General features: G+C 46.1%; 51 protein-coding genes and 1 other RNA gene (1 of these 52 only partly in view). 22 read left to right on the top strand and 30 right to left on the bottom strand.

Annotation, left to right across the window (positions count from 1 at the left end):
• The first annotated feature begins 434 nt into the window (after nt 1-434).
• The 3 genes from IAQ59_RS00230 to IAQ59_RS00240 all read left to right on the top strand — a co-directional run bounded on the left by IAQ59_RS00230 (nt 435) and on the right by IAQ59_RS00240 (nt 5012).
• Entirely contained in the window at nt 435-797 is a 363-nt protein-coding gene (locus IAQ59_RS00230; protein ID WP_209328762.1) for a BlaI/MecI/CopY family transcriptional regulator, read from the top strand.
• Between the two features lie 121 nt (nt 798-918).
• Nucleotides 919-3618, top strand: a complete 2700-nt coding sequence (locus tag IAQ59_RS00235; RefSeq protein WP_245189326.1) for a TonB family protein — start codon at nt 919-921, stop codon at nt 3616-3618.
• 179 nt (nt 3619-3797) lie between these two features.
• On the top strand, nt 3798-5012 hold the full coding sequence (locus IAQ59_RS00240) for an alpha/beta hydrolase family protein (RefSeq protein WP_209328763.1): 1215 nt from the start codon (nt 3798-3800) through the stop codon (nt 5010-5012).
• Nucleotides 5013-5112: 100 nt separating this feature from the next.
• Here IAQ59_RS00240 and katG read toward each other — a convergent pair whose 3' ends face one another.
• Both katG and IAQ59_RS00250 read right to left on the bottom strand, forming a co-directional pair.
• The gene (katG, locus tag IAQ59_RS00245; protein ID WP_209328764.1) at nt 5113-7338 is read right to left on the bottom strand and encodes a catalase/peroxidase HPI; all 2226 of its coding nucleotides are present in this window, start codon (nt 7336-7338) and stop codon (nt 5113-5115) included.
• A 178-nt stretch (nt 7339-7516) separates the two neighbouring features.
• Nucleotides 7517-9106 carry a sulfatase family protein gene (locus IAQ59_RS00250; protein ID WP_209328765.1) on the bottom strand — a complete coding sequence of 530 codons (1590 nt, stop codon included), beginning with the start codon at nt 9104-9106 and terminating at the stop codon, nt 7517-7519.
• Nucleotides 9107-9322: 216 nt separating this feature from the next.
• Between IAQ59_RS00250 and IAQ59_RS00255 the strand changes: the two genes are divergently transcribed.
• Nucleotides 9323-10957, top strand: coding sequence for a hypothetical protein (locus IAQ59_RS00255; protein ID WP_245189327.1), 1635 nt, complete (start codon nt 9323-9325; stop codon nt 10955-10957).
• 26 nt (nt 10958-10983) lie between these two features.
• Here IAQ59_RS00255 and aroF read toward each other — a convergent pair whose 3' ends face one another.
• The 9 genes from aroF to IAQ59_RS00300 form a co-directional block, all read right to left on the bottom strand.
• Nucleotides 10984-12003, bottom strand: a complete 1020-nt coding sequence (gene aroF, locus IAQ59_RS00260) for a 3-deoxy-7-phosphoheptulonate synthase (protein WP_209328766.1) — start codon at nt 12001-12003, stop codon at nt 10984-10986.
• A 2-nt stretch (nt 12004-12005) separates the two neighbouring features.
• Nucleotides 12006-12782: a tryptophan synthase subunit alpha gene (trpA, locus tag IAQ59_RS00265; RefSeq protein ID WP_209329084.1), complete on the bottom strand. Its 777-nt coding sequence runs from the start codon at nt 12780-12782 to the stop codon at nt 12006-12008.
• Nucleotides 12783-12793: 11 nt separating this feature from the next.
• Nucleotides 12794-13972, bottom strand: a complete 1179-nt coding sequence (gene trpB, locus IAQ59_RS00270) for a tryptophan synthase subunit beta (protein ID WP_209328767.1) — start codon at nt 13970-13972, stop codon at nt 12794-12796.
• Nucleotides 13973-14004: 32 nt separating this feature from the next.
• Nucleotides 14005-14640 (bottom strand): phosphoribosylanthranilate isomerase, encoded by a 636-nt coding sequence (locus IAQ59_RS00275; RefSeq protein ID WP_209328768.1) that lies wholly within the window; start codon nt 14638-14640, stop codon nt 14005-14007.
• On the bottom strand, nt 14637-15458 hold the full coding sequence (gene trpC / locus IAQ59_RS00280; protein WP_209328769.1) for an indole-3-glycerol phosphate synthase TrpC: 822 nt from the start codon (nt 15456-15458) through the stop codon (nt 14637-14639). The genes IAQ59_RS00275 and trpC overlap by 4 nt, the downstream gene beginning before the upstream one ends.
• Nucleotides 15459-15466: 8 nt before the next feature.
• On the bottom strand, nt 15467-16477 hold the full coding sequence (gene trpD, locus IAQ59_RS00285; RefSeq protein ID WP_209328770.1) for an anthranilate phosphoribosyltransferase: 1011 nt from the start codon (nt 16475-16477) through the stop codon (nt 15467-15469).
• Nucleotides 16478-16511: 34 nt separating this feature from the next.
• Nucleotides 16512-17078, bottom strand: a complete 567-nt coding sequence (locus tag IAQ59_RS00290) for an anthranilate synthase component II (protein WP_209328771.1) — start codon at nt 17076-17078, stop codon at nt 16512-16514.
• Nucleotides 17079-17095: 17 nt separating this feature from the next.
• Nucleotides 17096-18502: an anthranilate synthase component I family protein gene (locus IAQ59_RS00295; protein ID WP_209328772.1), complete on the bottom strand. Its 1407-nt coding sequence runs from the start codon at nt 18500-18502 to the stop codon at nt 17096-17098.
• Nucleotides 18503-18839: 337 nt separating this feature from the next.
• Nucleotides 18840-19154, bottom strand: a complete 315-nt coding sequence (locus IAQ59_RS00300) for a hypothetical protein (RefSeq protein ID WP_245189328.1) — start codon at nt 19152-19154, stop codon at nt 18840-18842.
• A 330-nt stretch (nt 19155-19484) separates the two neighbouring features.
• On the opposite strand from IAQ59_RS00300, the gene ffs reads away from it, so the two are divergent.
• The 8 genes from ffs (at nt 19485) to IAQ59_RS00340 (ending at nt 23613) form a co-directional block, all read left to right on the top strand.
• Nucleotides 19485-19571: signal recognition particle sRNA small type (gene ffs, locus IAQ59_RS00305), an RNA gene on the top strand.
• A gap of 77 nt (nt 19572-19648) precedes the next feature.
• Entirely contained in the window at nt 19649-20308 is a 660-nt protein-coding gene (gene fsa, locus IAQ59_RS00310) for a fructose-6-phosphate aldolase (protein WP_209328773.1), read from the top strand.
• A gap of 130 nt (nt 20309-20438) precedes the next feature.
• Nucleotides 20439-20642 (top strand): fructose-6-phosphate aldolase, encoded by a 204-nt coding sequence (locus IAQ59_RS00315; protein ID WP_209328774.1) that lies wholly within the window; start codon nt 20439-20441, stop codon nt 20640-20642.
• 5 nt (nt 20643-20647) lie between these two features.
• A complete protein-coding gene (locus IAQ59_RS00320; protein WP_209328775.1) occupies nt 20648-21364 on the top strand; it encodes a cell division ATP-binding protein FtsE in 717 nt (238 codons plus the stop codon).
• A gap of 723 nt (nt 21365-22087) precedes the next feature.
• Nucleotides 22088-22387, top strand: a complete 300-nt coding sequence (locus IAQ59_RS00325) for a type II toxin-antitoxin system HicA family toxin (protein ID WP_245189329.1) — start codon at nt 22088-22090, stop codon at nt 22385-22387.
• On the top strand, nt 22353-22694 hold the full coding sequence (locus IAQ59_RS00330; protein WP_209328776.1) for a type II toxin-antitoxin system HicB family antitoxin: 342 nt from the start codon (nt 22353-22355) through the stop codon (nt 22692-22694). The genes IAQ59_RS00325 and IAQ59_RS00330 overlap by 35 nt, the downstream gene beginning before the upstream one ends.
• Before the next feature lie 398 nt (nt 22695-23092).
• A complete protein-coding gene (locus IAQ59_RS00335) occupies nt 23093-23314 on the top strand; it encodes an addiction module protein (RefSeq protein WP_209328777.1) in 222 nt (73 codons plus the stop codon).
• Entirely contained in the window at nt 23311-23613 is a 303-nt protein-coding gene (locus IAQ59_RS00340; protein ID WP_209328778.1) for a type II toxin-antitoxin system RelE/ParE family toxin, read from the top strand. Before IAQ59_RS00335 ends, IAQ59_RS00340 begins: the two co-directional genes overlap by 4 nt.
• Before the next feature lie 249 nt (nt 23614-23862).
• Here IAQ59_RS00340 and IAQ59_RS00345 read toward each other — a convergent pair whose 3' ends face one another.
• From IAQ59_RS00345 to IAQ59_RS00355, 3 genes are read right to left on the bottom strand one after another with little or no spacing between them, the layout of a single operon-like run.
• Entirely contained in the window at nt 23863-24576 is a 714-nt protein-coding gene (locus IAQ59_RS00345; RefSeq protein WP_209328779.1) for a tetratricopeptide repeat protein, read from the bottom strand.
• Nucleotides 24577-24584: 8 nt separating this feature from the next.
• Nucleotides 24585-26009 (bottom strand): CCA tRNA nucleotidyltransferase, encoded by a 1425-nt coding sequence (locus tag IAQ59_RS00350; protein WP_209328780.1) that lies wholly within the window; start codon nt 26007-26009, stop codon nt 24585-24587.
• Nucleotides 26010-26014: 5 nt separating this feature from the next.
• Entirely contained in the window at nt 26015-26494 is a 480-nt protein-coding gene (locus IAQ59_RS00355) for a hypothetical protein (RefSeq protein ID WP_209328781.1), read from the bottom strand.
• A 99-nt stretch (nt 26495-26593) separates the two neighbouring features.
• Between IAQ59_RS00355 and IAQ59_RS00360 the strand changes: the two genes are divergently transcribed.
• Nucleotides 26594-29008 carry a penicillin acylase family protein gene (locus IAQ59_RS00360; protein ID WP_209328782.1) on the top strand — a complete coding sequence of 805 codons (2415 nt, stop codon included), beginning with the start codon at nt 26594-26596 and terminating at the stop codon, nt 29006-29008.
• Between the two features lie 58 nt (nt 29009-29066).
• Nucleotides 29067-29597 (top strand): YdeI/OmpD-associated family protein, encoded by a 531-nt coding sequence (locus tag IAQ59_RS00365; protein WP_209328783.1) that lies wholly within the window; start codon nt 29067-29069, stop codon nt 29595-29597.
• 32 nt (nt 29598-29629) lie between these two features.
• On the opposite strand, the gene IAQ59_RS00370 is transcribed toward IAQ59_RS00365, so the two are convergent.
• The 8 genes from IAQ59_RS00370 to IAQ59_RS00405 form a co-directional block, all read right to left on the bottom strand.
• On the bottom strand, nt 29630-30901 hold the full coding sequence (locus IAQ59_RS00370) for an enolase C-terminal domain-like protein (protein WP_245189367.1): 1272 nt from the start codon (nt 30899-30901) through the stop codon (nt 29630-29632).
• 73 nt (nt 30902-30974) lie between these two features.
• Nucleotides 30975-31850 carry a 2-hydroxy-3-oxopropionate reductase gene (locus tag IAQ59_RS00375; protein WP_209328785.1) on the bottom strand — a complete coding sequence of 292 codons (876 nt, stop codon included), beginning with the start codon at nt 31848-31850 and terminating at the stop codon, nt 30975-30977.
• Nucleotides 31851-31972: 122 nt separating this feature from the next.
• Nucleotides 31973-33154, bottom strand: a complete 1182-nt coding sequence (locus IAQ59_RS00380) for a mannonate dehydratase (protein ID WP_245189330.1) — start codon at nt 33152-33154, stop codon at nt 31973-31975.
• Nucleotides 33155-33179: 25 nt separating this feature from the next.
• Nucleotides 33180-34625 carry a GntP family permease gene (locus IAQ59_RS00385; RefSeq protein ID WP_209328786.1) on the bottom strand — a complete coding sequence of 482 codons (1446 nt, stop codon included), beginning with the start codon at nt 34623-34625 and terminating at the stop codon, nt 33180-33182.
• A 5-nt stretch (nt 34626-34630) separates the two neighbouring features.
• On the bottom strand, nt 34631-35410 hold the full coding sequence (locus IAQ59_RS00390; protein ID WP_209328787.1) for an HpcH/HpaI aldolase family protein: 780 nt from the start codon (nt 35408-35410) through the stop codon (nt 34631-34633).
• Between the two features lie 61 nt (nt 35411-35471).
• Nucleotides 35472-36995 (bottom strand): SusD/RagB family nutrient-binding outer membrane lipoprotein, encoded by a 1524-nt coding sequence (locus IAQ59_RS00395; protein ID WP_209328788.1) that lies wholly within the window; start codon nt 36993-36995, stop codon nt 35472-35474.
• A gap of 20 nt (nt 36996-37015) precedes the next feature.
• Entirely contained in the window at nt 37016-40510 is a 3495-nt protein-coding gene (locus IAQ59_RS00400) for a SusC/RagA family TonB-linked outer membrane protein (RefSeq protein ID WP_245189331.1), read from the bottom strand.
• A 55-nt stretch (nt 40511-40565) separates the two neighbouring features.
• Nucleotides 40566-41594, bottom strand: coding sequence for a FecR family protein (locus tag IAQ59_RS00405; protein ID WP_209328789.1), 1029 nt, complete (start codon nt 41592-41594; stop codon nt 40566-40568).
• 251 nt (nt 41595-41845) lie between these two features.
• Here IAQ59_RS00405 and moaD point away from each other — a divergent pair, with 251 nt between their 5' ends.
• The 6 genes from moaD to IAQ59_RS00435 are packed head-to-tail and all read left to right on the top strand — an operon-like array spanning nt 41846 to nt 46986.
• Nucleotides 41846-42085: a molybdopterin converting factor subunit 1 gene (gene moaD, locus IAQ59_RS00410; RefSeq protein ID WP_209328790.1), complete on the top strand. Its 240-nt coding sequence runs from the start codon at nt 41846-41848 to the stop codon at nt 42083-42085.
• Nucleotides 42086-42089: 4 nt separating this feature from the next.
• Nucleotides 42090-42497, top strand: coding sequence for a molybdenum cofactor biosynthesis protein MoaE (locus IAQ59_RS00415; RefSeq protein ID WP_209328791.1), 408 nt, complete (start codon nt 42090-42092; stop codon nt 42495-42497).
• 10 nt (nt 42498-42507) lie between these two features.
• Nucleotides 42508-43497 (top strand): GTP 3',8-cyclase MoaA, encoded by a 990-nt coding sequence (moaA, locus tag IAQ59_RS00420; RefSeq protein WP_209328792.1) that lies wholly within the window; start codon nt 42508-42510, stop codon nt 43495-43497.
• A gap of 3 nt (nt 43498-43500) precedes the next feature.
• Nucleotides 43501-44592, top strand: a complete 1092-nt coding sequence (locus IAQ59_RS00425) for a HesA/MoeB/ThiF family protein (RefSeq protein WP_209328793.1) — start codon at nt 43501-43503, stop codon at nt 44590-44592.
• Nucleotide 44593: 1 nt separating this feature from the next.
• The gene (locus IAQ59_RS00430; protein ID WP_209328794.1) at nt 44594-45787 is read left to right on the top strand and encodes a molybdopterin molybdotransferase MoeA; all 1194 of its coding nucleotides are present in this window, start codon (nt 44594-44596) and stop codon (nt 45785-45787) included.
• Nucleotides 45788-45819: 32 nt separating this feature from the next.
• Nucleotides 45820-46986 carry an XdhC family protein gene (locus tag IAQ59_RS00435; protein WP_209328795.1) on the top strand — a complete coding sequence of 389 codons (1167 nt, stop codon included), beginning with the start codon at nt 45820-45822 and terminating at the stop codon, nt 46984-46986.
• Here IAQ59_RS00435 and IAQ59_RS00440 read toward each other — a convergent pair.
• Nucleotides 46980-47474: a hypothetical protein gene (locus IAQ59_RS00440; RefSeq protein ID WP_209328796.1), complete on the bottom strand. Its 495-nt coding sequence runs from the start codon at nt 47472-47474 to the stop codon at nt 46980-46982. The genes IAQ59_RS00435 and IAQ59_RS00440 overlap by 7 nt on opposite strands.
• An 85-nt stretch (nt 47475-47559) precedes the next feature.
• Here IAQ59_RS00440 and IAQ59_RS00445 point away from each other — a divergent pair, with 85 nt between their 5' ends.
• Nucleotides 47560-48435: a sugar phosphate isomerase/epimerase family protein gene (locus IAQ59_RS00445; protein ID WP_209328797.1), complete on the top strand. Its 876-nt coding sequence runs from the start codon at nt 47560-47562 to the stop codon at nt 48433-48435.
• Complete coding sequence (locus tag IAQ59_RS00450; RefSeq protein WP_209328798.1) at nt 48419-49219, top strand: alpha/beta fold hydrolase; 801 nt, start codon at nt 48419-48421, stop codon at nt 49217-49219. The genes IAQ59_RS00445 and IAQ59_RS00450 overlap by 17 nt, the downstream gene beginning before the upstream one ends.
• A gap of 8 nt (nt 49220-49227) precedes the next feature.
• Here the strand turns inward: IAQ59_RS00450 and IAQ59_RS00455 are convergent, their stop codons facing one another.
• From IAQ59_RS00455 to IAQ59_RS00485, 7 genes are all read right to left on the bottom strand, one after another.
• Entirely contained in the window at nt 49228-49770 is a 543-nt protein-coding gene (locus IAQ59_RS00455) for a DUF4136 domain-containing protein (protein WP_209328799.1), read from the bottom strand.
• A gap of 107 nt (nt 49771-49877) precedes the next feature.
• A complete protein-coding gene (locus IAQ59_RS00460; protein WP_209328800.1) occupies nt 49878-50345 on the bottom strand; it encodes a cold-shock protein in 468 nt (155 codons plus the stop codon).
• 283 nt (nt 50346-50628) lie between these two features.
• The gene (locus IAQ59_RS00465) at nt 50629-52050 is read right to left on the bottom strand and encodes a BNR-4 repeat-containing protein (protein WP_209328801.1); all 1422 of its coding nucleotides are present in this window, start codon (nt 52048-52050) and stop codon (nt 50629-50631) included.
• 152 nt (nt 52051-52202) lie between these two features.
• Nucleotides 52203-52598, bottom strand: coding sequence for a response regulator (locus tag IAQ59_RS00470; protein WP_209328802.1), 396 nt, complete (start codon nt 52596-52598; stop codon nt 52203-52205).
• A gap of 291 nt (nt 52599-52889) precedes the next feature.
• Complete coding sequence (locus IAQ59_RS00475; protein ID WP_209328803.1) at nt 52890-54284, bottom strand: enolase C-terminal domain-like protein; 1395 nt, start codon at nt 54282-54284, stop codon at nt 52890-52892.
• A gap of 28 nt (nt 54285-54312) precedes the next feature.
• Entirely contained in the window at nt 54313-56607 is a 2295-nt protein-coding gene (locus IAQ59_RS00480) for a c-type cytochrome (protein ID WP_209328804.1), read from the bottom strand.
• A gap of 103 nt (nt 56608-56710) precedes the next feature.
• Nucleotides 56711-57671, bottom strand: the 3' portion of a protein-coding gene (locus tag IAQ59_RS00485) for a sulfatase family protein (RefSeq protein WP_209328805.1). The gene runs 491 nt beyond the window's last position; the window shows 961 of its 1452 coding nt (coding positions 492-1452); its start codon lies beyond the right edge, outside the window; the stop codon is at nt 56711-56713.

Consider the following 57671-nt stretch of genomic DNA (forward strand, 5'->3'; position numbering starts at 1 on the left):
TGGTTCTTCTAATGAGGCATTTCAGCACAATACGTTCTCCCCTGTTTTTGCTTTAAATTCATTGATCACAGTAAGATAGCAATAATCCTTGGTTTAATGGACGGGATGGTAAAATTATGTTGCGTGCTTTCCTGACGCTGATAATACGCACTAAGAGGCTTAACGTTTATCCTGCTGTTTGGCTTTCATAAATTTCGTACATCCTAAAAAATTAATCCTAATAAATTAGGTTTTACTAATTATTTAATAGTATATTTATCGACCGATAGAAAGATTTAGTTCCCAAAAAAGTTGCATCCTAAAAACTAAGTGATTAAGTTGTAGAAAAAAAGATTATAACACATGAAATCGAGCACGACGCAAGCGACACACGGAGGGACGATTGTAATTCGTGCGAGATTCCATCTGACCGCTAAAGAACAAATTATAAACAGATGAAAGCATTAACCAAAGCAGAAGAACAGATCATGCAGATCCTTTGGGATCTTAAGGAGGCATACGTAAAGGATGTATTGGAGCGCATGGATGACCCCAAGCCTGCCTATAATACCGTATCCACCTTTATACGAATACTGGAGACTAAGGGCTTCGTAAAGCACCGACCCATCGGCAAGTCGCACCAGTATTATCCCATTGTGACCAAGGATGAATATCGAAGCTTTTCGATACGTCGATTGCTGTCGGGGTATTTTGGAGGATCCTTTACCAAGATGGCAAGCTTTTTTGCAAAGGAGGAAAATTTGGATGTAAATGAAATAGAGCGCATCATGGAGGAAGTGAAAAAGGACGTCAAATGACAGGATGATGGCGGAATTTATCAATTACTTCTGGCAAAGCTTTTTTTGTTTATGCTTCTTTTTTGGAGTGTATTGGGTGTTTTTACGAAATGAGAAGACCTTTCGGTTTAATCGATTCTATTTGTTATTAACTCCTGCACTCGCGCTGCTATTCCCCTTGGTGGAGATTCCGGTAAGTTTTGATAAACCCAGCATATCCCTAGAAAACACCCTCCTAATCAAGTCTCTGCGGGAACAGACAGACATCGAGACCATTGGCACATTTGGACTTCCAGAGGTGACCGTGACCGACACCAAACTCCCCCTTCTGTGGGAAATAAGAGATTATCTCCTCGCGGGTTACCTGACGATCGTTGTTTTTCTAGGATTTAAGCTATTTTGGCAGTACCTCCTACTGAGACAGCTCGAAATGAAGGGATGGTATCAGACAAAATACAAGCTTAAAGGTGCTTATTTTATGATACCCACCTTCGGGCTTGCCCCCGTGTTTTCTTACTTCAACAAGCTTTTCTGGGACGACACTCAGCAGCTGACCCCTCAGGAGGAATCACAGATCATTGCCCATGAACTGGAGCATATCCACCAGAAGCATTCGTGGGACGTAATGTATTATCAAGTACTAAGCATACTATTTTGGTTTAACCCGGTCATCCACCTGATGCGGTTGGCATTGGTAGACCTGCACGAGTATTTAGCAGATGAAAAAGTTATGGGAAAAGTGGGCGACAAGTCTAGTTACCCCAAACTGATCGCCAAAATGGCTTTTAAGGGACTGGATCTTCCTATCGGTAATTACTTTATCCGATCTACTACCTTAAAACGAATTATCATGATGAAAAAGTCCGCTAAAATTAATTGGTTTAAGTTACTGATGGTTATACCATTGACTGCCATGCTGTTTGGGCTGGTCAGTATGAAAACAGAGAAAGGTTTGGTGTTCCTCACCAAATACCATACGCTGGCACCCCATGCCATTAAGCAACAGGTGTTGGGCCTGAAGGACTCATTGGACATAGGCATAAGCGTTCGCACATTGAAGCAGCCGGTGCATTACGAAAAAATAAGTACGTTGGAAAATGGCACTTTAAAAGCACAACTTGGAGAACTGGAGTATGTATTTTCCGGCATCGCCTCTGATGATGAATACCTGAAAGTGCGGGAGTTGATTCAAATTCTACGCGCCAACTCCCAAACGCAAAAAACCTATGAAAACGCCTATCAACGAACCGCGGTAGAAAAGGAGCCAAAGCCAGAGAATGGATGGAAGGAACTGGATGAATTCATTCGATCCCATGTCAGTGTTCCGGAGCACGTAGAGGAACTGGGATTAAGCGGTGTAGTAGAATTGGAGTTTTTGGTAAAAGAGGATGGTGAAATCCTCTATCCGGTTATTCGTAGAAGCTTTGGTGCAGGCATTGACGATCAGGTTTTACAGGCATTGACCCGATCAGATGCCCCTAAATGGCAAGCTGGCCAAATGGAGGGCAAATCAGTTTCCGTTATCATGAATTTTCCAATCGGATTTAATTACGCTAAACCAAACCATCAGGCAGCATCCTTTTTCCCTAAACCCAATACACCAATGCGTCTCCCCGTGCATAACGAAATCGCAGACGGAGAAGTTTATGAAGTAGTGGAATCCATGCCGGTGCCCGCCGGAGGAATGGAGGGCTGGAACAACTATGTAAGCGAGAACCTAAAATATCCAGAACGGGCAATGTTAGGCAATGTGCAAGGTACTGTCTACGTGGTATTCGTCGTAGACCGAGAGGGAAATGTCACCAATCCAGAAATCTTACGGGGCATCGGTGCTGGATGTGACGAAGAGGCACTCCGGCTTGTCCAAAATTCGCCCAGATGGACGCCAGGGATTCAGAGCGGTCAACTTGCTAATGTACAGATTCGGATACCCATCCGTTTTAAACTTCCAGAAAACCTAGGTATGAATTCATCGTTTGACGATCTGGTAACCCAAAATCAAGACAGGCAACTGGATCGAATAGCTCCTAGCGATGAATTCAACAAACACCTTCAGAAAAACCTCAAATACCCCGCCGCAGCTAGGCAAACCAACACTACCGGAACTGTATTGACGAGGCTGGTATTTGACAAAAACGGCAAAATCACCGATTATGAGGTGGTAAAAGGAGCCTCGGAAGAGTTGAACGAAGAGGCTATTCGGTACCTCAAGAACGCACCAAACTGGGAGGTGAAAGATTCAAGAGATCGCTATCAGGCTATATATCCAGTGAAATTCAAATTAGCCGGAGTGGAATCCCTTGATCAACCCTACGAAAAACTTCTCGGTACCGGCGTCGTAGTTGTTGGATATGGTGCTGTTTCCAGCCTAAAATCAGGGAAAGTAGCCGAAGGAGAAGTGATGACCATTCGCGTAGTGAACGAAAAAATCGTCAATATAGGTGGGGAGATCCTAACCATTGACCGTGATTTATCCAACTCAATCGCCTCGTTGCTAAAGCAGTACAATCTGGATCCAATGCAGATTACGGCGCGTTTTGAGGCCGAACCTGAGGTGAAGATGGGAACCATTCAGGACGTTCAGGCAGCCTTGAGAAAAAATGATATCAACCGTGTTCTCTACACATTTTCGCGTCATCAGGACCGTGAGCCAATCAATAAATTACCCAATCCCCCTTCCAATCAACCGCTGTATATTTTGGATGGAAAAATCATAGGTTCTATTGATGTCATAGACCCAGTATCTATCGAATCGATCAGCGTCTTAAAGGATGCAAAGGCCATCAACCTATACGGAGATGCGGCTAAAAACGGAGCAATCATCATTACCTCCAAAAAATAGCCTTCATTTATTCCCTTTGGCATTCCATCAAAACCTGTTAACTTAAGTCCCCTATCGCTTTAAGCAGACAGCATAAAACATGTTTTATGTAATCAAGCGGGACCCGGCTACTTTGAGACTATTTCCGCTTAATTAATGTAAATCCCAGATTATTCACGTATAAATTCAACCATAAGAAGATGAACAATCGATTTTCGCCGTACTTTTTCAGCATCCTACTCCTTTTGGGAGCAACGCGCCTATCGACAGCCCAGCAGGCTGGCTTTAATTACGATGAATCCAAGGTTCCCTCCTATTCCTTGCCCGATCTATTTGTCAGCACAAAGGGACAGGAAATTAATACTATCACTGATTGGAATTTTGTTCGCCGGCCGGAAATCATATCGCTTTTTGAGGATCATGTGTACGGAAAGCTTCCTCGTGATTTAGATGGGATCACCTTCACGCTTGTAAACGGGGATGAGCAAGCCATGGATGGTCTAGCCATCTTGAAAGAAGTAAATGTTACCGTTCAACGGAATGGAAAATCCATTACCATGCCGCTCACGGTATTTGTGCCCAAGCATCATCAGGGGGATGCAGCGCCCGTTTTTCTGTTGATTACCCACCGAGGGCCGGAAAATATCGATCCCACCCGCAAAGAAAAATCCGATTTCTGGCCTGCTGAAATGCTCATTAGCCGGGGATATGCAGTTGCGGCCATTCATGTACAGGACGTGTCAGACGACAACAAGGAAACTTTTAAGGAGGATATCCTGACTAAGCTCTATCCCGAGCAATTAACGATGTCTAATGGCATGCGTGGCTTGGGCGCTTGGGCTTGGGGAGCCATGAGGGCCATGGATTACTTTGAAAGTGACCCCGATATAGATGCCACCCGTGCTGGAGTAGTAGGCCACTCCAGAGGTGGAAAGGCCGCTCTCTGGACGGGTGCACAGGATACCCGCTGGGCCATTACCATCTCTAATGAGTCAGGTTGTGGTGGTGCCGCCCTTTCGCGACGTCGATTCGGCGAAACCGTAGCGCGAATAAATACCAATTTCCCCTACTGGTTTACAGACAATTTTAATCGGTATAACGACAACGAAGACGCCCTGCCAGTAGATCAGCACATGTTGATTGCGGCGATTGCTCCTAGGGCGGTGTATGTGGCGAGTGCTGAAGAGGATCAATGGGCCGATCCAAAAGGCGAATACTTATCGTTGAAACTTGGTTCTCGGGCCCACCAAACCATTTATCAAATGGATACCAAGCTTCCCCAGGAACAGCCAAAGGTTGGAGAACCCATTCACATGGGGTCCCTAGGGTATCATATGCGCGGGGGAACACACAATCTCACCGCATTGGATTGGTCGTACTTTTTGGATTTTGCGGATAAGCTGTTTCAAAAATAACAAAGGAATTAGCGGTGAAACCGCTAATGGAACGAAAAAAAGGGTGGCTTTTTGTGGCCACCCTTTTTCATTTATCTAGCGAATTAGTTGCTAATCGGGATTAGAACCGGTCTAGGTTCATCACCTTTGTCCATGCTGCCACGAAGTCATGCAGGAATTTTTCTTTTGCATCGTCAGTGGCATAAACCTCCGCAATGGCACGCAGTTCGGAATTTGATCCAAAGATTAAGTCTACTCGGGTACCTGTCCACTTTACCTCTCCGGTCTTACGGTCCTTGCCCTCGAACACATCCTGTGCACCGGAAGTTGCTTTCCAGGTAATACCCAAATCCAACAAATTCACAAAGAAATCGTTGCTCAACACACCGGGCTTTTCCGTAAATACTCCGTGAGCGGATTGATCAAAATTCGCATTCAATGAACGCAAGCCTCCTACCAACACGGTCATTTCAGGTGCCGTCAACGTCATCAATTGTGCCTTATCAATCATCAACTCCTCAGGCTTGACAGAAAGGCCCGATTTGGTGTAATTACGGAATGCATCCGCAATTGGCTCCAATACCGCAAACGATTCTACATCGGTAAGCTCTTGCGTAGTGTCTCCCCTTCCAGGAGTAAACGGAACTGAGATGGAATGTCCTGCATCCTTTGCCGCTTTTTCGATGGCAGCACAACCTCCCAATACGATAAGGTCTGCCATAGAAACCTGCTTAGCACCCTGCGCATTGAATTCCTTTTGGATACCCTCCAGCACATCGAGTACTTTACCTAGTTGTGCGGGCTGGTTGACTTCCCAATCCTTCTGAGGTGCCAAACGAATTCGCGCACCATCCGCTCCACCACGCTTGTCAGATCCTCTAAAGGTAGAAGCAGAAGACCAAGCCGTATACACTAGTTCGGAAACAGAAAGCCCCGAAGCCAAAATTTTTCCCTTTAGGCTTTCAATCTCCGCCTCATTTACCAACTCATAGGTCACTGCTGGCACGGGGTCCTGCCAGATCAAGTCCTCTTCCGGAACTTCTGGCCCCAAATACCTGGATTTCGGGCCCATATCCCGGTGAGTAAGCTTAAACCAAGCTTTTGCAAAAGCATCTGCAAACTCATCAGGATTGTCCAAGAAATGCCGGGCAACTTTCTCATACTCCGGATCCATTTTCAGCGCAATGTCGGTAGTAAACATAATTGGCGTGTGACGCTTGGATTTATCATGTGCATCTGGTACCGTATTTGCACCCATGCCATGTTTTGGAATCCACTGATTTGCGCCGGCAGGACTCTTGGTCAATTCCCAATCATAACCAAATAGATTCCAAAGGTAATTGTTGCTCCATTTGGTCGGAGTAGTGGTCCAAGCGCCTTCAAGTCCACTGGTAATGGTATATTCGGCATTTCCGGTTCCAAAGGAATTCATCCAGCCCATACTTTGCTCTTCGATACCCGCTGCGGCAGGTTCCCTACCTACGTATTCACCTGGGTCTGCGGCACCATGGGCCTTACCAAAAGTATGGCCACCTGCAATCAACGCAACGGTTTCATAGTCGTTCATCGCCATGCGGCCGAAAGTCTCTCGGATGTCTCTAGCGGCGGCAATTGGGTCGGGGTTTCCGTTTGGTCCTTCCGGATTGACGTAAATCAAGCCCATCTGTACCGCTCCTAGCGGGTTCTCTAATTCACGGTCTCCTGTGTACCGTTTATCTCCCAACCACTCGGTTTCTGAACCCCAATACACATCTTGCTCCGGTTCCCACACATCTTCTCTACCGCCTCCGAATCCGAAGGTTTTAAGACCCATTGACTCAAGAGCGACATTCCCGGTCAACACCATCAAATCAGCCCAAGAAAGTGCTTTCCCGTATTTCTTTTTTACAGGCCACAATAACAGCCTTGCCTTGTCCAAGTTTACGTTATCCGGCCAGCTGTTTAGTGGTGCGAAACGTTGTGTACCGGTCCCTGCACCTCCCCGGCCGTCATGGATACGGTAAGTACCAGCGCTATGCCAAGCCATACGGATCATGAAAGGTCCATAGTGTCCGTAATCGGCCGGCCACCATTCTTGGGAGGTGGTCAACACCTCTTCGATATCCTTCTTTACCTCCGCCAAATCCAGTGATTTGAATGCTTCCGCATAATTAAAATCCTTATCCATGGGGTTGGACAGCGAAGAATGCTGACGCAAAATATTCAGCTTTAATTGGTTTGGCCACCAATCGCTGTTTCCGGTTCCACCACCGGCAACCTGATTCAACGCTCCATTCAAAAAAGGACACTTACCGGCAGACCCATTCAGGTCGCCTATTTTTGCATTTCCATTCGTGTATTGTTCCATAAATTAACGGGTTTTTGTTCACCTTTTGCAATGCTAAGATACCTAATTAAAATCAACAACTAACTAAAAATTCGATAGATAATATCTATTGAATATGTGCTTTTATCTATCCATGCTGACTCTGACCTCCTTACCGATGGGTATTCGAACCTATTTGGTTAAATGGTTACCTGATGACCTATGAACCTAGCAGTGTATTTAGCAGAATTCTCATTTCATCTGCCAATTTGCGTTCCTCTCTTACCAAGTTGTACCGTTGTTCAGGATCCTTGCTGAGGTCAAATAATTCATCGGGCTCATCATGGGGTACCACTCCTCTATTCCGTTCATATTCATTAAACCAAAGCTTGGCTCCCCATGGGAGCCTTCCGGAATTGGCATTTATATACACCCAGTTTTTGTGCCGAAGTGCAAAAACCCTGTCCATCCCGCTTCCGGTACTTTGCAATAAATTTTCCCGTGGCGCAGCCGTACTCTCTTGTCTAAGTAACGGTAGAAAATCGTAGCTGTCTCCCGCCACATCCGCAGGCAATTGAACACCTACAAACGATGCGAGGGTTGCCATGATGTCCAACTGACTGATCAACGCATCACTTTTGGTGTTGGGCTTCACCACGCCAGGCCAATGAACAATGAAAGGCACCCGATGACCGCCTTCATAGACATCCCATTTTACACCACGAAAGGGCCCCATACTGCGATGGCCATAATTGGCTACTACATCCTTTACGATAGCTTCAGGTCCATTGTCACTGGTGAGAATGATCAGCGTTTTCCGTAACTGGTCGGTTTCCTCCAGCACCCTCATGATCTCGCCCACTTCCTTGTCAAGCTGCTGTATGTAGTCACCATAAAAACCGGCTTCACTTTTGCCATGGAATTCGCTGACCGGAACCACCGGCGTATGTGGTGAGGTAGTAGCAAACAAAAGAAAGAAAGGTTCTTTCACATATTTCATTTCCCGTAGATAACTCACCGCCCGCCCCAATAGTGTTGGCATGACTTCGTCGAACCGCCACCCCGGTTCTCCGGGACCATCGCCATGAATGCTCCCCCGGAAAGCAATGGATTCAATCTCTTCCGCTTTCAGTTGAACCAGTTTCTTACTTAGAAATTTTCCGTTTTCCATCCAGGCATAGGGCGGAAAATTTGGGACATCCTGCCCAAAGTAATAATCAAAACCTGCCCCCATGGCACCTCCCGTAACCGGCTGACCGAAATCAAGGAGATCAGCGGTAACCAGACTATGTCCTCCCGATGTGATCTGATCCTCGGGTGGTCGAACGCCACCTCGCCAATTCCAATCCCAGCCAAGGTGCCATTTTCCTATCAGTGCTGTATGGTATCCTTTTTCCTTCAGCACCTTGGGAACTGTTAGTTCGTCTTCCCCTATCAGGGAAGGCCCAAACGGAAATACAATGCGATCAATACGGCGCCAAGGATATCGTCCGGTCATCAAGGAATACCTGCTGGGTGTGCAGATTGATGCGGGGCTATGTGCATCCGTAAACAGCATGCCGTTGGAAGCCAAACGGTCGATATGAGGGGTTGCTATTTTTGATTCCGGGTTGTAACAACCAACATCGCCATATCCCAGATCATCCGTGTAAATTATGAGGACATTTGGATAATGGTCAGCATTGGAGTCCATGACAGGTGTACACCCCTGCACCGATAAAAATAACCATAACGTTGAAACCAATACGGCCGCGACGAACGTCATACGTCCTTTTTCATCTAGGCACTCCAACCTTTTCCCTTTCTTCATCCATTAGTTATTTCAGGTAAGCCAAGATACGACAATAATCCTAAAAAATCCGAAAACCTTTTCCGGGTATTTTCGGCGGCTCTCCGAGGAGTTCGGTAGCAAAAAAACGATCTATTACCAAACCGTTAAAATATTGATGAATCCTTCGTTATTGTAAATATAAATAAATACTTTTAGCTGGCAAACACCTTCCCTACTCTAACTTAGCCAGTTGTGATGCGAAATTTTCGATGCGTAGTCCTGTTATTTTCTATACTGATTTCATGCCACTCCAAGCAGCCTGCCGATCCTAGATTTCAGGAGGCCTTGGACAATGGGTATTTAGCTCATGAAGGGTTCGTTCGTTCGCTTCGATTTGTGGAAGCGTGGTTGGAACATGCCGATCCCACCACGGGACTTATTCCGCGAAACCTGATGGCATCCAAAGACTTTTGGAATGCCCAGGATGCGGCTGCCGATAACTATCCCTTTATGGTTCTGACCGCCTATCTATTGGACAAGGAATTATTTGAAGGAAAAATGAGATCTATTTTATCCAAAGAACAGGAATTGACCAACTGGGTAGACCGGCTTCCAGACGATTATTCTTTCAGTCAGCGAGGTTTTCGGACAGAAACGGTAAATATGGACGGTATTGTTTTCGGAAGTTCCGAGTACATTAAAGACGGGTTACTTCCCCTAACCGAATACCTGGGGGAAAGCCCATGGTCTGACCGAATGATTGGTATGCTCGATGATATTTGGAAGCATGCCTCCTACGATACGCCGTTTGGTAAGATACCCTCTACCAATGTAGAGGTAAACGGAGAGTTGCTTCAAACGCTTTCAAGGGTGTATTGGATGACCGGCAACTCAAAATACCTCGAATGGGCTATCCGCTTGGGCGACTATTACTTGATGGGAGATCAACATCCGACAAGGGATTTGCCGGTGATACGGCTCCGGGATCATGGCTGTGAAATCGTATCCGGCCTGAGTGAATTATACGTGACTCTTGCCTATAGCGATCCTGCTAAAAGGGAGCTTTATAGGCCCCATTTGTACGAGATGCTTGATCGCATCCTCGAAGTAGGAAGAAATGAGCACGGGTTTTTTTACAATCAGGTTAACCCAATCAGCGGCGAGGTATTGGATCCGTCCATTGCCGATACTTGGGGTTATACATTGAACGCCTACTATTCGATTTTTCTGGTAGATGGTCATCAAGCATATCGGGAGCCCGTGTATAAAGTTTTCCAAAACCTTCGTCATTATGAATTTTTTGATTGGGAAAACGGCAGTGCAGATGGGTATGCGGATGCTATTGAAAGTGCGCTCAACCTTCTAAATCGTGAGCCTAGCCAGGATGCTGAATCTTGGATAAACTCTCAAATCCAAGTGATGTGGTCCATGCAGGATTCTGCCTACCGGGGACAAACCGAGCTATTCAGGGGAACTGGAATCATCGAAGGATGGCATGGGGACGGAAACTTCGCCAGAACCACGATCATGCATTCCCTGTGGAAGACACAGGGAACATCGCTATCCCCCTGGCATGAGAAGGCGTTTCTGGGAGCCAAGTTGGATGGTAAGGAGTTAGAAGTTTCTATGCTCTCTGAGGAGCCTTATTCCGGTATGCTCAAATTTGATTATCCGCGGCATCGTGCCAATTTTAACCTTCCTTTGGACTATCCAAGAATCAATCAGTTTCCAGAATGGTTTGTCATTTCGGCAGCATCCTCCTACCTCGTTCACTTTGTAAACGAAGGCAAGACCCGAAGGATGACCGGTACGGAAATATTGGAAGGAATCCCGGTTGAATTGGTTGAAAACGTGGGATACTACCTGATCGTAGAGCCCGTGGAAAACTGAGAGCGGGTAGAAAACCCGCTCCTAAATTACAACAACTGAAAGGTTTTTCGAAGGGCAAAAGTTTTGCGGATCTGATCCGCTAAAAGGGCACTTTGCTGAAAATTGAGTGTTTGTTGCCCATCGGAGTAGGCTTTGTCCGGATTTTCATGAGCTTCGTAAATAATTCCGTCTGCGCCGGACATTACTCCTGCCAAAGCCATCTGTGGTACGAACTCCCGAATACCAATACCATGGGACGGATCTACTACGACCGGAAGGTGTGATTTGGATTTCAAAATGGGTACTGCGTTCAAATCCAAGGTGTTTCTACTGGCACGTTCGTAGGTACGGATTCCTCTTTCGCAAAGGATGATTTTTTCATTACCTCCGGAAAACACATATTCCGCCGATTGCAGCAACTCTTCGATCGTTCCGGAAATCCCCCGTTTAATCATCACTGCCTTGTCCACTTTACCGAGCTCATCAAGTAAGTTAAAGTTCTGTGTATTTCTGGCACCTACTTGAAACACATCCACGTAGTCGATCATCTCTTCGATTTGGGAAACCTGCATGACCTCGGTCACAATCTTAATTCCCGCAGCTTTGGCCTGACCATACCAAAGTTTCAATCCTTCCAATCCCAATCCACGGAAAGCGTAAGGGCTGCTACGGGGCTTAAAGACCCCTCCACGCATCATGGATATATTGCAGGATTTCAGGTGTTCAATGACACCGGAAATTTGTTCTTCCGATTCGATGGAACAGGGCCCGGCAATTACCGCCATGGCACCGTCTTCTACCCGGATGCCGTCACCCAAATCGATACTGGTAGGCTTCACTTTCCATTTTTTGGAAACCAGCTTGTAGTCATCAGAGACAAGGTGAATATCCTGTATTCCTTTCAGGTGGCCTATTTTCCGAATGTCAAAATCCTTATTGCCGATTCCTATGAGGTAATCTCCCATTTGGGTGCTCACCTCGGTTACTTTAATGCCGAATGAGCCAATTTTTTCTTTCAGAATTTCCCGCTCTGAATCATCGATATGTTTGGAGAGTTGAATGATCATGTTTAATCGTTTATTACACGCTGAATATAATCCTTGATGCCTTGCTCCAAATGTTCGGAATCGCTCAGGATACGGATAAAGGCACTTCCGATAATTGCCCCATGGGCATAGGCTGATGCCGTCTGAAAACCTACTCGGTCTGAAATCCCAAAACCGATTAATCGGGGATTGGAAAGGCCCATGTTGCGGATTCGTTCGAAATATGCAATCTGTTCCTCCGTAATGCCCTTTTTGGCACCGGTTATGCTCGCCGATGAAACCATATAGATAAATCCATCCGAATGCTCGTCGATTTCACGTATGCGGGCTTCGCTGGTTTGGGGCGAGATCAAAAAGGTATTTCGAAGACCGTATTGGTCAAAGATAGCTTTGTACTCACGTATATATTGCTGCATAGGAAGATCCGGCAGAATCACCCCATCCACGCCAACTTCATGGCATTTTTGACAGAATCTTTCCACGCCGTATTGTACCACCGGATTCAAGTAGCCCATCAGTATTACCGGAATACTGACTTCATTCCGCATGTGTTCGAGTTGGCTGAAGAGTTTTTTCATGCTCATCCCATTGGCCAACGCAACCATGTTGCTCTCCTGAATGGTTGGTCCATCGGCTATGGGATCTGAATAAGGAATCCCTACTTCGATGATGTCGGCCCCGGCTGCTTCAATTGCTTTCATAATGGGCAGGGTATCTTCCAAGGAAGGATACCCTGCAGTGAAATAAATAGAGAGAATGTTTTCGGATTTATCCCGAAAAAGTTTATCGATGCGGTTCATTTGATGCGTGCTTAATAATTGCCCCATTTGATGTAGGTTTCCAAATCTTTGTCTCCCCTTCCAGATAGATTGATGACAATCACATCGTCAGGGTTATAGGTTAGTTGATTAAGCGCAGAAAGGGCGTGAGCGCTTTCGATCGCAGGAATAATACCTTCAAGTCGGCTTAACTCAATGCCGGCCACCATGGCGTCCTCGTCTTCTACGGCTACAAACTCACCCCTTCCGCTTTCGAAGAGATGCGCATGAACCGGCCCTATTCCTGGATAGTCCAATCCAGCAGAAATGGAATGGGGCTCTACCACCTGCCCATCCTCGGTTTGCATGAGCAACGTCTGACTGCCATGAAGAATACCAATTTTACCCAAAGCGGTAGTAGCAGCAGATTTTCCAGAGGAGACCCCAAGTCCTGCTGCCTCAGCGGCAACCAAGCGAACCGAAGGCTCATTGTAATAATGATAAAATGCCCCCGCGGCATTGCTTCCGCCGCCCACGCAGGCGATAACCATATCGGGGGTTTCCCGGCCCTCCTTTTCCAAAAGTTGTACCCGCATTTCTTCGCTGATTACCGACTGAAATCGGGCCACCATCTCTGGATATGGGTGGGGACCGACCACCGAACCGATGATGTAGTGGGTGTCCACTGGATTATTGATCCATTGCCGCATGGCCTCGTTGGTGGCATCTTTTAGCGTTTTGCTTCCCGATGTGGCCGGTACCACCTTAGCTCCCAGAATCCGCATGCGTTCTACGTTTGGCTTCTGCCGCTCCATATCCACCGATCCCATATATACCGTACAATCCATGCCCATGAGGGCACAGACCGTGGCTGTAGCCACGCCGTGCTGCCCAGCACCCGTTTCGGCGATGATGCGCTTTTTGCCGAGCTTCCGCGCCAATATAATCTGTCCAATGGTGTTGTTCACCTTGTGCGCACCAGTATGGCATAGATCTTCTCTTTTGAGGTAAATTTTTGCCTTGTATTTTTCTGAAAGACGCTCCGCCAAAAACAAGGGAGTGGGTCTACCCACATAATCCCGAAGCAAATAGCGAAACTCACGCTGAAATTCCTCGGTCTCAATAATCGTGAGGAAGTTTTCTCTTAGCTCCTCGATGTTTGGATACAACATCTCAGGGATAAAGGCCCCACCGAACCTTCCATAAAAACCGTTTTCGTCAACTTTGATCATATCGTATTTGATTCGCACCCAAAAAGGGGGCATTAGGTTAATCTTAGTTTTTGCATAAATGTTTTGACCTTTGCAATGTCCTTCACTGCCGGAGATAGCTCAAACTTAGAATTGATATCAATCCCACGCATAGCCGGAATAGCTTCCATCAGCTCGATTATTTTCCCCGAATGGTCTTCCGTGATCCCCCCACTTAGCAGAAAGGGCTGATCGAAGGGATAGCTGTATAGGATATCCCAAGAGAAGCTGTGTCCGGAACCTCCGTATTGGGGCGTGTCAGTGTCAAATAGGAACCAATCTACCTTATCTGTAAATGGTTCCACGCTTCCCCATTTCCAGTTGGGCCCGATCCGGAATACCTTGATGATCTTTACCGGTAGGAACGTACGCAAAGATGAGATATAGTCCATATCCTCATCGCCGTGCAGCTGCACATATTCCAACCCGTATTCCCGCACCGAATCCACTACTTGGGCAATTTCAGCATTCACAAAAACCCCAACTTTTGGTATATCCAAAGACCGGTAAAACATCGCGCCTTCGGAGCTTGCCCCTACATTTCGGGAAGACTTAGCGTAAAAGATAAGTCCCATCAAATCAGGCTTAGCAAATGCTACCAGTTGCAGGATATTTTCGGGATCCCGCATGCCGCAGACCTTGATAATCATCGCAAAGATTCGGTAGATTTCAGTGCTAGCAGCTCCCGGTAGGTATTCATGAAGTTGTATGCAGCCTGATGAGGTCGAATACTTTTCATGAAATTCTCACCGATCAAAAACCCTTGATAACCCGCCTCCCGCAACGTTACAAGGGTAGACGGATCGGAAATGCCGCTTTCGGAAATCTTTATAAATTCTTTCGGGATTTTATCGACCAAGGCCAACGAAGTGTCCACACTCACATCAAAGGTCTTTAGGTTTCGGTTATTGACCCCCACTACATCCAAATAGGGGTTTAAAGACCGCTCCAGTTCTACTTCGTCGTGTACCTCCATCAAGACTTCCATTCCCAGGCTTTTGGCGAATTTTGCCAATTCCTCCAGTCTCTTTGGCTCCAGGATGGCGGCGATCAACAGAATGCAATCCGCTCCAATCGATTTCGCTTCTACGAATTGGTATTCGTCTATCATAAAATCCTTTCGGAGAATGGGGCAGAAATTAAATTTCCTGGCGGTGATCAAATCCTCGTTATTGCCACCGAAAAACTCCCAATCAGTCAATACCGACAGCGCTGATGCACCGGCCTGCATGTATCCGATGGTGGTTTTTTCCACTTTGGCATTGGCGTTTATCCAACCCTTTGAAGGGGACTTTCGTTTGAATTCCGCAATAATGCCGGTTTTCTCTGGATTCAGGAGATACTTCCGCATCGATACTGTCTGCCCATCGTAAAAGGGGCTTTTCTCCAGCTTTTTCAGTGGCACCAAAGCCTTACTTTCAGCAACTTCTTTTAACTTATGGGCGACTATTCTATCCAGTATATTCATTTCAATTATCAACTTACCGCAATTTTTTTCTTAGGGTCAATCAATGCATTAAAAACCTTCAGGGCCTGACCACTTTTTAGCGATTCACTTGCCTTTGAAACCGCTTCTTCCATTCCCAACGCCAAATCAGCAGTCGCAAGGGCGGCGGCGGCATTGGCGATGACCACAGCCTCCTGCTGCAAGGTACCCCTTCCTTTCAGAATCGACAAAAACAAATCCGCCGATTCTGCTACCGTACCCCCCCCTTTGATCTCCTCAGGAGCCAATTGGCTTAATCCCAGGCTTTCGGGAGAGAGAAGCTTCTCACCGCGGTTGGAGATCATTTTGAAATTTCCAGTCAGGGAAATCTCGTCATAGCCATCCACCGAATGGATGATGCTAAATTGGGTTTCACTATTTTGATAAAGGTACGCATACATCCGGGCCAATTCCAAGCTAAAGACTCCTACAAGCTGCTTGCGCGGGAAACTGGGATTTACCATAGGTCCAAGCATATTAAAAAACGTCTTGACGCCCAGCTCCCTACGGATGGGACCGACATTTTTCATTGCCGGATGAAAAAGGGGCGCATGAAGAAAACATATTTTTGCTTCATCCAGGCTCCTACGGATCTTATCCAGATCATTCGTAAACTCGTAGCCAAAATGAGCTAGCAAGTTCGAAGATCCGCATACGGAGGATACTCCTACATTTCCATGCTTTGCCACATGTTGACCCGCTCCGGCGACGATAAAAGACGCCAGCGTGGATATGTTGAAGGTATCCTTCCCATCTCCACCTGTACCACAGAGGTCGATTGCATCGTATTCCGAAATTTCCACAGGGATACACATCTCCAGCATGGCCTCCCGAAACCCCATTAGCTCTTCCACACGCACGCTTCGCATCAAAAACACCGTCATAAACGCCGCCATCTGACTTTGATTATAGGCGCCTGAAGTTACGCCCTTAAGTACTTCCTTAGCCTGCTCTTTGGATAGTGTCTTATGTTCTATTAGGTGGTTTAATATCTCCTTCATCGTATCATTTTTTATTTTCAAGCAAAAAATTGGGTTAAGCATTCAGCCAATTTTGCATCATGGTCACGCCATATTCGGTGAGAATACTTTCCGGATGAAACTGCACACCCCGTACCAAGTGTTCTTTGTGGCGAATTGCCATAATCTGCCCATCCGGCGTTTTAGCGATCACCTTCAGTTCGTTTGGGAGCGTACTCTCATCAATTACCCAACTGTGGTACCTACCTACGGTAAACGTTTCCGGAATTCCTTCAAAAAGAAGATCCGGCCTTACTTTAATCTTCGATGCCACACCGTGCACAACCTCCGTCAGATTAATCAACCCGGAACCATAGGCCTCTCCGATCGCCTGATGGCCAAGGCATACGCCCAAAATATCCTTGGAGCTTCCATATTTCTGGAGCAATTGCGGCATTATTCCAGCGTCTGATGGAACTCCCGGCCCCGGAGATAATAGAATCTTATCGTATTTTGCGACCTCCTCCAACGACAGTTTATCGTTTCGGAATATATCCAACTGCTTGCCATAGCCAAGGTCACGAATAATATAGACGAGGTTGTATGTAAAGGAATCGTAATTGTCCAGAACAAGTATTTTCATATGTTTTGTTGTGTCTTTTAAATCTCTTCTGCCCGTAGCAACGCAGCCCGTAATGCCGCCAACTTATTACTTACCTCCTGCAATTCGGATTCGATCGATGACTTGGCGACCACTCCTGCACCTGCCTGAAACCTTAGTTGATTGTTTTCAGACACAAAGGACCGAATCAGGATAGCATGGTTAAAATCTCCGTTAAAACCCAAGTAGCCGATTGCCCCCCCGTAAAAGCCCCGCGCGGTGTTTTCCAGGTTGTCTATCAACTCCATGGCCCGGTATTTGGGCGCACCGGACAGCGTACCTGCTGGAAATGTATCTGCCACGAGCTGTAGTGGATTGGAGCCTTCAGGAAGCACACCTGTCACTTTCGAGACCAAATGGATCACATGGGAATAATACTGAATCTCCTTAAACACCTCAACTTCAACCTTTTCAGAAGATCTGCTTAAGTCATTTCTAGCCAAATCCACCAACATCACATGCTCTGAATTTTCCTTTGGATCGTCATAGAGCTTACGGGCGAGCTCGGCATCTGCCTGGTCATTGCCCGTTCGCTTGAAGGTCCCCGCAATGGGGTAAATGGTAGCCTTGTTCCCTTTGATGACAATCTGAGCTTCGGGAGAACTCCCAAATACCTTATAGGAACCGTAGTCAAAATAGAAAAGATAAGGGGACGGATTAATAGATCGAAGGGCCCTGTATACATTGAATTCATCTCCTTTGAAGCCTGACGAGAAGGACCTAGAGAGAACGATCTGAAATACATCTCCCTTAAAGCAATGGTCCCTACCTTTGCTCAAGATATCCAAAAACTCCAAATCACTGTAATTGGAAGTTTCCTCTCCATCCATTTGAAAAGAATAACTGGGGATATTCTTGTTATTCAGTATCATTTCAATTTTGGGTATGCCCGATTCCTGCGTTTCCCCATCCAGGTAGTGTTCTATAATGTAAAGCTCATTTTTGAAATGATCCACCACAATCATGTTTCTGTAGAGGGCATAATGCATCATCGGGACCTTGGAGTCATGCGGCATTTTCAGCACGATGTCTTCAAAGTAAGAAACCGTATCATACTGTGTATAGCCAAACAGACCGGAAGTGATAAATTTGAAATCCAATTTCTCTTCGTGAAAACGCCGGGAAAAGGCTTGAAGGGCATCCATCAACCGGTCTCCCGTTTGCAGGGTATAGGTAGTTGAAGAAGTATCGGGAAGGGTTTCCCGTATCTGCCCATTAACCAAAGAAAAGGTCGCTATGGGATCGCAACAAATGTACGAATAGCTATTCTCGCTGCCGTGATAGTCCGAGCTTTCCAATAAAATGGGATTGGCGTATCGGTCCCTTATCTGAAGGTAAACGCTGACAGGTGTCAACGTGTCCGCCAAAAGTCGCTTAAATCGGGTTTTGATCTTGAATGTCTTCATTTGCTGAGCATTATTTGTGGATGTTCATACCTGATGTCACATAATTCGCTTACCACGCTCTCAGTTTATCCTGTTACATTTCCACAGGTCTACCGCAGAGAGCCTAAAATTCGTTGGTGCAACGGCAAATTGCATTAAAAAAGGCCCACTGATAGTTCAGCGAGCCTTTGTATTTTGTGTATCAAAAAGGGCAATAGGTAGCTGAACTCCCGTCACGTGAAGCTAAACCACCACCAATTTTGAACGTCGAATGTCTTTTTCATAATCTGTGACAAATATAGAAACGCCGATTAATTAAAAAAACAAATGTCATTTTTTATTTATCCCAACTTCTCATTTATCGGTGGGGCTGGGGAGACAGGTTTTGCTCCATCATTCGCTGTTGCTGCCACAGAGGCAATAGCTCCTTTTCCTGCAACTCCGTGAGAACCCCTTCCTCAAAGGTGACCAAGAGGTAAAAGCGATCATCACTCGTTAAACGATATACTTTTTTCCCCTCCCCAAGTTGACTGATCACTGCGTTCCGGTTTTGTCGGAGAAACTTGGATTCCGACATCCCCAGTTGGTAAGGAACCCGGGGCTGAAAAACCGTACAGGCCCCCATCAATACTACAATGGTCAACACAAAAATCCCTCTTACTAAACGCATCATTTTTATCTGTTTATGAACCAACTACTCTTAATTTTGATTTCGGGGGTATCGACCGTTTTATCTGGTCCGAAGCCGTTTCAAAACAGCCTATTTGGGAACAGAAAAAACGCTCTCCGAGCAAAGCTGATATCAATTATGGTGCCGTAATCGAACCTGTGTGACAAAATACCGGAAACAGGAAGTGAGCGTTCACCTTAGTCAGCCGGGCTGTAAAGTGCTCTAAAGCCCCGATCAAAAAGTTTTGGATTTGAAAATGAGTTTTTTACGCCTTTTTGCAGCGAAATCCATTGAATGGTCTTGCGGTGAAGGGCAAATTATGTACCTTTGTAACGAGCGGCACGACCAGCTCCTGCTGAATCCCCCAGGTCCGGAAGGAAGCAAGGGTAGGCGGTTGTAGCGGTGCGATGCCGCTTATTTTTTTTCTTTTTTCCAGATTCGTAATTATCCGAGGCGTTCGATCCGTAGAATTATCAACCAAATAAACCATAACTAGCATGAAATTCTTTATTGACACGGCTAACCTAGACGAAATTAGGGAAGCCTATGATCTTGGTGTATTGGATGGCGTTACCACCAACCCTTCCCTCATGGCCAAAGAAGGCATCAGTGGAGACGAAAATGTCACGGCCCACTATAAGGCCATCTGCGATATCGTCGATGATAAGGTTAGTGCCGAGGTAATAGCCACTGAATTTGAGGGCATGATCAAAGAAGGGAAGGAATTGGCCAAAATCGATGATAAGATCGTCGTAAAGATTCCTATGATCAAAGACGGAATCAAAGCAATCAAGTATTTTCATAGCGAAGGAATTCGCACAAACTGCACATTGGTCTTTTCTGCCGGACAGGCCATCTTGGCGGCCAAGGCAGGGGCTACTTACCTCTCCCCTTTTATAGGCAGGTTGGATGACATATCTTTTGACGGGCTGGAGTTGATCGAGCAAATCGCCCATATCTATCAAAACTACGACTTTGAGACACAAATTCTAGCCGCATCCGTTAGGCATACCATGCACCTGATAAAATGTGCCGAAATAGGCGCCGACGTGGTTACCTGTCCGCTTAAGGTAATTACCGGATTGCTAAACCACCCATTGACCGACAAAGGCCTGGCCCAATTCCTGGCAGATCACGCCAAGGTAAACAAAAAATAAGATCAACAAAAAGGGTAAAGTAAGCAACTTTACCCTTTTTTTGTGTTGCCACGGGAAAACCGATGGACAATTCGGATCTTTTTGGTTCAAATTTCGTTATTTGCAACATAGTCATAAGCAGCAAAGGGGTATGTATATCATAAAAGTGAAGGGAAAGGCGAAAATACCTGATTACATTCAGATACGGGACGAAAACTTCGTGTTAGTCGCATATTTTCGGGCAGACCGACCGCTTAAAAACATTGAAAAATTCGGATGGGAAGGAAAGGAAGAAGCGCTGGAAGCACTTATCAAAGAACTCCCTTTCGGCAAACTTCAAAAACTAGCCCTGTAGATCCGATGGTTTTCTCCAGTGAACCTATTGTAGCTATCTCCAACGCCAGTGTATTTCAGGGAATCAACACGGTGCTTAGTGACTTGAACTTTTCGATTGAAAAAGGAGAATTTGTATTTTTGATCGGCCGTACCGGAAGCGGGAAGAGCTCCCTGCTTAAAACCCTCTATGCCGACCTACCCCTTATCATGGGGGAAGGAACGGTATCAGGCTACCAACTCAACGGTATCAAATCCAAGAATATTCCCTTTCTCCGCCGAAAATTGGGGATCGTGTTTCAGGATTTCCAACTTTTCCCGGACAGAACAGTCTCCGACAACCTACACTTTGTGATGCGTGCCACGGGCTGGAAAGACAAAACCAAGATGAAAAGCCGCATGATTGAAGTGCTTATGGGCGTTGGCTTGGGTGGTGCTTCCTCCAAATTCCCCCATCAGCTATCGGGCGGGGAACAACAGCGTGTGGTAATAGCTAGGGCATTGCTAAACGAACCATCTATCCTACTGGCCGATGAACCTACCGGCAATTTGGATCCGGAAGTGTCGGATGGGATATTTAAACTTTTTCAGGAGATCAATAAACGGGGTACCGCAATCCTAATGGCGACCCATAATTACGAGTTGCTTAAAAAATATCCCTATCGCATTCTCAAATGTGAAAATGGAAGGCTGTTAGACTCAAAAACGACCAAATTCCAGATAGGCCAAGATTGGGCTTTATAGGAGGTTTGATAGCGTTTGATTTTTGGTAACTACGGGTTTCAACCCGTGACTTGACAACGATGTACCGGGAACCTGTTGCAGCAGCTACCCTGACAATACCGCTCATCAGTTCCCGCCAAAAATCCTGCAGCTTGGGCAGACATCCGTGCCTTGGCCAAGAAACTACCCGAACTTGGAGACAAGGCAGATTCAGCCTGAATCGGGTTTTGGCGGAAGAGACTGGCTTCTTCAATCGTCCTTGCGGCCAAAACCCAACGGAAATGTGCGTTTTTAACCAGGGGCTTCGCTGCGCTGCACCCCTGGCTAATATGATGGCAGCCCGGTGGGCCTGATATGATGTCCCATTAAGCTTAGTTTCAAATCCAAAATTGCCAATCTTGAAACTGTACTCCCCACTAGCTGTCATTATTTCTATGCGGATACCCTATTTTTAGCTATGGGAGACTACATGTGGCTTCAAGCGCAGTAAATTTGCGGGATTAGGTGGTTTTATAGCCGTGGTCTATTGGTAATTCCTTCCAATCCAATTGCAAATTGGAAAGCATCGGCCAGATAGTCGAGCGACACGCCAAAGGTATCCGCTTTTTTTTGCCTACTCGATGGAGGGTACGACATCCCCACGCTCGTACTTTCCAATCACCTCCCGAGATATACCGCTTTCTATGGCCTGTTTTCCCTGTGACCAGTTTTGAGACATCAATCTCGGGGTTAGGATTAAAATGTTTGGAAAATGCAACTAAATATAGTTACTTGGAGTTCGTGTCTAAAAAGCAAAAACTGATTGCCAGTTTTTTGGGCATGCCGTCCGACTTTCATTATGACGAGATGGTAAAACTGCTGGGATACGTTGGTTTTGAAGAAGTAAAGAAAGGCAAGACCTCCGGGTCGAAGGTGAGATTTGATAATGGTAAAGGTGTCACTTTCATGCTCCATAAGCCCCACCCGAGCGGGATTATGAAGCAATACCAAACAGAGAACTATTGGAGTTATGAAATATCTGGAATACAAAGGTTATACGGGTAGCATTGAGTACAGCCCTGAGGACAGTTTGCTCTATGGTCGGGTTTTGGGTATCAGGGGACTGATCTCCTACGAAGGGGAGACCGGAAAACTTCTGGAAGAGGGTTTTAGAGAAGCTATTGATGCGTATCTGGATGATTGTAAAAAAGAAGGGAAACGTCCTGAAATGCCATTTAAAGGAAGTTTCAATGTAAGGATACCGGCCACATTGCATCAAAGTGCCGCTATATTGGCCATGGAGGCCAAAACTTCCCTGAATAACTTTGTAGCCGAAGCGATTCGGTACAGGGTGGACAAAGAACCAGCCTGATCATTTTTTTGCAGGAATGGGTAGCCGTTCCGAAAAGACACTTGGTTACACCTTCCCCCAACCGGGTGTAGAATCGGCTACACCCTACTATTCCTAACCTGCTTTGCTTTCGTAATCCCAAATATGCCTTTTGCAATGGATTACCAGTTGACCTTTTAGGAAACAAATGGCGAAATTTTAACCCTATTCGGCTCAAATCTCCAAACAACCGCCATCTTCTACGACGAAAAAGATTGGGGTAATACAGACGCTTTCCCAACACCAGCTTGAGGGAGAGGTAAAGGCAGATAAGATTGGAGGAACTGATGCCTGTGGTACAGAAACACCATCCGCTAGGGTAAACGAAACTTTACTAAAGATAAAAATCGTTAACTTTAGGAAAAAAATAAAAAATCAGAATGGATATCCAATCAATCAAAGTCGACCTTATCCATTGGCTAACGGAGCTACAGGATCAAACAATACTCGAACAGTTGCAAGCTTTCAAACATCGACAAGAAGAAGGTTTAAGCGATGCCCACAAAGCATTGTTGGATGAGCGGATAGCTTCCTATCAAAAAGATCCGGATAAAGTAATGGACTGGGATGATGTAATGAAAGATCTCGAAAAGGATCTATGAGCTACAAGATAAAGCTGCTCCAAGAAGCCCGTTTGGATATCAAGGAAATCATAGCATGGTACAACGAAGAAAAGCCAGAATTGGGCAAACGGTTTTATGAATCTTTAAAATCAAGGCTTAATTATATCCGAAAGTATCCACTGCACTGCCAGGTTGGCTATCGGGATGTAAGAAACATATTGGTAGACAAGTTTCCATACCAGGTTCATTACCGGATAGAGGAATTGGAAAAATCGATCATTGTTTTTGCGGTCACGCATACTAGTAGGAATCCCAGGGTCTGGAAAGACAAGAAATGATTTCTGTTTGGAAACGATAGAAGGGAGTTGTTGCAAACTACACCCAGCTGGGGGTAGACAAGCCTAAATCAGTCTTGTGGACTGATTTAGGCTTGGGCCGGGAAGAAGGGAGGGTAAAACAGACCCAGTAATAGTTGATTAATGGAATCCAACCATACTATTATTACCCTACAGTCTGATTTTTAACTAAAAGAGGCTGTTTCATCCCCTGAAACAGCCTCCTCTGAAGAACGGGAAACAATCGCATTATTATAAGGAAGCCAAATTCGTCTTAGCCAACTCAAAGTCTGGACTTTTCTGCAATGCCTCCTCAAAAGCCGCCTTCGCTTCGTTGTTACTTCCCTGATCCTTGTAAATCAATCCTTTCAGGTTAAGCGCAGCCGCCAACATACTTACCTCCTGAGACTGATTGCTTTCTGTGGGAAAGGTCAGGTTTTGCTCTCCGACCTTATTATTCTTGATAAGCATATTGACAGAATTCATCGCTTCGTCGTACTTTTTCAACGTGTACTGCAGGTAGGAGGTCTTATACAGGCTGAAGAGGTCGCCTGAAAGCAGGTGAAGGCTTTCAAAATGGGGCAAAGCACGCTCCAAAGCACCCACTTGCTCTAGCGAATAAGCAGCGATCTCCAATGCGGATATATTCTTGTCATCGATCTCCAGCATATCCATGGCAACCAACGCAGAGGAAGTATACTGCTCCATCTCGAAATAAAGGGACGCAAGTAATTCAGCGTACCTAAGGTTCCTAGGGTTACGTTCCATTAGGTCGTAAAGCTTGGCTTTGGCTACATTGATGTCATTATACCTTAGTGCCATTTGGTAGATTTTCTCATCTGTTTGGTTTTTTAGCCGGTTATTTTCAGATACCTCCGCAGGGGGTGTCGCCGAGGTTTCCTGAGCCCGTGCTCCGCCGATGAAGAAGAATAAATGTGCAACTAAAATCAGAACGCTTTTTCTCATGATTACGATTAGTTATTTTCAGCTCGTTTTAATCCCTTGGCTTCCGCCAATTGGTACATTAACTCCAACGCTTGGTTTTTATTGTTTTGAATTTTCCCGTCTAAGATGGCTTCTTTGATCTCCTCTTTGATTTCTCCAACAACTTTGGAAGGTCGCAGATCAAAAATAGACATAATTTCATCACCTGAAACAGGTGGCTGAAAATTTCTTAATTGATCCTTTTCCTCTACCTCAGCAAGTTTCGCTTCCACCTTGTCAAAATTGGTGAGAAAACGCTTTACCTTAACGTTGTTTTTGGACGTGACATCCGCCCTGCAAAGCTTCATCAGATCGTCTATGTCCTCCCCTGCCTCAAACAGCACCCGGCGAAGCGCCGAATCCGTTACCTCATCCTTTACCAAGGCGATAGGCCGCAGATGAAGCCGGACAAGCTTTTGAACGTACTTCATCCGATCGTCCATGGGTAGCTTCAACCTGCGGAAGATGCCAGGGGTCATTCTCGCCCCCTTGTCTTCGTGCCCATGAAACGTCCAGCCAACCTTTTTGTTAAAGCGCTTGGTAGCAGGCTTGGCAATGTCATGCATTATCGCAGCCCAACGCAACCAAAGATCATCCGACACGGCGGCCACATTATCCAACACCTGCAACGTATGGTAAAAGTTATCCTTATGGGATTTATCACCCACGGAATCCACTCCCTGAAGTTCCACCATTTCTGGAAAAAATTCCTGTAGGAGTCCACTTACAAACAGCAATTTAAATCCATAGGATGGCTTTGGAGTCAAAATAATTTTATTCAACTCATCGATAATCCGCTCTCCCGAAATGATCGCCAGCCTATGAGCATTATGCATAATTCCATCAAAGGTATCTGGCTCTATGTCATAAGAAAGCTGGGCAGCAAATCGCACCGCCCGCATCATGCGAAGTGGATCGTCCGAAAACGTAAGGTTCGGATCCGTCGGGGTTCGGATAATTTTTCGCTTCATGTCCCTCAATCCATCAAAGGGATCAATCAGCGTCCCAAACGTCTCCGCGTTCACACTGATAGCCAACGCATTGATAGTCAAATCCCGCCTCGCCTGATCTTCCTGGAGGGTACCTGCTTCTACCACCGGCTTGCGTGAGTCAGATCGGTAGGATTCCTTTCGGGCACCGACAAATTCCACCTCCCAATCCTCCACTTTGATCATAGCCGTTCCAAAGTTCTTGAAAACAGTGACAGGCACCTGATCTCCGTAGGTTTTCGCTACCTTTTTGGCAAGGGATATACCATCACCAATGCACACAAAATCAATATCCTTACAGGGCCTCCCAAGTATCAAATCCCGCACATAGCCCCCAACCACATAGGTCTCTAATCCCAGTGAATCAGCACATTGGCTTACACGGTTAAAAATCTCCAACCTGTAGAGTGTATCTTTATAATTCATTTAGCTCAAATCATTTTTACCTGCCCCTCCGCAGAAAGGTAAAGTTGTTTCACCACCTTGCCGAACAGCGGAAGTGAGTGGGCTACCTCCCAAACCGCTCCCTCCCTATGGTGGGGCAAACATACCACAATTTCACCGATGGAATGTAAATGATGCTTCCAAAAGGGATCCTTCAATAAGGCAAATTTAATGATTTCACCTGAAAAGGAGTCTTTCATCATTGGGCGGTTTACATCGGTATGAAAAATCACCGGGTCTTCCGCCCAATCTACAATGTCCAAAGAAACGTCTGAAAAAGGTTTGGCAATTGTCCTCAATTGAAAGAGGTCATGCAATAAAAACACGGCACTATCTGAAACAGGTGCCGTAAGTGCGCTCAATTTGCTAAAAAACAGGTGATTGCCATCAATTGTACGTAGGCAAGCCGTACCTGATGCCTTGATTTGCTTGATCCAGGGTTCGATAGTGAATGGTTTTTTGTACAAAGAAAAAGGAATTTACGGGTTTTTAAAATAAATTGAGGGTATTAACCAATCCGACGGCGTTAACCAGGCATCGCATCCATCCAAAAACAACCTTTCAATATGGTCAAAAACTACACGAGACTGCATTTAGTACGCGTTGTATTACTTGGCGTCACCTTACTTACTACTTCATCTTGTGTGAAGGAACGAAAGTATCCGGAGCTACAGGAGAAAGTCACGGTCATACGGAACAGGCAGGGCATAAACCACATCTTCGCGGAAAATGAAAGGGACCTTTTCTTTGCGCAGGGCTATATGGCGGCCAAAGACCGACTGTTTCAGTTTGAACTTTGGAGGCGGCAGGCAACCGGTACACTCGCGGAGGTGTTCGGGGAAAGGGAGCTCGCACGCGACATCGGTGTGAGGCTATTTCGATTTCGAGGGGATAAACAGCTGGAATTAAGCCACTATCATCCCCGGGGAGAAGGGATTGTAGATGCATTTGTAAACGGGATAAATACCTATATCGAGGAGGCCCTTCAACATCCAGCAGACCTTCCAGTGGAATTTGCCATGTTGGGTATCCAACCAGAAAAATGGAATTGGGAGGTTGTCGTTTCCAGGCATCAGGGTCTTTTGCAGAATGTGCAGCAGGAGCTTAACTATTCCAGAATCGTGAGCCTCGTCGGGCCTGAAAAAACCAAGGAATTACTTCATTTCCACCCTTTTGAACCCGACCTCGGTATCCCGTCTTCCATTCCACGAGAGCTGCTGTTCAAAGACCTCATTGCGCCATACAATGCGTTCAGAAAGCCCGTCAAGTTCGATCTGGAGGACATCTCTCCTGCCTACCGATTGGATCGAACTGAAGATACGCTGGCTGGTTCTGCTTTCGAACTGGAAAAATTGGTGCGGGAGTCTGCCGACGCAGCTTCCATTGGAAGCAATAACTGGGTGATTGACGGCACCTTATCGAAGAGTGGATTTCCGGTCATGGCAAATGACCCCCATCGGGCCCAAGCTATCCCCTCACTCCGTTATTGGGTGGGGCTTCATGCTCCGGGATGGAATGTGGTGGGAGGTGGCGAGCCCGAAATCCCCGGCGTATCGATCGGACACAATGACGTGGGTGCTTGGGGACTTACGATCTTTCAGACTGATATGGAAGACCTGCGTGTATACGATATTGATCCCAAAAACCCGTTCAACTACCGCTACAAAAACCAATGGATGAAAATGGAAAAGGTAGCGGATACGCTTCGGATCAAAGACAAAAAAGATACGGTCGTGTACCATTACTACACCATTCATGGGCCAGTGACCTTTATCGATGAAGAACTTAAAAAGGCCGTGGCGGTGGAATGCGCATGGCTCCATATCGGAGGTGCCCCCTACCTGGCCAGTCTCAGAATGGCCCAAGCCCAAACTTGGGAGGAGTTCAGAGAAGCCTGCAGCTATAACCACGTACCGGCTGAAAACATGGTATGGGCAGACAAAAACGGCCATATAGGCTGGCAGGCAACGGGGATTGCGCCAATTCGAACCACACATTCGGGATTAGTGGTCAGTCTCGGAAATGGAGCCGCTGACTGGGAGGGTTTCCTACCCATGCTGGCAAGACCCCACCAAGAGAATCCACCAAGCGGATTCATTGCTACGGCAAATGAAAACCAAGTCGATGACACCTATCCGTATCCAGAAGCCCTTGGGTATACATGGGCCGACGCATTCCGAGGAGCGCGCATCCGGGAAGTCTTAGGCAGTGGAAAGAAATTCGCCCCAGAAGACATGGGAGCTTTACAAAATGATTACCTTTCGCTACCTGCCCGAGAACTGGTTCCCATCCTTGCCAAACTAGACTTAGCGGATGATTCATTGCTTCGGGCAAAACAGCTATTGGCGGATTGGGACTACGTGCTATCCCCGCAATCTGTTGCCGCCGGAGTGTATGTAATGTGGGAGCGAAAAATTCGGGTTAACGTAGCGGATTTACTAATACCAATGGAAATTAAACCCTATCTATCCGAGCTCCCAATGACAAAAACCTTGGCTTGGATCAAAGAAGAAAACCCTATACTGACTGATAAAATTAATATTTCCGACTTACTTACAGGTTCCCTGACAGAAGCCTTGGAAGAGCTGGAGAGGCGTTTTGGACAGAATTGGGAGACATGGCATTATGGACAAAATAACTACAAGCATGCGTTGATTCGCCATCCATTAGGAAATGTGGTTTCAGAGGAATGGCGCGAAAAATTAGAGGTGGGCCCGGTGCCCCGAGGCGGGTACAGTTTCACTCCCGGGGCCAATGCCTACGGCGACAACAATACCACGGGAGCATCTTTCCGTATTATAGTAGATACCGGAGACTTTGAACAAACGCTGGGCGTAAATAACCCAGGGCAATCAGGCCGCCACGAAAGCCCGTTTTACAAGAACTTATTTGCGCTTTGGTGGCAGGACCAGTTTTTCCAGGTGCCTTTTGCCAAATCGCAGGTAGAAAAACAGGCATTTAGCAAAGAAGTCCTGTATTGAAAATGTGTGGAAACGGTGCAAAAGTGTAAACCCAGTAACACAATCGATTACTAGCCATATGGACACCCTATCCTTTGCTTCTCCCCTATTGGATTTTCACTCATCGCTCTGGAGATACCATCTACCCGTACCTGACTCCATCGCTAATAAGTTTATAGAAGGAGATAACCGTCGGGTACTGGTGTGGGTGGAAAACTCACCGAAATTACACTTGGCATTGATGAAGCACCGCGACTATTGGTTTGTACTAATAAACAAAGCGTTGGTCGCATCGCTTTCCATACATGAAGCACAGACGCTACAGGTGCGTATGGAAAAGGACCGATCTACCTACGGGCATGAAATGCCGGTAGAGCTGGAAGAAATACTAAATCAAGACGAAGCAGCCCATGACTATTTTCATGCTTTGACTATGGGAAAGCAGCGCAGCCTGATATACCTGGTATCCAACGTAAAAAATACCCAAAGTAGGCTAAATAAGGCGTTGGCTATCAGCAGCCACTTAGTAGAGGCGAAGGGAAACCTGGATTTTAAACAGTTAAACGAAAAAATCAAGTACTACAATAATCTGGGGAAGCCATTTCACTAGCAAATGACCTCCCCGAAAAAACAAAGCGGAATTTACCACCTGACGATTTCGAATTTCCAGCCCGGGTGATATTTCTGCATCTCTACTTCATCGTCCCTATGGGTGAGTCCACAAGCCAAGTAATCGTTGTGTAACTTCGTCAATCTTTCCCGGTCCAACTCCACGCCCAGCCCCGGACCGGCGGGCACGGCCACGGCGCCATCAACTATGGGAAGTTTTCCTCCCACAATCACATCTTCCGATTGCCAAGGATAGTGGGTGTCCAACGCATAGGTTACTTCCGGAAGTGCTGCTCCCAAGTGCGTCATTGCGGCCATGGAAATGCCCAAATGGCTATTTGAATGCATGGACAGGCCCCTGCCAAAGGTCTTACACACCCGAGCAAGTTCCATCGAAGCTTTGAGCCCTCCCCAAAAATGGTGGTCACTCAGAATAATATCCTCTGACCCAAGTTGCACACTTGTAGGGATATCTTCAAAGGATGTAGTACACATATTCGTGGCAAGCGGAGTCTTGAGTTGCTTTCTCAATTCGGCCATGTGTTTCTGACTTCTTACGGGGTCTTCCAAATATTCCAAAATCGGTTCCAGCTCCTTTCCATAGGTCAAGGCCGTCTCTGGCTTCCAAATGGCATTGGGATCGAACCGAAGTGGCACCTCTTTTCCGAAGGCCTCGTATAGTGCCAACATGGAATCGGTCTCTACACGGGGCTCAAATGCCCCTCCTTTCAGCTTGATGGATTGAAAACCAAATTCCTCACACATCGCTTTGGCTTGGGACACAATTCCCGCTGGATCTACCGCCTCCAGCTGCCGGGCTGCGGCCCAACCGCTGGCATCGGGATCAAGGGATTTTCCAAGATGTCCGCCCGCCCCTTCGTATTTGAAAAATAAGTATGCGGCAAAAGGTACCGAGTCACGCATCTTTCCCCCCAACAGATCCACTACCGGTCTTCCCAACATTTTTCCCTGAATGTCCAAGCAGGCAACCTCCAATGCACTAAACACATGCACGAGCTTTCGTTGGTCCCAAGGTGTATGCCCTCTGGACGCAACGCTTTCTTTGCCAAAAAACCCAGAAAGGCGATGCTGAAGTACATTTAGATGAAAAGGATCCATGCCAAGTACCAACGATTTTGCCGCTTCCAACGCCTGATTGGTTTGGATGTTTCCCGGAATTTCACTGATACCGATTATTCCGCTTTCGGTCACCAATTCGAGTATCGTGCGCAACGCGAATGGTGCGTGTATACCTGCTGCATTTAACAGCGGCGGATCGGTGATGGCAATCGGCGTGATCACCATGTCACAGATTTTTGCGCCTGAGGAATTTACCACCTTAGAATGATTGTTAAATTTTGGTCAAATTTCTTTAATATTATTTAATTCCGGCTAGCTGTTCCATTAGTAAAGCAATGGAACTGTGGTCTTTTTCGCCATTTCCAAGCGCCAAAATAGCATCCATATGACTGGCTACCAAAGCAGATCCATACAACGGAACAGAAAATTCCTTTCCTGCCTCCAATGCGATATTCATATCCTTGCGGTGCAGCTTAATCTTAAATCCAGGATCGAAATTCCGGTCGATTATCCGCTGACCATGTAAATCCAATATACGGCTCTGCGCAAATCCTCCCAATAGGGCTTCCCGCATTTTGGCTAGGTCTACACCGGCTTTCTTGGCCAAGGTAAATGATTCAGAGACCGCTTGGATGGTCATACCCACAATCATCTGATTACAGGCTTTGGTCATTTGACCGGCACCGGCATCACCGATTAAAACGGCACTTTTCCCCATCACTTGAAATAGCGGCAGCACGGAATCAAAAGCCGATTGACTACCCCCGCACATGATAGAAAGATTCCCCGTCTCGGCACCCACCTGTCCACCGGACACTGGTGCATCCAAGGCTTCGACCCCTTTCTCCTGCAACTTGGCATAGATCTCCCGAGCGGTAGAAGGCGCTATGGTAGACATATCTACAAAGATGCTTCCGCGTTCAATACCGTCAACCACCCCATCGGCACCAAAAACGACCTCTTTTACTTCGGGGGAATCCGGCAACATCGTAATAACAACGTCCGAATTTCGGGCGAGTTCCTTGCTACTAGTAAACGTTGTAGCACCCTCTTTTGCCAAATCTCCCGAGGCGTGGCTTTTTTTAAGTATATTCAGCGCATACCCTGCCTTGATTAAATTCAATGCCATGGGCTTACCCATGATTCCCAAACCAATAAATCCTATTTTCTTCATTTTTTCATTATCCATTACACATTACAAAATACCTTCTGGGACTTTTAACACCCCGTATGCCAAACAAGTTACTAATCCCAGCGTAAACGGCAAAACTTAGTCACAGCTTTGCGGTCTTTTAGCTATGCTTCAGTGTCTGCTGCCAGCAGTAGGGCACTAATATGGCCGTAGGCAAAGGAGAATGCCTGTAGATTAGCTCCGGGTGCATCGGAGTACGGAACATGATCGGGCATGACCATGCCATCAAATTCCACATCGCGTAGTGCCCTGACTACATGGAAGAAATTCATGTCGCCGTTGTCAGGGTACACTTCCTGAAAGTTATTCCACCCGCCCTTTATATTCCTGAGGTGCACGTTAAAGATCTGCTTTCGCTTGCCAACCCACTCGATGATGGGGAAGATTTCCGTGGCAGGGTCTTTCAAGCCTTCTGCAATGGATCCTATGCAGAAGTTAAATCCATGGTATGGACTGTCGTAAAGCTGTGCAAAGCGCTTGATTCCTTCAAATACGTCAGGGCTGTTCCAACGGGTAATCCCCCTAAACCCGGCGGCTACCGGAGGGTCTGCAATATGGTTGGCCAGTTTCACTTTATACTCTTCGGCTACCGGCAGTACCCTATCCAGAAAATAGGTAATCCGTTCAAAAATCTCGTCAATATCCACGTTGCCAGCCACCGTCAGCGGCTGTTCCGTTTTTAGTGCCTCCTCGTAATTCCATGTACTATAGCTCGCAAAACCTCTCTTGGGGTCGATGGTGCGTTCGGTACGCAAAACCGGTAAGATCGTGGTATTGTAATTCAATACCTTAATTCCTGTCTTTGCAGAAACTTCTATCATTTGCTGCACCATCTCGATTTCCTTGTCCCGCTCAGGGTTCTTTCCCAGCATGATGTTAGGAATCATGACACGGTCAATCCCTGCGGAAGTAAGTGGAAGGTGATAAGCATCTAAATTAATACCGTACTTCTCACAGGCTTCCCGCTTTCTAAGAGAATCATCCAAGTCCCACCCTTTCCCTTCTACAAAAGCGGGCATTCCTCCATCAAGGTGGAACACGCCATGGCGTGCCTTAAAGGCCAAGTTTTCTTCGCTGGTACCGCCCGATTGGCATCCAAGTTTCATCAACACCTTCTTTGGTTTGCTAGGCTGGGTGCCAGCCAAACCAGTCTCCTCTGAAGGCGCACAGCTCGAGAGGCTCTGACCAAGGGTAATAGCACCCACAGAACCTGCGGACAGGAGTTTAACAAAATCCCTCCGTTGCACGGATCCGGATTTCTTTTCGGATGAATTTTCGGTTTTCATATGTGTTTGGGTTAAATGTTTGTTCTTAAATTAAGGGAAAGAGCTTTGCGGCCAGCATAATTACCGCAAGTCCCGCAAACCCCATGATAGTAAGTAATGGTGAAAAGGTCTTAAGTGCTTCTTTTTCGGTTAGGTTACTCATTTTGCAGACAATCCAGAACCCGCTATCGTTCATCCAGGGGACCAATTTGGAACCACAAGCGATGGAAAGCCCCAGATAAAGTTGATGATATTCCAAGGAGGTAGTAGCCATCCCCGACAGGATTCCAGAAGCGGTGATCATGGCCACTGTGGCCGACCCTTGGGCAGTTCTGACCAGCGCCGTTATAAAGAATGCCAGTGGAATCAATGCCATCTGATAATTCGCAGTCAGTCCGGCAATGCGGCCGCTGATCCCTGTTTGCTGAAGCATAGCGCCAAAGGCACCCCCGGCAGCCGTGATAAGAATGATTACCCCGGCACTCGTCAATGCCGTCTGTACCGAGTTAATTACCTGATCACGCTCACCCTTTTTTACACGTATCACGGTGATCAACGCCGCCAGTGCCCCTAATATCAATGCCAGGTTTTTCTCTCCAAAAAAGAGTACAGCCCCAATGATCCATTGTCCCACTCCTGCACCTTGTGCAATTGCCTCAGGGGCAAAGAAGGTTTCCACACCTGCCTTTGCACTGATCAACCCAAGCGGGATAATGATCGGCCCCAGCGAACTCAGGATGCCGGGCAAATTAGAGGAGTTTTTTTCGGAAAGTGCTTTGATTTCAGCCAAGGGTGCCTCCAGTGAATCCCGTAACGGAATTTCCCACCTCCTGTTTGCCCAGACGGCAAATACGTAACCGACGGCAATGGTCACCAATCCAACCAAAAACCCACCCACCATCATCATTCCAATGGGAATGTTCATCTCTGCTATTAAAAACAATGGGCCAGGTGTAGGTGGTACCAGTGAATTGGCCATCGCAGCCCCAGCCGTCACACAGAGTACCAGCAGTAAATAATTCCCTTTCAACTTCATGGCCATGGCTTTCGCCAACGGAATCATCAAGTAAAAAACGGTGTCAAAAAACACCGGAATACCCAAGAAGAAACTACCGGAGATAAAGGCTACTGGTGCTTTTTTCTCTCCTGTCACACCCAGAATAGATCGAACGATTCGTTCCGCAGCACCACTGACCAACATACATTTTCCAATAATGGCTGCCATGGCAATCAGAATGCCGATTTGCCCTGTAGTCGTGCCAAATGCCGTAGCAATACGGTCGCCGATGGGCTTTGCTGCCAGGGCTTCCGCAGCCGCCTGACTCATACCCCTGCTCAAGCCGTACCCAACAATGGATGCAGCTGGTGTCATCCAAGCTACCACCAAGGCCGCAAGTAGCAGTGCCAGAAATGGATTGAGGCGAAAGGCGATGATTCCTCCCACCACCAACACCATGCCTACCAACAATATAACCAAAGGATCCTGTAACATATCCGTCAAGTAGAGGTGGTACCCTTTTTCAGTTGGTTTAATTTTTTAGCCAACTCCGCAGCGCCATTGGCAACAAAGGTGGCGTCGGATCCGCAGGCGATCAATTGAATTCCCATTTGCTGGTATTTGGTGAATTCTGCCGGATCAAACAAGAGTATCCCCGTTGCTTTACCGGCACGCTTTGCCGCGAGAACAATCCGATCCACGGCAGCTATAAACGTCGGGTGGTCCAGTTGTCCAAAAATCCCCAGAGACATGGACAGGTCAGCCGGACCAATAAAAAGTACATCCACCCCATCAATGCCCGCAATCTCCTCTACTTGCTCAACCGCTTCCCGTGTCTCTATTTGAATGATTCCCACCAAGTTGTCCTCGGTATGGAGACGATATGCATCAAACGCTTTCCCAAAAGCGGTTGCTCTAACCATTTTGGCAACTCCCCTATGCCCCATCGGCGGATAATGCATGCCTTTTACGGCTGTCTCTGCATCTTCCACCGACTTGATCATAGGGCACATCACTCCTTCCGCTCCCACATCCAACACCCTGTGAATTCGCTGCTTTGCGACACTCTCTACCCTTACTATCGGTGCGGTGGCGGTATGCTCCAGCGCTTGGAGCTGATGGAGCAGGTCTTTTGGTTCTCCTGCCCCATGCTCCAGGTCTATCAATACCCAATCAAATCCTGCCAGACCGACAATCTCGGCCGTGACGGCACTTCCCAGATTTAGCCAGCATCCACTCAGCGTTTCTCCCGCTTTCAATCTCTTTTTTAATCCTTTCATAGTTTGGGTTTATGGTATTTGGTCATTTGTTGGATAAAGTAGCCATAATTGATATAAAAAGCTACTCTACATCCCACCAAACCCTCGTATCCATGATATTAGGCCCCTGACGGGCGATTGCTGCTTCTACGTTGGTGGCATTTACGTTAAGTTCTGCATCCGTATAACTCAACCGTCGTATAAAGGGCTCTGTCTGAAGGTCACTTCCCGGAAAAGGGTTGGGCGTTAACTGGGGATACCCGGACCTTCTGAAATTCGCCCAAGACTCTGGCCCTAGCAGAAAGGTGGATACCCAATATTGTGTGTTAATCTGTTCCAGTTCCTTGCCCGACTCTAACGGGTGTGTTTGAAGATATTGTTGAACATCAGCGGGGGCCACCGCCGTGTTTGCGCCATAAGTACCCAATTGCTGCATGTGGGCTTCTATCCCTCTTGTATAAAAATCCGCCGCACTGCCTCCTGTCCAGCCCCGGTGCGCTGCTTCTGCCAAGAGGAGTTGCGTTTGACTGTAAGTAAGCAGGAAACTGGGTGCCTGAATACCCGCCATTCGGGTACGATCTAGCTGGGAGTAGTCCCACAAACTCACCAAACCGCTCTCCTGTACTGCAGTATTGATTGTAGTATTGTCAAAACCCAACGGCATTCCTATTTGCAAATTAGGATCTCGGTTTGCATTAGCTGCTATTTGCCCCGCGCCACTCGCTGCGCCCACGTATCGCACCGCGATAGAGGAAAGCCTAGGGTCGTTGTTCTCTTTAAGAAAGGAAACAAAATCCTCCGCAAGGTAGAAGAATGCTGACTGCCCGCCATTAAGCTGCGCGCCAATATTATTGGTGAAATTTGCCGTATGCCTGATGATCGCATTATCGGCATTTGACTGCATTAATCCACCATTTACGGCTTTGGTGACATATTCCGCTGCTTTGGTGGGGTTGACTTTTGAGTGCCTCATGGCTGCTCGGAGCAATAACGAGTAACCGAACCGCTTCCATTTGGCCAAATCACCGGAATAGAGAATCTCGGATGCAACAGCAGGACCGGAAGGGTTGATAGAGGCAGATGCGTCGTCCAATTCCCTCAGGATGTCATCGTATATTTCCTCCTGCGGGTCGTAAAGCGGACTGGTGATACCATTCAAAAAAACCCTTCCGGCTTCGAAATAGGGAACATCCCCATAGGTGTCGGTAATCACCATAAACGTGTAGGCCTTCCAAATGCGAATCAGATGTCGTAAATTATCGTACTGCGGCCTCCCTTCTGTTGCTTCCAATGCCGTAACCAGGTTCTTGATGCCTTCCCTATAGCCGCGCTGCCAGTTTCCGGCAGCTACATTTCGGTTGTCCTGATTGAAGTTAGCTGCAGCGCCTACCCCACTGAAAGGGGTAATCATTTGTTTTACGATGGTGGTCTCGTAGCTAAGGTTTCCATACTGGGGTGCAGAAGCAACTATCGCAGTGTTCAGCATAAATACCGGTTCTACCGAAGTCAGGGCGTTGGGATTAACGTTCATCTCGTCAAACCCGCTGTCGCAGGAGGCCCCCAACAAGAGACCGCCGATTAAGATATATAAATAAATCGCTTTCATATGAGCTGAATTTTAGCTGGTTAAAATTTCAAGTTTAAGTTGAATCCTATGCTGCGACTGACTGGCAGACCGGTGGCTTCTAGCCCCATCATATTATCGGAAGGAAATCCAAATTGATCCGGGTGAATATGGGGCACCCACTGCTTGATAACAGCAACGTTGTTGGCTACAGCATTTAATCTAACTCCCTTCACCGGAAAGTTGGATGGTAGCAGCTTGCTGAAGTCGTATCCGAGGCTGATCTGTCTTAGCTGCCAAGAACCGGCATTAAAAACAGAAAGCTCCGAAAGCTGCAAGCTTCTTATAGATTCATAGTACAATTGTACAGGTGTTTGGGTGGTGTTGATTTCCCCATTTGGGTTGACTCCATCTCCCACGACATACCCAACATCCCTTCCTGGAAGTGTCGCCTTATCCAAACCATGACGGTATGCATTGATGTGTGTTCCGGAAATCATCTTATGCCCAAGCTTAAAGTCAATCAAAAACGACATATTGACCCCCTTGTAATCAAACCCATTCGTAATCCCCCCTACCCAAGTTGGAATGGCGCTTCCAAACTCCATCTGTTGAGGGTTACGAAGTGGGCGACCGTTTCCCGGGTCGTGAACGATTCGGCCCTGAGCGTCTCTCAACAGGCCAAAACCATACAACTGTGCCATTGGCCTTCCCACCACGTGCCGAAGTTCTCCGTGAAAATCAGCTGTTCCAACTGTGATACTGTTATCACTAACATCCGGACCCAAATCCAAAACTTCCGTGATATTATAGGCTGCGTTAAAGCTGGCGTTCCATCGAAAGCTTTGGCTCGAGATGGGATTGACGTTCAACAGCATCTCCACCCCTTCGTTTTGGCTTCTTCCTACGTTGATCAACTGACTCAAAAATCCAGTCGCGTCAGAAAGCTGGGCCTGCAAAATCTGATCCCTAGATAACTTGTGGTAATAGGTTACCTCAAAGCCCACCCGGCTATCAAACAATTGCATTTCTAAGCCAAACTCCCTTTCCTGAACCGTCATTGGCCGTAAGTTTGGGTTTGGAACCACCGAACCGGCTATGCTGCCCAGTGGCTGCGGAACACCGTTCGAATTTGGAAACTGCTGCGCATTGATGTTAAAAAAAAGATTATTGGAATAAGGCTGAACGTCTGTGTCACTCCCTACTTCTGAATAACCTGCCCGAATCTTGCCGAAGGTAATCCACTCGGGAAGTGTAGAGCCAAAAGCTTGGGAGAACACAAAGCTACCTGTAATGGATGGATATAAGATAGAGCGATTAGCAGGTGAAAGCGTTGAAAACCAATCGTTCCGGACTGTTCCATTGATGTAAAGAAATTCCTTATAGGAAATTTCTGCGGAACCATATAACGAATTTACCTGCCGCTCTGAAAACTGATAGATCGGATCTCTCAATCTGCTATTGCCGATGGTATATAAATCCCTGGAAAAGAAATCCTGCACATATACGTTGTGCCTACTAAACCTTCGATACATTTGATTGCCACCGGCGTTGACCAAAAAGCCGAAATCACCCAAGGTTTTGTTTGCACTGATCAAGAAATCCGCATTCACCTCCCGCACGTTGGTCGCATCCTGTACGTATTGTCCGTTTACGAATCCAGCAGGTGCCGGTACTTGTCGTTGGGTGCCATGGGGCAGGTTGTATTCTTGTTCCCTTGCAAAAAAATCCTGCCCTACTCGACCCTGCACAAATAGCCAGTCCGCAAGATCGTACTTTGCGGTGATATTTCCGAAAACCCGGTCACGGTCTATTAAATCAAAGCGCTTTAATGCGAAATAGGGATTGGTCCGGTTGGTGAAGCGAGACCAAACATTTTCGTTACCATTTGGATCTTCCGCATTGTCTCGGAGTACATCCATGGGCATGGAGGTAGCCAAGGTGTAGATAATTACCGGGCTATAGTCTTGCTCTGCAATATTGGGTGGGTTTTTCCGATGTTCCTTTGAGTAGTTGATGTTTCCAGAAATAGTCAACTTTTTGCCGACTGTTTGGGTAAAGCCAAAATTTGCTGTTTTCCGATTAAAATCAGAATTGGGCATAACAAGCTGATTATCCATGTTGGAAACCATCAGGTTAAATCCTCCATTATCACCGGACGATGCGACGGAGAATGAGTTGGTCCAGGTATACCCGTTTCGGTAAAACTCTTTAAATTGATTTCGCTGTGGCTCGTATGGTACTTCCAAATTATCGAATAAAATATGCGTCATACCAGGCTGAAATCGCTCTCCAAAACTCCATACACCAGAAGTTGGAAACGGTGAAGTTGGCCGAACGCCATTTTCTCCCTGACCATATTCAAACTGATAGTCTCTGAAATCCAGTGGGGTGTCGTGGGTAAAGTTGGAGTTAAACTCCACCGAAACACCACGACCCGTTCCGCGATTTTTGGTCGTAATCATAATGACCCCATCCTTGGCCCGAGAACCATACAAAGCCGAAGCCGCGCCTCCTTTCAATACCGTCATTGATTCGATATTATCAGGGTTGATACTGTTCAATCCATCTCCTCCATCTGAGGTTCGGTTGCTGCCCCTGTCCGAAAAATCCCCTCTCGCACCAAAATTCGTATTGTCCAGCGGTATGCCATCCACGACGATCAGTGGAGAGTTGTTCCCTCCAAAGGATGATTGGCCCCTAATCCGAATCTTACTGGTGCCCGATGGTCCGGTACCCAGCGAGGTGATATTTACTCCTGCCATTTTGCCCTGCAGGGCATTCATAAAGTTCGGTGTTCTGTTGATGGTCATCTCGTCCTGACTCACCGTGCTGGTAGCATAACCGAGGCTTTTGGCTTCGCGTTTGATACCTAATGCGGTGACCACTACTTCTTCTAGTCCGGTGAGGTCTTCCAACATGGTCACATTCACCCGCGTTTGGGTACCAATCACTACACGCTGACTTCTAAACCCAATAAACGAAAAGACCAACACTCCTGCGTCAGGGGCAGTAATGGTATAATTTCCATCCAAGTCGGTTACCGTTCCCTGCGTAGTGCCCTCTACCAATACGGAAACCCCGGGCAACGGAACGCCGTTTCCATCGGTAACTTTTCCATTTACGGTAATATCCTCTACCTGAGGATCAGACACAGGTAGGCTAGGTTCCAAGCGTACATGAATGTTTTGGTTCACCAGTTTGAAGCGTAGTCTTGATTGAAGCGAAATTTCATGCAACAAATCGTACAATGAAACGCCCACGCCTGCGACAGATATGCGATCTTCTGATTGCATAACACCTCGGTCGAATACGAACCGTAAGTTCGTTTTTGCCTCAAGGTCTCTAAACAGTTCCCGAGCAGTGACGTCGCTGAGCTCTACGGACACCTGCTGATCCATTACTGGAATGTCAACGGTCTCTTGAGTACTGTTCCTCGCTATAGCCAAGGCGGCTATTCCTTGCGAATGGACTACGACTGGCATGGACAGCCCGAGGATAATGCCAAATAGGACTGTCCGCACGTAGTTTAGTTTGGGTGGTAAATGATCTTCCATGGTTATTTTCGGTTGTTTTTTTGAATTGGACTAGTGTTTTTATTTAGGCTTATGGTCAATAGGTAAATTTTATGGTTACGTTATTTCCTTTTATTTGATATTCAATAGGATACACAAATTGCAATCCCAGCAGTATGTCCTCTAATTTCTCATTGTCATAGCGTCCGTTCATTTGCCACTCCTTTTGGGGAGACCCAAAAAGTTGAATATTGACACCGTACCATTTTTCCAATTCGTCAAAAAATTCCGACATACCGGCATCCTTAAACAACAGCACACCCTCTTTCCAAGCGATCGTAGCATCCACGTTAAACGACCCTACAGAGTAGGTTCCTGACTTCCTGTCCAACGAAAGCTCTTCTCCCGGTACGAGTAAATGGTTTTTACTTTCCAATCGGGTGTCCAATAGATTTACCCGAAGACTGCCTGTGACCAAAGAAACCCGTGTATTGAACTCGTGCGCACTTGCGTTCACATTGAAACTTGTCCCCAATACTTCTAGCTCTACTCCCTCGGCAACGACCATGAACGGTATCGAATCGATATGAACCACATCAAAAAATGCTTCGCCGATCAGCTCAACCCTTCGGGCATCGCCGCTGAAATACTCGGGAAAGACCAAAGAGGATGCGTGACTGAGATGCACCATTGTTCCGTCCGGCAATTTCAACAATGATTTTTGTCCCTTTGGATTGTCCACGGAGATCATGGTAGGGACTTGCACGGTAGGTGATTCTATTACTGTTGGAAGAAACTGATTTGCGATAAAGGCCCCCATAAAGCTGAGCAACAAGATCGCTGCTACCCTTACCCACTGTTTGGCAAACCAATTGCCCAGGTTACCACCAAAAAATACGGCACTGTTTTGTCGGCTTGGATCTACATTCAGAATGGCAAGCAGCAGTTCATCGCATTCCGATTCGCTCAGCCGCTGATTTCCAAAATCCAACCGCTGAATAAACTCTACTGCCCTTTCAAATTCCTGCTGATTTTTTGCATGATTTTTGCGCCAGTTCTCCCAGAAAAACGTGGTTTCTGGACTGGGATCGAGGACCCAACGTACAAACTCTTCATCAGAGATCAATTGAGTAAAAATAGGGTTATCCGGGCTTATCACAACTTAATCATTCTCATACATAATAACAAAGAGTCTTTTGTTTCAAATGATACCAGTTTTACAAAACTTTTTTTTAATTTTTTCTCGCATTGATAATTCGAAGTCCCAGTTACTGAACAATTCACGCGTTCAACGGATCGCAACACATAAAATCCCGGTTGAGTTATGGCCTTGCAAAGGATATTTAGTAATTTTAATTTTCTGAACAATGCTGTAGTATGAGAGTCAAACTATTCGGTATCGCGCGAGAAATTGTAGGAAGCGCTGAATTGTCACTCCCGGAGGAGATTGAAGTGAAAGACGTAAAGGAGTTTAAAGAATGGCTTTTCAAAAATTACCCAAAATTTTCCCATCTTAAATCCTTGGCGGTGGCGGTCAATCAGGAATATGCTGAAGACCATGAATTATTGGATCAAAATGCCGAAATCGCACTTATCCCTCCGGTGAGTGGAGGATGAACCTATGATCAAGCTTGTAACACACATAGACCTAAACGAAGCCTATAGCTCATTGCACCACCCGGAGGCCGGCGGAATAGCTTTGTTTGTGGGTTCCGTAAGAAACCATGCACATGGAAAAGGCGTTGTCCAGTTGGACTTTGAAGGCTATGAACCCATGGCCATCAAAGAAATGGAAGCAATTGCAGATCGAGCTAAACGACAGTGGCCTATCAAGAAGCTGGTGATGATCCATGCCCTTGGGATGAAAAATATCGGCGAGCCTGTCGTTGTAGTAGGAACAGCAACCGCTCATAGGGACGCCGCTTTCGATTCATGCAGGTTTCTAATCGATGAACTTAAAAAGTCAGTTCCAATCTGGAAAAAGGAATATTTTCAAGATCAAACAGTTTGGGTAAACGCACACCCTTAACGTAAACCCTATGCCAAAACAGTTTATCGATCAATACGGTCGCATCCTAAATTACCTGCGACTTTCCGTCACTGATAGGTGCAATTTTAGGTGCTACTATTGTATGCCCGAGGAGGGGATCGACTTTGTGGATCGCAAGCAACTCTTATCTTATGAAGAGTTACAATTTCTACTGGAAATATTCACCGAATACGGCGTAAATAAACTTCGAATCACGGGTGGAGAACCATTTGTAAGGCGAGGACTCGTGGAGTTTTTGGGCAGAATCAGCCAATTGGATGGGCTATCGGAAATGGCGATCACGACCAATGGTTCCCTGTCATTCTCTCAGATTGATGCACTTGCGGATATGGGTATCCGGAGTATCAACATAAGCCTGGACTCTTTGGACAAAAAGCGCTTTTTTGAAATAACCCGAAGAGACAAGTTTGATGAGGTGTTTTCGGCAATCCTTTACATGATAGACAGGGGATTTGAGGTTAAGTTAAATGCGGTCATCGCGGATAACAAAAACACGCAAGATATTCTTCCATTCGTCGAACTCACCAAACATCATTGCGTGTCGGTTAGGTTTTTGGAGGAAATGCCTTTTAATGGTACCGGCACATTCGAGGTCCCCACTTGGAACCACGTGGTCATCAAAAAACATGTATTGAGTCACTACCCAACCATGCGGAGACTCCCTGATGAAGCGAACAGTACCTCGGTAAACTATCAAATTCCGGGCTATAAAGGAACCTTCGGAATCATAGCCTCATACAGCAGAACTTTTTGTGGTACGTGCAACCGGTTGCGTTTATCCGCGACCGGAGAACTCCGAACGTGCCTCTACGGTGCACCTGCACTAAATCTTCGGGATCTATTAAGATCGGGTGCCAATAGGGACGAAGTCATACAAGAACTTCAACGGGCAGTGTGCAAAAAAGAAAAGGACGGGTTTGAGGCCGAATCGATAGTGGCACAAACGCCGAAAAAATCCATGTCATTTTTAGGAGGTTAATCAATGCTTGACAGCAAACGGTATATCCGGCAAACACAATTGCTTGACTTCGGGAAAACCGGACAAGATAAATTGCATCAATCCCGGGTGTTGGTAATTGGCGCAGGAGGCTTGGGCGTTCCGGTGATACAATACCTATCTGCTATGGGTGTGGGTACCTTGGGGATCATGGATGGTGATACGGTTGACTTGAGTAATCTTCATCGGCAGGTCATTTATCAAAGTAGCCAAGTGGGTATGCCGAAGGTAGCCGCCTGCAAGGAATGGGTACAAAGACAAAACCCCTCCATAGGTTTACAGGTGTATGATCAATTCTTGACGATCTCGAATGCGCTTGAAACGATCTCGACGTACGACCTGGTGATCGATGCCACAGATAATTTTGAAGCGCGCTATTTAATCAATGACGCCTGTGTAATGCTCAACAAATCTTTCGTTTATGGGGCTCTACAAGGCTTTGAAGGACAGGTAAGTGTGTTCAATTACCAACAAGGACCCACCTACCGATGCCTGTACCCTAACCCTCCTGATGCAGGCCAAATACCTGATTGCAACCAGTCAGGTGTTCTCGGAATTGTGCCGGGAATTATCGGTTCTTATCAAGCCTTGGAGGCCGTTAAAGTCCTGACAGACTGTGGGGAGCCGCTAGCCGGTAAATTATTGGTTCTGGATCTGAAGACCCATTCCCAATATATCATTCGCATACGAACTAATCCATTGAACCAGCACCTTAAAAAGCTCCAGCACTCCTACGCTTTGGCATCTTGTGAATGGGAAGCATCCATCAGTGTAGATGAACTGTCCCAATGGATGATAACAGGAAGGCAATTTAACTTGCTGGACGTTCGGGAACCTTATGAATACCACGAAGCCCATTTAGATCGGGCGGAGTCTATTCCTCTTTCTGAAATCCAGACCAGAACCATTTCATTGTCCACGGAGTTGCCTTGGGTGGTCATGTGCGAAGTGGGCAGTCGAAGCAAAAAGGCAATACAACTATTAAAGAATCAGTTTCCAGATGCCAAGCTGATAAATTTAGAAGGCGGCTTTGCACAATGGTGTCAGGAAATGGGAAATTTACACCTTGAAAAATAGCATGATAACAGTACAGGAAGCGCAGGAGATTATCCTTAAACAAAAGTTATCATTGGGGATTGAAAAAATTCCGATTCACGCTGCTTCCGGCAGGGTCTTGGCAGCAGATATTTTGGCGGATCGGGATGCCCCGCCGTTTGACCGGGCAACTATGGATGGAATAGCCATAGATACCAACCATTTTAATCCGGGAATTGTCTACCGAATAACGGGAATGCAGGCAGCAGGCATGCCGCAAGGATCCCTTCTTGATCCCAACGATTGCTTGGAAGTCATGACAGGAGCGATGATGCCTAAGGGAACCAATGGCATAATCCCTTATGAACAGATTACTATTAAAGACGGCCTGGCTACGCCTAAATTAGGCTCGGTAGAGCCTTATATGAACATCCATCTAAGGGGAACGGATGCCAAAAAGGGACAAGTCCTTATACCAAAGGGTACGCGCCTCCATGCCGCCACGATTGGCGTGATAGCCGCGGCAGGTGTCGGTAATGTTGGTGTCGCTACTATGCCTAGGGTGATAGTATGCTCTACGGGAGATGAACTGATTCCCATTGAACAAGAACCTCTTCCCCATCAAATCAGAAACTCCAATGCTTCTATGCTACAGGCCGCCTTAAGGCAAGTGGGCATACAAGCAGATACAAAGCACCTGCGGGATGAAAAGAAAACATTAACCGCAGAACTGGAAAAACTCAAAGATTCCTTTGATATTTTGATGTTTTCAGGAGCTGTATCCAAAGGCAAATTTGACTACCTTCCCGAGGTGTTGAGGGAATTGGGGATGGAATCTTTGATTCATGGAGTTGCCCAGCGACCTGGAAAACCATTTTTATTTGGTAGATTTGACCGATCCTTGGTTTTTGGATTTCCCGGAAACCCAGCCTCTACATTGATTTGTTTTCATACGTTTTTTGTTCCTTGGTTGTTAAGCCAACAAGGATTGGAAGCACAATCTGCAATGGGGGAACTAGACAGCGAAATTGTATTCAAGAAGTCGCTCACTTATCATCTCTTAGTCTCTATCCGCTATGAAGGTTCCCGTGCTATCGCCAGTCCCATCGCAAATTCAGGTTCCGGTGACCTGATACATCTGGGTAAGGCAGATGGATTCCTCAGTCTTCCCCCAGAATCCGATACGTTTAACAAAGGATCGAGGTACCCGATAACGAATTGGCGTGCGCTTTTGTGAACATCCACTCCGATGGAATCAACCTACTTACAATGAAGGAAATCAAAGAAATCATCAACGCATTTGAAGAGGCCCAGAGGATTGGGGAACAAACTGCATTGGCAACAGTGGTAAAAGTGGACGGTTCTTCTTATCGAAGGCCGGGTGCCCGCATGCTTGTAACAGAAAATGGGATGCTAACCGGTGCCATTAGCGGAGGATGCTTAGAAGGAGATGCGCTGAAAAAGGCCCAATTTGTGATGTTCAAAAAGCAGTCTATGGTAGTCACCTACGATACCACGGACGATGATGACGCCAAGTTTGGAGTAGGCTTAGGTTGTAATGGAATTATTCACATTTTAATTGAACCTATTGATCCATTGTCTGAACAACACCCCATAAACCTTCTCAAAAAGCTAACAGGAGGCAGACAAGACCACGTCTTGGTTACTTTTTTTGACCTGAACAATAAGCGTGAGCCACAAATAGGTACCTGTCTAGCGTACAATAACCAAGATGGCTATGTAACTGGCATTAAAATCCCTCACCGGGAAGCATTGGAAGAGGATATTCAGTCTGTATGGAAGGACCGACATTCACTGATCGTCGAGTATGGAGCAGAGGCACCAATAACCGCTTTTATTGAGTGGGTTCCTGCGCATCTTTCTCTAGTCATCGTAGGCGCGGGCAACGATGCGATCCCACTTTCGAGACTAGCCCATGTTTTGGGATGGGAAATCACCTTGATTGACGGACGAGCTACGCAGGCTACCAGGGGAAGATTTCCATCCGTTGACCATATACATGTAGTTACTGCTGCAGATGCCCCCCCGTTGATACCGAAAGATTCCCGTACCGCCGTAGTTCTGATGACCCATAATTTCAATTATGACCTAGCCGTAATGAAGGGGATTCTCCCGCTAAAAATTGCCTATCTGGGCGTATTAGGCCCCAAAAAGAAATTGGAAAAGATGTATGAAAGCCTGGCTGCAAACTCCCTTTTTGTAGCGGTAGAGGATAAAAGGAAGATTTTTGGCCCAGTTGGATTAAACATCCACGCAGAAGCTCCCGAGGAGATTGCCCTTTCTATTATCAGCGAGATTAAGGCCGTACTTAGCGGGGGGGATGGCTCGTTTCTCCGTGACAAAGAAGGCCCTATCCACACAGAAGACCGACACCGGATAAAAAAGCACTCACCGTTCCGCACGAGCAATCAATAATTCCTTACGAGAGCCTTCAACTTTGCCAACTCAGCTTGGTAATCGTATTGGAAATCTTCATGCAGTGCGCTGATGGCTTTTTCAAGCTTACGCACTTGTTGCGCATACAAATTATCAATAACCGGATGTCTAAATCCCAAGTAACCATACTGGTGCAAGAAGTTACAAAAAGCGATCAAAAGATCGGTATGAACGCCTTTGTCTTTATTGAGAGCAAGCAACTTATTTAGCACCTTTCGAATTCGTTGTGCAGATTTCTTCGCTGTATGATAGCTATTGCTGTAATACCCCTTTAAAAACTCTGCTTCCAACTCCCTGATCCCCTCTTTTACGAATAATCCCGGATCATCCCTTTCGAAAACTTTAAAGTAAAGGAAGGTCTTATTATCCTTGTTGAGTTTGGCCAAATCCGTAAGTAGTCCCACTAATTCCTTTTGATCGAGAAAAAGGAGCTCTTTTTTCAACTCAGCTAACGTAGGTAAATTCATATCAAAAAAACATTCAATTCGTTTTTGCCAAAGATAACGAAAACGCTCTTTTATCAAAATAGAAAAAAGGGTATCTTTGAATGGCATGAGCAGTGAAAGGACAGGCAAACTAGGGATATTTTCGAAGACTTTTTCAGGAAGTCCGGACCGTATTTTTCAGAAAGCAAAGTTATTGGGGTTTGACGGATTGCATTACAATATGGTCAGTTCTGGCCTTCCCTCCCTCCCTATATCAATACCGCCTTTCAAAGTTGATGAAATTTCTATGGCCAAATCCAGGTACCACTTGGATCTATGTGGCCTCTCAGCGACATTCAACCTGATTCATCCGGATCATTCGGTACGAGAAGCTGGGTTTACTGCGTTAGAGGTGCTCTCAGCGGTCGCGTTTGAACTTAAAATCCCGATGATTACCCTTTGTACAGGTACTCATGACCCAACAGACATGTGGAAATGGCACCCGGAAAATAAATCTCGTGGGGCTTGGTTGGATCTAATCTCTATGATGGAACGGTGCATCCAAGTGGCTGAAAAGTATGGAGTCAAGTTGGGGGTAGAACCTGAATTTGGGAATGTTGTACACAATGCAGTAACCGCAAAGAAACTTTTGAATGAGCTTAGGAGCCCTGTGGTGGAGGTAATTTTTGATCCGGCAAACTTGTTCGCTACCGCCGATTCATCGGAAGAAGTCTCAGAAATAATTAGCCATGGGGTTGAGTTACTTGGGTCCTCGATAAGTGTAGCCCATCTAAAAGACAAAGGGCTGAATGGGATGTATGCCCCGCTTGGAATGGGGGCCATAGATTTCTCTTTGTTTTTGAAAAAGTTAGATGAAATCAATTTCTCGGGCCCATTCATTATCCATGGAATTACGGAAGCACAGGTACCTGAATCACTGAACTTTATCCGCCCCCTTTTGGAGCAAATCCGAAATACTACGATTCATGGAAAAAATATTTGAACACAACCAAATCCATTTCCACTACTCTGACAGAGGTAAGGGTAGCCCACTGCTATTTTTACATGGCCTAGGGGCGTCACTAGCGCAGGCTAAAGAACTTACTGCGAGTGTAAAAGGTCATAGAATCATTACGATGGATTTTCGGGGCCATGGAAAGACCAAACGTTTTATAACTGCCTCCGATGCGCAAATGGAGGTTTTTGCAGAGGATATTCATAATCTAATGCAGTTTTTGAAGATAGAAGAGTGCATGCTCGGTGGATTATCTCTCGGAGCCGCCATTGCCCTAAAATATGCATTAAACCATCCCGAAAAAGTCAAAAAGCTTGCCTTGATCAGACCTGCATGGATCGATCAACCGGACCCGGATCATTTTAAGTTGCTAAAAACTGCTCATGATCTAATTCAAAAATACGGAATAGCTACCGGAAGGGAATACTTTGCAGAATCAATCGACTTTTTGAAGACCAAAAAGGATTTCCCTCACTATGCCGCTTCCCTACTGGGACATTTTTCCCGTCCTCAGGCAGACACTTCTTATGGATTATTAAAATACCTACCGGAAGATAGGCCATTGGAAAATCTATTGCAGCTTGAGCAGCTCTCCATGCCGGCAATGGTTGTTGGCAGCGAGGAGGATCCGCTGCATCCCTTTTCCTATGCAGCCATCATTCAAGGTCACTTACCAAATGCCGAACTGAGACAGGTAATTTCCAAATACATCAATGAAAAGCAGCACCTTAAGGAAGTACAGGATCTAATGGGTACGTTTTTCTCTCCGTAGTTGACTTTTTATGGAATCAATTCAAATAACTTTTCGACGCCCTTGACAATGCGGTCTCTCATTCTATCAGGATTTTTCAAGAGCACTTCGTCTGCCGTGGCCACCCAAAGGGCCGCATTCTTTGAAGCATCTACCAAATGAACTGTGACCGTCCCCTTTTTATAGGTTTCCACCTCTATTGTCTCAGATTTCCACGTATACCTACGTTGCCCAATGTAGTTAAAAGTACCAGGGTCTGACACCAAACTGGTTTCCCTGGTCTGCGTCTTTTCTTCTACCCATACACCGATATTTACCAGGATTTCAGGATTATCCGATTTCCGCAAAAGCCCCCTATAAACGAAATGTTTGGCAATTTCCTCCTTTAAAAAAGCTAGATTTCCTTCGTAGGACTCTCCCAAGTCACCTGATGCGTCGATTTCATAAAAATCAAAGGAACGATACGCATCGAGATGAAAATCTGTCTCACGCTCAGTTACCTGAATTTTAACAGAACTACATCCGGCTAAAACAATCGATACAAATATGAAAAACACCAGCCTGAATAACATATTCGATAATTTTGATATAAGACTGCGTAAATTTACCAAAAAAAGACCAAAAAAAACTAAGCTGCCAAAATTGACAGATTAGTTTGATTCAATCATTGAGCATTTGATTAAGTCTTGGGCGCCAATTTTACCTCAACAGCACTCAGACCCTTTGGTGTCTTTTCTGTATCAAAAACCACCGTGTCACCCTCCGCAACTTGGTCTACTAACCCATTCACATGAAAAAATATACTTTCCTGTGTGATCTGATCCCGGATAAATCCGTATCCCTTGGAGGTGTTGAAAAAAGACACCTTGCCCTTTCGGACCGTATCTTGTTCTTCTTCTAATTCGGATTTTCTTGAAACACTGATTTCGATACTCTCTAACTCCACTTCCTCCATTTTACTTTGTGGATCGGGCGGAGTGTCTGTAATATTGCCTTCAGCATCGACGTAAGCTATCATGTCAGAAAATCCTCCTCCTTTACTTGAGTGGGTTTTCCTAGCTTCTTTCTTTTCCTCCTTGTCCTGCTTTTTTTTAAGTCTTTTCTTTTCTTTTTCCTTTTTGTTAAAAGTCTCTCTGGATTTTGCCATTAATGTGATTTTGTTTCTAATTGATTTTTGGAACTATGACAGGCCTTCTTACCCAACTGCTGAACGGCTGTGGAAAAAGCCATAAATACTGAAATACAAGCGAACCGGACACAGGGCTATAAAAGTGTCTACAGGCTTCATTCAGGAAATATCTTACAAATTAGCTGATTTTTCCGGTTTATTCCTATCTTTTGCCAAATATTCAGTTAAAAATCCGGCTATGATTTCCGATGGCTTTCCTATGAAAGCAGCCCCAATCAACGCATCATTTGGCAGTAAAAAGCTAGTTGCTGAAGTTTCTGATTCGTTTTGGCCTTTGCGCATCCTTCTTCATGTCATAAGGAAGACCCCAGACCCTTCCCTTACTATCTCCGAAGTACATTTTTGACCTGCTAAACCTATCAGGGTTTCCGTCAGCCCAAAAATACAGAAACGGGTTGGTCCCATTTACCACTCTTCTGGCATAATTGTGATTATGAACGCTATTTTGGGTTACCTGCTTGACACGGTTCCATGTTTTACCATTATCCAGTGATTTCCAGATCACCAATTCGCCACCTGCACCCCATACCTGGGGACTATTTTCTGTCGGACCTACAACCGTCCATTCCTTACCTTCTATCCAAAGACTACCCGTATCGTAATTTTGATCGGACTCCGTGATCTTATGAATTTCCCAGCTATCTCCTGTCCAATGTATTACACTCCAAGATCTTGGCCCACTTTCCGGCCCAGGTTGATGGCCAGGCCCTGAAACAAACAAAGCCACTGGATTGCCGTTTTGATCGAAATTAACATCCTTGATGTACACGTTTATCCCTTTGCTGTAAAATTCAGCAGCCAAGGCTGGTGTACTAATATCAACAATCGGAATTTCCAATGGTTTACCGTCGACGGAACTCCAGGTTTCCCCAAAATCTGTGGTCTGCAAATAATAAATATTGGTACGCCTATCCACGTTCCCATCCGGATGCCAATTGAAAAAAAACACTATTTTCTCCCCTACCTGACCCGAAATTTGGTAATGACCGCTCAACTTGTCCTCAGCTCGCTTGATACCTGCCAATTTTTGGTCTTCAGTCCAGGTCACGCCATCCCTACTGGTTTCAAAATACAATTCCCTCATCCCAGTATATTTTGTAAACAGGTTCAAAAAACCAGTTCCCGGAATAAACTTAGGTTGCGGATAAGTCATTTCCTCTTCGGTGATCCGCTCAAACGAATCGATATGGTAAGGCTCGGTACTCCGGTATTTATAGCCCATTCTCTTTCGGCCCCGACCGCTGACAAACACCCATAGGTGTCCCTGGTCATCTATGGCCAAACTGGGGTTGTCGTGTGGATCATCCACTCCTTCCTTATCATGGACCACAACAGGACGAGAAACCTTCCCAGTACGATGGTCGTAACTCCCAATCATACAAAGGAGGTGCTTTTCGCCTTCAGATCGTGTTCCTCCATAAACAAAAAATGTCTTTTTGACTTCCGGGGAATAGATCGAGAGAGGAATGTGTTTGGCAGTATAGGTACCTAAACCACCTGAGTATTTATCGCCAAATTCTGAAAACTGGCCAAGCGTAAACCAGATCCCCTTGTAACCGGATTCCACCCTTGCTTTGGTACTGACATACTGCCCATAAGAGGTAACCGAGAGAGATACCAAAAGCCAAAAAAATACACATACCCGCTTGAGAAACTTATACATTTTTATCTGTTTGTAATATATTTTTTAGCGGACCGAATATGTCTCTGTTTTTCAGGACGCCTGTCACTATAGGCTAGGGAGATTTCACCTACCCACCTTATTAAGAAATCGACTTAAAATTACTCAAAAACACTTATTAAGCCCAATAAAAATTAGCTGTAAAAACCTTCCAGCTGGCTCTTCTGCTTCAATTTTTGAAAACTTTCTACACTGAAGGGCTTGATCCAGAAATCAATGATTTGTTCGTATTCCTCAGACTTGAGTTGTTCGGCTTGTTCTATGGAGGAAGTAATGATCACCACTGAAAAGCTGCTTTCAATATTCGACGCAATTAGCTGATCCAAAAACTCCCACCCCGACATGCCCGGCATATTGATATCTAAAAAGATAAGATATCGTTGGTCACCCTTACTATTTTGCTTCAAATAGCTAAGTGCCTTCTCCCCTTCACCGAAAGCCTGAATCTCCCCTATATACCCCGCTTTTTCCATCAGCTTCCGTTGCAACAGAATCACAATAGGATCGTCATCAATCAATAATATTTTCACAGTTTTGTCGGTTTTTTTAAGAAGAAAATCAACTGTTCATGCTACATGTATTTTTTTCAACGTTCGTGCCTGTAAGTATTTGACCAACATTTTTATATATTCAAAATACATTTTTTCAAATGTAAATCAACTTTCCAAATAAAAAAACGAACGTTGAATTTTTTTTAGCTAACATGTTAAAATTCTTTCTTATGTCAAATTTCTTATTTGATTGGCAATACAATTAACCGACCCCAACGATACCGAAAGAATTGTCCCTGCCATTTTAAGAAAACCAGCCGAAAATTTGGCTCAAACATTATCCATAAAAACGGCTTCATAATGGGGAGAATTAATCAATATTCCCCCACTGTGCTCGTAAAAGGAAGCATCGGTTGAGTACACACCTTGATGGGTTTTTACCCAAGAGCCATTGTTCATCGGATGATAGGTAAGCATCCTTTCCCAGCCTTTGTAGTACTGATGCCCGTTGGTTTCCTGAAGACCCAGATTCATCTCCGGAAAAGGCGCAAGCCTTGCGGCAACATTCTTATTCCAATCTACCAGAATTGGATTTACCGTCAAATCTGCACAAAAGCAAGGGATCCCCTTTTCGTAGGCTGCCTGGGCTATTTTCATTGTCATACTCAAGGTTTTGGCGATAGCCTTTACTGCTATCGCGGTATATCCCTGCTCGATTCTTGCCAATGCATCCTCTACCGTATGAGCACTCTCATCCGCAGCTACACGTACGCCCAAATCCCCGACATAAGTCGTGTTTTTTTCACCAAAGGGCTCTTCTATCACTGCTATCTGGTCGAAGGCCCCAATTTTTTTCGCATGATCCAAAAATCGCTCCAAGGTATCCTTGGTCTCGTATCGCTCATTGGCATCAAAATAATAGGGTATTTTGCCGTTGCTCGTATACGGTGTTTCCAAGTGGCCAAGCGCTTTATGAACTGCGGTCAGAAATTCCATATCCTTTTCCAGCATCTCCTTTTGAGTTCCCGCTGATCCGGTCTTCAATTTCATGATAAAATGCCCTCGATCAGCAGCAGCTTTGACGTCCTGTATACTGGCACCCACACTAAAAGAAGGAATACTTGCCACCTTGTCATGCTTATGCGAAAGTCCAGGCCGGTATGCGTCAGGTATCATCTCGTCAAAATTGCGCATGCCGTTTTCAGCGGCATAAAGCATCCACAGTGCATTATCCACTCCTACCAGGGCGTTTAGGGCAAACGTCTTCTTCAAATCCTCCATGCCTGTAATTTTCTGTCCATAGGCATATACCTCTGGTAAAAGCCAGTCTAGCACACTGACCGGATCGGTAAAGCTATTTCCTTTTAATATCTGTAGTGCCCGTTCCGTCATCGCGTACATTAACGCATTTCCGCCATTTACAGAATGGGAGAAAAATACCCGTTGGTCAGACCAAAGGGTTCCTTGAGTACCTACACCAATTTTATACAACCCGCTACCGGATTTAATATATGATAGTACTTGCCATGCCTCTGAAATAGCACTGCCTTTAAATCGATAGGGGGTTAGCAATTCCCGTTCAAAGTTGGAATTTACCTCAGCGATCTGAATATTTTTTAAGGGTTGCTTCATGGTTGTTTCAGGTGTAATTGAAAAAGCAGACATACCTGTAACACCAAGTGCCAGCGCTGCTCCGGATTTTCCAATAAATGTTCTTCTATTCATACATGTTAGGTTATTTCTTTTTAGGAAATCAGTTTACTGGAATAGCATTCAAGGTATACCAGGCCTCTCCTGACCAGAGGGTTCTCCCAGATTCACTTTTCAAATCGGGGTCTAGGGAAAAGTAAACGACTCTTCCGGGGATCAAATCGGGGACTTCAAGGTATGCTCGTCTCCGATCTGGAGATAGGTCTATCCTACTGGGCCTCAATGTTTGTAGGTCCATTTTTGGACCTCCATAGGATTCCGTTGGCAGATACCACCAATGCGCCAACTTAATTTGACCGATCTCAACCGGAGAATCCTTTAAAGGTTCTGTAAATTCAATTTCAAATCCTTCTGGCTTTGCCCTTATGGCGAGCATCTCAAAGGTCGGTTTTCCGTTGTAGGTTAGCTTTTCCAATCCAAACTGACGCTCCTTCCAGCTCCAGCCACCAACCATACCCACTTCCCCCACATACAGTGCTTCACCCGGACCCCATACGAGCCGGTTTACCCCCGCATGAAACCCTTGCGAAAATCGAAATACCGCACCCTGATAAGATCCGTTGATCTTTTCAAGAAAGTCGCGTTTAATTCCTCCGTGCGTGACATCTCCATGAATCATCTGACCCGCATACGGCCCGTGTTTCATCAAAATCGGCTCAGTCGGCGAATTTCCGATTTCCTTATCCGGCAACCAAATGGCAGGCGGCACCATCTCCGGTACGGTGGCCAAATCCGGAGACAATCCCCAAGCCATTCCATTGAAGGCTCCAGGCTGTACATGGATGAGTTTGTTTGCCGGTAACCACTGTCCCTGATTGTCTGCGACGAACAACTCTCCGTCGGGCCCAATACCAATCCCATTGGGAGTTCTAAGCCCATAGTCCAAGGTTTCGTACGTCCCATCTAAGGCAATTTTTAGGGTTTTACCCCTGTCTTTGGCCTGCTGTACGCCTGTTGCCAATCGCATGGCCATCGAAAGCGTAGCATAAAAGTACCCCTCTTTAAAGACCAACCCAAAAGCAAATTCATGAAAATCATCGGTAACTCCCCAACTGTTGCAAATGGGAAAGTATTCATCCATCACTCCATCCCCATCCAAATCCCTCAACCGGGTCAATTCATGCTTTTGTAACACATAAAGATCCCCGCCTACTACCTCCAAGCCCAATGGTTCAGCTAGTCCCTCAGCAATCCTCTTAATGGAATAATCGGCGGGACCCACATTTTCTGGCCAGGTTAGATGATACACTCCCCCAACGCTGTCCCACGTGGATACCAACAATCCGCCATCCGGTGCGATCGCCAAGCCTGCCACTCTTGGCTGAAAATCATCCCGATGCAGGGTGACGAGGTCAAAACTGGGATGAACCCCTTCTAGGGGAGCTCCAAAGCCTGGCTGAGTCACTGATTCCACGGGTGCTTTTGGGGCAACTACACGCACAGGAGCAGAAGCAGGCTTGGATTCCTTTGGCGCAAATGTCATGATGTAGTCCAACATGGGCTTGATGTCCGCATCTGAAAGCTGAGGATGCGGATTCATCGGTGTATCCCCCCAAACGCCGGATCCACCTTCTCTTATCTTCTGAGACAGATAGGGATATACGGATTTATCTCCTTCGTATTTATGGGCAATTTCTTCAAAGGATGGGCCCACCATGCGATTGTGTTCTTCGTGGCACGTAAAACAATCGCTGCCTTCCATACGAAGAATTCCCAAGTGATCGTACTGCGCTTTTAAAGGGGGCATTTCCACAAAAGGCAAAACCGGAAGCTCGGTACGTAGCGGGTGCCTACCATCTGCTGACAGCTCAAACGAATCAGCCCCCTCTGACAATGACAGCTTCATGCCAGGTTTTAGCCCCTGCACGGTAAATATTCGCTCAAATACAGGGGGCATTCCTTGCCCTGGAATAAACTCTGGCGTTTCGTCGATGCGAATTTGTACTCCTTCGGACGTGTTAAGCTCAAAGTGAAGCGTGATCTGTCCCTTGGCGAAGGTGTATCCCTTTTGGACGATGGAAAAATCAATAGGTTCGTTACTTGATGAATAAAGCTTCCATACCCGAGGCAGTTCGCCATCTTCAAAATAACTGTTTCCCCAACTGGTGGGTTGGATGTTTTTCTTATTCGTAAAGACAGTTCCCTCTAATCTAACCCCTCCTTTCCATACTTTATACAGCTCACTTTTTTCCAAATCATAAGCCACATAGCAGTCCGGATGCAGGGCAAGCGTCAGCATTCGGGGCTTTTTATCCAATACCGACCGAAACGCCCAAGGATCCATTGGTCTCTCATAGGACTCTCCCTCCGTTCCACAGGCAAGAAGAAAAAACGGCATTACCCATATGATCCAACGGCGAAAAAACCTAGGTTTCCACTGTGCGGTGTTTGATGTACAGCCGCTAGCGGCATGTTGATATTGACCAATAGACGACATACTGTTAAAAGGGGCCCTTTGCATTTATGGTGATGGCATCCATCCCTCCGGGCATATCTCCCCGAATTCTGATAATATCCAATGCCTTACCTGTTTCCTTATTGTACCAATCAGGTGTTAGATTTTCGGGATGGCTATCCGCTGTTTCAGCCATCCACCGAGATAAAGTTAACCGAAGAACCCGAAGAATTTCGGCATTTTCAGGATCAGCAGCTACATTGTGTAATTGGTCCCTGTCTGTGGACATATATAGCTCCTCATGGGGTCTGGGTGCGGAGAACACATCGGCTTGGGCGGCATTAAGTTTGCCGCTCGCCCTGAGTGATTTTAGATCTTCATACGAAACACTTGCATTGGAATCTGCCGGCCCGTTTTGACTATGTTGTGGACGAAGGTTTAAGATATAGGTGTATTCCTTCGTGCGAACCATTCGTTCCAATGCCTCGTGATCGTGCCAATTGTGCTCTGCAAAGACATAGTTTCTAAATTCGCTTTCCGGCAAAGCTAGAACCGGTAAAAAGCTTTTTCCTTGGAAGGTATCGCCAATTTCCAATCCTGCGATGTCCAAAATGGTGGGCGCAATATCAATCGAACTGATCAACGCTTCGGAACGCTTCCCTGCTTCCTGAATTCCTCCCGGCCATTTGATGATCATTGGTGACTTGATACCACTATCGTACATCCTGGTTTTACTCCTTGGGAAGGGACGTCCATTATCCGAAATGACAATTATGACCGTTTGATCCAACACACCCTGTCGCTTTAGTTCTTGCTCCACTTCGCCGATGGCATGGTCAAAACGAGTGATCTCGTCATAATACCGGGCCAAGTCAAGCTTTGTAGGTAGCGTGTCTGCCAAATAAACCGGCGGAACAACTTCTTCCGGATTGTGGGTTCCAGAAAAAGGGTTCGGTCCCCAGGGACGGTGGGCATCTAGTGCGGCAAACCACATAAAAAAGGGCTGA

Origin of the sequence: Lunatimonas salinarum, assembly GCF_017811155.1 — a bacterium.
Taxonomy (GTDB): Bacteria; Bacteroidota; Bacteroidia; order Cytophagales; family Cyclobacteriaceae; genus Lunatimonas; species Lunatimonas salinarum.

Coding starts and splice junctions, on each gene's coding strand:
- moaD (WP_209328790.1), top strand. CDS start 41,846: ATGAGAGTCAAACTATTCGGTATCGCGCGAGAAATTGTAGGAAGCGCT.
- IAQ59_RS00380 (WP_245189330.1), bottom strand. CDS start 33,154: ATGAAAACCGAAAATTCATCCGAAAAGAAATCCGGATCCGTGCAACGG.
- IAQ59_RS00450 (WP_209328798.1), top strand. CDS start 48,419: ATGGAAAAAATATTTGAACACAACCAAATCCATTTCCACTACTCTGAC.
- IAQ59_RS00255 (WP_245189327.1), top strand. CDS start 9,323: ATGCGAAATTTTCGATGCGTAGTCCTGTTATTTTCTATACTGATTTCA.
- IAQ59_RS00445 (WP_209328797.1), top strand. CDS start 47,560: ATGAGCAGTGAAAGGACAGGCAAACTAGGGATATTTTCGAAGACTTTT.
- IAQ59_RS00415 (WP_209328791.1), top strand. CDS start 42,090: ATGATCAAGCTTGTAACACACATAGACCTAAACGAAGCCTATAGCTCA.
- IAQ59_RS00345 (WP_209328779.1), bottom strand. CDS start 24,576: ATGAGAAAAAGCGTTCTGATTTTAGTTGCACATTTATTCTTCTTCATC.
- IAQ59_RS00435 (WP_209328795.1), top strand. CDS start 45,820: ATGAAGGAAATCAAAGAAATCATCAACGCATTTGAAGAGGCCCAGAGG.
- IAQ59_RS00460 (WP_209328800.1), bottom strand. CDS start 50,345: ATGGCAAAATCCAGAGAGACTTTTAACAAAAAGGAAAAAGAAAAGAAA.
- IAQ59_RS00250 (WP_209328765.1), bottom strand. CDS start 9,106: ATGAAGAAAGGGAAAAGGTTGGAGTGCCTAGATGAAAAAGGACGTATG.
- katG (WP_209328764.1), bottom strand. CDS start 7,338: ATGGAACAATACACGAATGGAAATGCAAAAATAGGCGACCTGAATGGG.
- IAQ59_RS00240 (WP_209328763.1), top strand. CDS start 3,798: ATGAACAATCGATTTTCGCCGTACTTTTTCAGCATCCTACTCCTTTTG.
- trpA (WP_209329084.1), bottom strand. CDS start 12,782: ATGAACCGCATCGATAAACTTTTTCGGGATAAATCCGAAAACATTCTC.
- IAQ59_RS00395 (WP_209328788.1), bottom strand. CDS start 36,995: ATGAAAGCGATTTATTTATATATCTTAATCGGCGGTCTCTTGTTGGGG.
- IAQ59_RS00400 (WP_245189331.1), bottom strand. CDS start 40,510: ATGGAAGATCATTTACCACCCAAACTAAACTACGTGCGGACAGTCCTA.
- IAQ59_RS00390 (WP_209328787.1), bottom strand. CDS start 35,410: ATGAAAGGATTAAAAAAGAGATTGAAAGCGGGAGAAACGCTGAGTGGA.
- IAQ59_RS00375 (WP_209328785.1), bottom strand. CDS start 31,850: ATGAAGAAAATAGGATTTATTGGTTTGGGAATCATGGGTAAGCCCATG.
- IAQ59_RS00360 (WP_209328782.1), top strand. CDS start 26,594: ATGGTCAAAAACTACACGAGACTGCATTTAGTACGCGTTGTATTACTT.
- IAQ59_RS00300 (WP_245189328.1), bottom strand. CDS start 19,154: ATGATGCGTTTAGTAAGAGGGATTTTTGTGTTGACCATTGTAGTATTG.
- trpD (WP_209328770.1), bottom strand. CDS start 16,477: ATGAAGGAGATATTAAACCACCTAATAGAACATAAGACACTATCCAAA.
- IAQ59_RS00290 (WP_209328771.1), bottom strand. CDS start 17,078: ATGAAAATACTTGTTCTGGACAATTACGATTCCTTTACATACAACCTC.
- IAQ59_RS00440 (WP_209328796.1), bottom strand. CDS start 47,474: ATGAATTTACCTACGTTAGCTGAGTTGAAAAAAGAGCTCCTTTTTCTC.
- IAQ59_RS00350 (WP_209328780.1), bottom strand. CDS start 26,009: ATGAATTATAAAGATACACTCTACAGGTTGGAGATTTTTAACCGTGTA.
- IAQ59_RS00230 (WP_209328762.1), top strand. CDS start 435: ATGAAAGCATTAACCAAAGCAGAAGAACAGATCATGCAGATCCTTTGG.
- IAQ59_RS00365 (WP_209328783.1), top strand. CDS start 29,067: ATGGACACCCTATCCTTTGCTTCTCCCCTATTGGATTTTCACTCATCG.
- IAQ59_RS00335 (WP_209328777.1), top strand. CDS start 23,093: ATGGATATCCAATCAATCAAAGTCGACCTTATCCATTGGCTAACGGAG.
- aroF (WP_209328766.1), bottom strand. CDS start 12,003: ATGATCATTCAACTCTCCAAACATATCGATGATTCAGAGCGGGAAATT.
- fsa (WP_209328773.1), top strand. CDS start 19,649: ATGAAATTCTTTATTGACACGGCTAACCTAGACGAAATTAGGGAAGCC.
- IAQ59_RS00385 (WP_209328786.1), bottom strand. CDS start 34,625: ATGTTACAGGATCCTTTGGTTATATTGTTGGTAGGCATGGTGTTGGTG.
- moaA (WP_209328792.1), top strand. CDS start 42,508: ATGCCAAAACAGTTTATCGATCAATACGGTCGCATCCTAAATTACCTG.
- IAQ59_RS00370 (WP_245189367.1), bottom strand. CDS start 30,901: ATGGTGATCACGCCGATTGCCATCACCGATCCGCCGCTGTTAAATGCA.
- IAQ59_RS00465 (WP_209328801.1), bottom strand. CDS start 52,050: ATGTATAAGTTTCTCAAGCGGGTATGTGTATTTTTTTGGCTTTTGGTA.
- trpB (WP_209328767.1), bottom strand. CDS start 13,972: ATGATCAAAGTTGACGAAAACGGTTTTTATGGAAGGTTCGGTGGGGCC.
- IAQ59_RS00455 (WP_209328799.1), bottom strand. CDS start 49,770: ATGTTATTCAGGCTGGTGTTTTTCATATTTGTATCGATTGTTTTAGCC.
- trpC (WP_209328769.1), bottom strand. CDS start 15,458: ATGAATATACTGGATAGAATAGTCGCCCATAAGTTAAAAGAAGTTGCT.
- IAQ59_RS00475 (WP_209328803.1), bottom strand. CDS start 54,284: ATGAATAGAAGAACATTTATTGGAAAATCCGGAGCAGCGCTGGCACTT.
- IAQ59_RS00480 (WP_209328804.1), bottom strand. CDS start 56,607: ATGCCGTTTTTTCTTCTTGCCTGTGGAACGGAGGGAGAGTCCTATGAG.
- IAQ59_RS00275 (WP_209328768.1), bottom strand. CDS start 14,640: ATGATTATCAAGGTCTGCGGCATGCGGGATCCCGAAAATATCCTGCAA.
- IAQ59_RS00430 (WP_209328794.1), top strand. CDS start 44,594: ATGATAACAGTACAGGAAGCGCAGGAGATTATCCTTAAACAAAAGTTA.
- IAQ59_RS00425 (WP_209328793.1), top strand. CDS start 43,501: ATGCTTGACAGCAAACGGTATATCCGGCAAACACAATTGCTTGACTTC.
- IAQ59_RS00315 (WP_209328774.1), top strand. CDS start 20,439: ATGTATATCATAAAAGTGAAGGGAAAGGCGAAAATACCTGATTACATT.
- IAQ59_RS00295 (WP_209328772.1), bottom strand. CDS start 18,502: ATGAAGACATTCAAGATCAAAACCCGATTTAAGCGACTTTTGGCGGAC.
- IAQ59_RS00330 (WP_209328776.1), top strand. CDS start 22,353: ATGAAATATCTGGAATACAAAGGTTATACGGGTAGCATTGAGTACAGC.
- IAQ59_RS00340 (WP_209328778.1), top strand. CDS start 23,311: ATGAGCTACAAGATAAAGCTGCTCCAAGAAGCCCGTTTGGATATCAAG.
- IAQ59_RS00320 (WP_209328775.1), top strand. CDS start 20,648: ATGGTTTTCTCCAGTGAACCTATTGTAGCTATCTCCAACGCCAGTGTA.